Here is a 48,614-nt window from a genome sequence, read left to right as displayed (position 1 = left end):
GTGATCTTGCCGGTGGCCGGGTCGCGCGTTCCCGTCTCGACCAGACACATGCGGCAACTGGCCACGACCGACAATCCGGCGTGCCAGCAGTAATGCGGAATCTCGACGCCGGCGCGACGCGCGGCCTGAATGCCATTCAGGCGCTCGCTGTCGCCGACTTCGACTTCTTTTCCGTCAACAATGACGATTCCCATAGCGTATCTGTCTCAGTTCCGGGGCCGTGGCGGGACAATTCCCTGGCCCAGCCGTTGTTCGTTGGCGATTTCGATCGGCGCCTTGCGAATAATCTCGAGCAGCGTGGCGCGCAGGTCGGCGTCCTCGGGCAGCAGTCGCGACAAGACGCGCTCGGGATCAATCTGGCCCAGGTGCAATTTGCACAGTTGCATGATGTCGGCCAAGTCCTGCATCCGCCCGGCCAACAACTTCAGCCAGAGCAAGTCGTGCAAACCGATGACGGGCACGCCCTCAATATCCCCTTGCGTCTCGATGTTCGTCGCATCAGGAAAGAGGTACGGCCGTCCAAGTTGCATCAGATCGCCCGACACAAGGAAATCGACCTGAATCCCCGAAGGGCGATGCAGAAATGCGTATTGCCGAATCTCCAACCGCTCCCAATCCGCATCATCTTGCAATCGTTCCGCCAGCGCATTGACGACTCGATAATCGACAAGAAAATCACGATCTTGCGTCGGCCGGGGATAGCCATGCGTAATTACAGCAACACCACCCACCAGGACCAGCTTTGCTTGCAACTCGGCGGCGTGCCGCTTTACTGCTTGTACAGCAGGATCCTTCCCTTCGCGTAGTTGGTCCACCATTGCCCCAAGCACCTCAAGCTGCGCGGGTATCGATAGCGTCTGCAGCCACGTCGTAAATGTTGGAGACGTCGTAAGTACCATCACTTAGTGCGCCCCCACGGGTTCATCGATGGCTCGCACGGCGTCGGTCACCATGTAGCCGGTCGGGTTGGTGCGCTTGATGTACTCTTCGAACTCGGGACGGAACTTGCGAATGGCGTTCTTCATCGGCCAAGCCGCGCCGTCGGCCAGACCACAGATCGTCGTGCCCGGGATGATGCCGATCGTGTCGCCGATTTCGAGCAACAGGTCCAAGTCCTTCAGACGGCCCTTGCCCGCGCGGATGCGATTCATCATCCGCAAGGCCCAGGCGGTCCCTTCGCGGCACGGCGTGCATTGGCCGCAGCTTTCGTGTTGGAAGAACCGGCAACTGTTGTGCAGAAAGTCGACCATGCTGGTCTGATCGTCGATCACCACCACGGCCGCGGTGCCCAGGCCCAGGCAGCCGACCTTGCCGGGACCGGCAAAGTCGAGCGGGGTATCGAACTCGGCCTCGGTGAACAGTCCCATGCTGATGCCGCCGGGAATGGCGGCCTTGGCCTTGCGACCTTTCCACACGCCGCCGCCGAACTCGTCGATCAATTGACGCAACGTCAGTCCCAGCGGCGCTTCGTAGCAGCCCGGCTTGTTGACGTGGCCTGACAAGCAGTACAGCTTTGGCCCATAGCTGCCCGGGTCGCGCGGATTGTTCGGATCGGCCGGCACGCCCATGCTTTTGAACCAGTCGACGCCCCGGTCGATAATCTGCTTGACACAGGCCACGGTCTCGATGTTGTTGACGACCGTCGGCTTGCGGAACACCCCTTCGACCGCGGGGAACGGCGGCTTGATGCGCGGCCAGGCCCGCTTGCCTTCCAGGCTCTCGATCAACCCGGTCTCTTCGCCACAGATATAAGCCGCGGCGCCACGGTGCATGAAAATGTCGAGCGAGAAGCTGCTGCCGAAGATGTTCTTGCCCAGGATGCCGGCGGCGTAGCACTCGTCGAGCGCGCCTTGCATCCGCTCCATCGACAGCGGGTACTCATAGCGCAGATAGACGTACGCCGTCGTGGCCCGCGTGGCGAACGAGCTGAGAATGATCCCCTCGATCACCTGGTGCGGGTCGAGTTCCATCAGGTAGCGGTTGTTGAACGTGCCCGGTTCGCTCTCGTCGGCGTTGATGCACATGTAGATCGGGCCGGGATGGTTCTTGGGCAAGAACGTCCACTTCAGGCCCGTGGGGAAGCCAGCGCCGCCGCGGCCGCGCAATCCGCTCGACTTGACCGTTTCGATCACCTTGGCCGGGTCGCCTTCGGCCAAGACGCGCTTCAGCCCCGCGTAACCGCCGCCGGCGCGATAGACCTCGAGCCGATGGCTGTCGGGCTTGTTCATGTTGGCCATCAGGACTGGTTCGAACTTGAAATTCTGCATCGGGCGTAATTCTTATTAATAATACGACCAGGAGCTACGTCGTCTTTTTGATCGCTCGCGGCGGCTTCTTGGCAGCGAAGAATGAATCAACCACTGTAAGCAACGACTCATGACGGGCCGCGCGTCTTGATTTCTCGCTGCTGCCCTTAACATGTGCTTGCGCATACTCGAGAACATATTGCGGAACCTTTGCAGCGCTTGATTCAATGGCTTTATCCACCTGAGCGGCAAATGCCATCAGTTTATCACCCAGGGATTCCACCATGCTTTCCTGTACGACTTCACTCCGAAGCTTGTGCGCAAAAGCCACAAATAATGAATAGAAGTCAGTCTTGTTTCTCCAGCGAGTGTCGCGAATTTCTGGGAGTACTCGCTGAACGAGGTCCAGAGTTCTGCTGAACCGGCGTTTCAATTCAGCCTGGCCTTCAAACTCCTCGGTAAAGTCTTCAAACCGCTGATAATACTCGTCAATGATCTCAGCCTTGCCACTCTGCGGGCCATCGAGAACGCCGATCAATAGCTCACTAATGAACTCAATGTCCCCCATTCTGCGAATTGTCTCCGGAGACACAATCCTGTTCTCTGACCAGTACTCATCGTCTGTCAGGTCATTCGCAAGCTTCACGAAGGGACCAGAATACGTAGCGTTGCGAAGTTCTTGCGGGCTCAACTTGGTCAGGTATTTGTTAAGTCGTGCAAAGATGCGCCGCACCTCATCGTCGTCGGCATCATCGATTTCGCGAACGGCGAGTTTGTACGCAAAAAAGCGACGCCGTTGATCCGTATTCAGTTCATCAAAGGTCCAATTGTAGAACTCTGCGTTCGGGTCAAGATGGGTCAATGCAAAAGCATTATGTTGGGCCTCACCTTCATCGCGCTCAGCACCTATGAATTGCAAGATCGCCCGTATCCGCTGCTGCCCATCAACGACTGCATATTCTGACTTGCCCTCGTCCGTTATCTTCACATGCACGTAGATTTCGGGGATTGGCAAATCAAGCAATACTGTTTCAATCAAATGGCACTTCTGGCGTGCCTTCCACACCGGACGTCTTTGATATGGGGGCTTGATCGTCAGACTGCCATCGTCAGCCCGCGCTTTGAACCACGAAATCGTCTGTATAGTTGGGTGGTATTTCACTGACTCGCCTAAAATGAAAACTGCCGATCAAGACCTAAGCTTCGCTGCCAACTCTCGCAAACCGTCGAGATGGTACACCTGTGCATGTTCCCAGGATCTGTATAGTCGCCCATTTACTCTGTAGTACGCCAGCGATGGTATGCGACTGATTCCCCGAAATGCCGCAACCCACTTGCGAGCCGCCGCTGAAACTGAAAGCAGATCCTCTGGCCACATTCGTCCCCAATAGATTTCATTGGTGCGATGCTTTTCAATTCGTGTCTTGTCAAGTTGCCTTAGGAGCGCATGTTGCGAGCGCGGCACTCGCAGCATCTCCAGCCAAATTTTGTCGAAAAGCTCCGCCGAAACCACCAGCACGTCTAGGTCAGACCGATTCCGATCGAATGCGATGCCATAGTCATCGTCAGGGGCGAGACTGAACCCAATCTTGCCGCTCCCAACAATTGTGATGTCCTTGTTTGTAACACCTAGTTCGTTCACCAGATGATTCACTAGCGCGTCATAGTCAGCCGACGAGTTGCGGAACGCAAATGGGAGACCTTCAAATACATACTCGTCGAGCAACTTCCTGTGATTAACGGATTGAAGCAGCCGAGCGAACTCGTCCGCACTCGGATATGGCACTTCAAGCTAACTCCCGTCTGACACAAAGGTCCGCCAGCCTTCCAATTCCGCATTGAGCTATCTTGAAGAATTGGCGGTTGATTTCGATTCCAATGCATTTGCGCCTGCATGCCAACGCCGCTGCAATCGTTGATCCCGACCCACAGAATGGATCAAGAATCGTTCCTTTCCCCAGCGGCAAAGCCGCGCGGCACAGTTGCCTGAGGAAATGCTGCGGCTTCAGCGACGGGTGCGGAGCAATCTCACGCTCGCCATTTCGCGCCACCGAGGATTCGATCACGTCGCGGAACGGCTCGTCATCCGAAATGCGGCGCAAACCACCCGTCTTCCATTTCCGCAAATTATCTTGCACGCGGCCTTCGCAGGGCTTGCGAAACAAACCCCACGGTTCCCAGCACGAGCGTGGCATGACCGACACGTCGGCAAATTCTTTTTCCGCGTTCTTTGGTCGATCACCGCCCCGCAAGGTTTGCACGAGCCGAATGATTTCACCACGCTTCTCGAAGCCCGCGCGAATCAACGGCTCGTAAACCAGGTAGGAAACCAAGGGATTGGTGGCAATGAACAAGTGCGCTCCCGGCACCATAACGCGCATCAAGCCCTGGGCCAGCCGAGCGAAAAACGCCCGCAGCCGTTCATGATCGTCCGCCCCCAACACGGTAAACCGAGGCAGCGGCGAGCGTTGGCAGCCATCGAACGACGGCGGAATGCGCCACACTCCGCCTCGCCCCGCCTTCCGCTTTCGCAATTGTTCTTCGGTGTATTCGATCAAACCGTAAGGGGGGTCCGTAATCACCGCCTCGATCGAATTCGGCGGCGCCGACTCCAACCACTCGAACGCATCGACGTTAAGCAACAGATAACGACCGGACTCGCCCGCGGCGTTAGCGCGCGGCACCGATTCGCCGAGCTGCTCGAACAATCGCCGCTGGGAAGCAGTGCGCCCGCCTACCCGCCGTCTCATGGGAGTTCGCGCTTTCATTGGTTTCGAGGTTCCCTCGCGAATCATTGCTCTCACACTCAACCGAGCGACTTCACAAACTCGTCGATCTTTTCGTTGGTCAGATCCTTGTGCAGGTCCTTGCCGGCCAGCATGCAGGGGGCGAACTCGCACGCGCCCAGGCACTCGCCGAACTCGACCGTCAACTTGCCGTCGGCCGTCGTCTCGCCCGGCTTCACGCCAGCCTGGTGGCACAAGTGGTCAAGAATCTCTTCACCGCCGCGCAGAGCGCAACTGACCGAGCGGCACACCCAGGCCCGCGTCTCGCCGTGCGGCTTGTCTTGCTTGAAGAAGCCGTAAAAGCTGAGCGTGTCCTGCACCTCGGGGGGAGGCAGCTCAAGCAGTTCGGCCACTTCAACGACGGCCTCGTACGGCACCCAGCGCAGATGCTCGTTCACGATGTGCAGCGCCGGCAGCACCACCGCGCGCTTGTTGGGATAGCGCGGGATGTAGGCCTTGATGGCGTCGATCATTTCCGAGGTCAGCACAGCCATTATCGATCGAGCTCCGCGGCAATGATGTTCAGGCTGCCCAGCACGGCCACCACATCGCTCAGCGTGTGGCCGCGGATCATTTCAGGGAACAAGGCAAAGTGAATGTAGGACGGCGGCCGGCACCGCGCCCGGTAGGCCACGTCGCTCCCATCACCCACGACATAAAAGCCCAGTTCGCCGTTGGCGGTTTCGTTGGCGTAGTAGACCTCGTCGTGCGGGGCCTCGAACCCGCGGTTGGCCATCACCAACTCAAAGTGCGAGATCGTCCCTTCGATGGTCGTATAGACCTGCTGCTTGGTGGGAATGGCGGTTCGTTCGGCAATCGGCACATTCAACGGGCCGGCGGGCAGATTCTCGAGCGCCTGGTGAATGATCTTCAGGCTCTCCCGCATCTCGGCCATGCGAACCAGATAACGCGCGAAGCAATCGTTGCCCGTGGCACAGCAGACCTTGAAATCGAAATCGGCGTACGCCAGGTAAGGCTCGTCCTTGCGCAGATCGCGCGTCACGCCGCTGGCCCGAGCCAAGGGGCCGGTCACGCTGCGGGCGATCATTTGTTCCTTGGTCATCACGCCGACCCCCTTGGTCCGGTCGACGAAGATCCGGTTGCGATTCAGCAACCGTTCCATGTCGTCGAGCGTCTTGGGGAGCGTGCGGACGAACTGGCGGACTTGTTCAAGGAACTTGGGCGTGGCGTCGCCCATCGCGCCGCCGACCCGGGTATAGCTGTGCGTGAAGCGGGCGCCGCACAGCGTCTCCATGATGTCGTAAATCTCTTCGCGGCGATTGAACGCGTACAAGAAGAACGTGAACGCGCCGGCGTCGAGCCCAACCGCGCCATTGCTCAGCAAGTGATCGCTGATCCGCGCCAACTCGGCCACGATGACCCGCAGGTACTTGCACCGGGGCGTCAGCTCGATGCCCAGCAGCGCCTCGACCGCCCCGTGCCAGGCGACATTGTTCGCCACCGGCGAGATGTAATTCATCCGGTCGGTGACCGTGACGTACTGGTTATAGTCGAGATGCTCGCCGATCTTCTCGAAGCCCGAGTGCAAGTAACCGATGTCGGGCATGGCGTCGACCACCCGCTCGCCATCGAGCTTCAACACGATGCGCAAGGTGGTGTGCGTGGCCGGATGCTGCGGGCCAAAGTTCAGCGTCCACAGGTAATCCTGCGATTCATCATGCGCCAGGTCGCGCGTCTGGATGTCGGCAGCACTCAGCGGCATGCGGTTACGCCTGCTCTCGGGTCAACACGGTAAAGTTGTGACGCTCGCCCCGCCCTTGCAGCGGGTAGTCCTTGCGCAGCGGAAAGGCCGTGAACTCGTCGGGCATCAGAATGCGGCGATGGTCCGGATGACCCGCGAACGTGATGCCGAACATGTCCCACACCTCGCGCTCCAGCCAATTGGCCCCCGGCCACATCGGCACCATCGACGGCACCACCAGGTCGGGCTCGTTGACGAACACGCGGACGGTGATCCGCTCGTTGTTCGTCGTCGAAGCCAGCAAGTAGACCAGGCCGAACCGGTCGGTGGCGTTGCGATAGTTCAGATAGTCGACACAGGTCACGTCGACCAGCAGATCGAACCCGCGCTCGTCGCGCAGAATGGTCATCACGTCGACCAGCGAATCGCGCGGCACGACCACGCGCGTCTGGCCACGAAACTCGCTCACCGCCAGATCGGGATAAGCGCTGCGCAGCGACTGGATGGTCTCGGGCAGTGTTCCGTTCATGGTCGGGGGCCTGCGTTCCTTGCTGTTCCAGGGACGATTGACGTGGCGGCGCGTGGCCGAAGGTTTGAATTAATGCCTCAGCCCCGAGAGTCCCGCCGCCGGATAGCCCGGGCCGCCCGGCAACGGCTGGCCCACAATGGGCAGCTCGATCAGCGCTCGCTTGCGCGATTGACGCTGCGGCGTGGCGAACTCCGCGCCGGTGATCGTCCCCTCGCGCTGAATACGGTCTTGCAGGTCGATAATCGCCTGGATCAATTGCTCGGGGCGCGGCGGGCAGCCGGGCACGTACATATCGACCGGAATGAAGCGATCGATCCCCTGCACCACCGAGTAGGTGTCGAACACGCCACCGGTCGAGGCGCACGCCCCCATCGAGATGCACCACTTGGGCTCGTTCATCTGGGACCATATGCGCTGCAGCACCGGCAGCATCTTCATCACCACGCGACCAGCGACGATCATCAAATCGCACTGCCGTGGGCTGAAGCGAAAGACTTCCGCGCCAAAGCGGGCCAGGTCGTGCCGGCTGGCGCCGGTGGCCATCAGCTCAATGCCACAGCAAGCCGTCGCGAACGGCATGGGCCACAAACTGTTCTTGCGGCACCAACTGGCCAACTCGTCAAGCTTGCTGACGACGACGTTTTCGGGAAGTTCTATCGCCATTTGAACACTCCCTTGCGCCAGACATAGACCAGCCCCAACGCCAGCAAGATGACAAACACGCTGACTTCGCCAAACACGAGCCCGCGGCTGTCGACCCATTTCTGTGGTTCGGCGATCGCATGGTCAATGCCGGCCGGATTACGGCTGGCCACGGCCCAGGGATAGAGGAACAACAATTCGACGTCGAACAACAGAAACGCGATCGCCACCAGATGGAACCGCACATCAAAGCGGCGGCGCGTGTCATGGATCGGATTCATGCCGCTTTCATACGGCATCTCTTTGTCCGGCGTGCGCTTGGTCGCTGGTCCCACGACCCAGGCCACGGTCAGCAGGGCCAGGCACAAGCCCGTGGCCGCCAACACAAATAAGAAGATGGGAACAGCCGGCTGCATTCCGTCACACTTGGCTTGCGTGTTGAAAAGCTAAGTCCGCAAAGCGATTAGGGCCGCCGCCGTGCGCGCCGTCGAAGGCTGGGAAACTGGTTTGTGAAGGCTTTCACAAACCCGCCGCCGGCAGTAAACCCTGGACTTCCTAGGATGAACGAAGATCGTATCGGTCCCCCCGGGCATGGTCAAGTAGCCCCGAGCTAGCGGCTCCTGGGGCATGCCGCCTGGCTGGCATTTCAGCGCCTTACCGAGAGAGTCGAGGGCGTAAGTCCCCGATTTACACCGCGAGCGATTCCAACCGGGGACTTACAAACCCAGGCCCTCAACACATATTGGCGCGAACCACCAGCTACTTCACGGCGGTGAGACAGACACGCACCGCTCGGTTACAATGCTCGGCACCCGACCTGCCCGCCCCTGCCCCGCCATTAACATTCCGTTAGGAGTCGCCGTCGCTCATGTCGCTCGATGTCGTCAAGTTGCTCGCCGAGTTGATCAGCATTCCCAGCGTCAATCCGATGGGACGGCAGGTCGAAGGAGACATTTACTACGAACATCGGGTAACCGATTACCTGGAGCAACTGTTCAAGCGACTGCGGATTCCCTACGAGCGTCAGCTCGTCGACCCGGGGCGCGAGAACATCGTCGCGCGGCTCGACGGCGCGGTCTCGTGCGAGCGCGGCGGGCCGCTGGTCGTCTGGGAGGCGCATCAAGACACAGTCCCCGTCGATGGCATGACCATCGAGCCCTGGACGCCAACGGTTCGCGATGGGCGGATCTATGGCCGTGGTTCGTGCGACATCAAGGGTGGCATGGCGGCCATGCTGGTGGCCTTCGCCCGGCTGGCCGAGGAGCGGCCCAAGAACTTGCCGACCATTCTGATGGCCTGCACGGTGAACGAAGAGCACGGCTACACCGGTGCCACGGCGCTCGCCAAGCAATGGGCCGAGCCGAAGCCCGGGGCGCTGATTCCACGGCGGCCCGACTGTTCGGTGGTGGCCGAGCCGACGGAACTACAAGTGGTCGTCGCCCACAAAGGAACCGCTCGCTGGCGCGCCCACACCCTAGGCCGCGCGGCGCATAGTTCCAACCCGCAACTCGGCGACAACGCGATTTACAAGATGGCCCGGCTGCTGTTGGCGCTCGAGGAATACGCCGAACATGAACTGCCCAAGGTGCCGGTCCATCCGCGCTGTGGCCGGCCGACGTTGAGCGTCGGGCTGATCAACGGCGGCATCAGCGTGAACACCGTGGCCGACCGCTGTACGATCGAGATCGATCGCCGCGTGATCCCTGGCGAGACGCCACAGGCGGCCTACCTGGAAGTGATCGACTATGTCTCGCGACACGGCGCGGTCAACTTCCCGGTACAGCACGACACGATGTTCCTGCAAGGGGTGCCGCTCAACGACACCGAGAACGGGGCCGTGGCCGAGCGGTTGTCGGCTGTGGCGCGGCGGCTGACCAAGCAGGGAGAAATTGTCGGCGTGGCCTACGGGACCGACGCCTCGAAGTTCGCGGCCACGGGCGTGCCGTCGATCGTCTATGGCCCCGGCTCGGTGGCCCAGGCCCACACTTGCGACGAGTGGCTGGCGATCGACGAGTTGCACCAGGCGACCGAAGTGCTCTACGAGTTCGGCCGCGGCGGCGGTTGAGCGTCGCTGTCATCGCGCGACGCAGCCAAGCGTTTGGCACCTATTCTCGACGTTTAGAACACGTCGAGAATGAAGTGATGTCCCTGGTGATACCGGCGGCTTTGCGGGTACTCGTTTTGCCAGGCCTTGTTGTAGACCGGAATCCGCATCTCTTGCGGATAGCGGTAGTACATGTCGTTCGAGCTCTTGTAGTAGTCCGCGCCGTAGTAGTTCTGGGGATAATAGACGTACGGGTAGTGGTAGAAGCGCTCCCAATCCTGGGTGCTATAGCTGCGGCCCCAGGCGCGGCCATAGGCCTGCTGGGCCTGGGCGGTCGAACCGACCAGCGCGCTCGACAAAGCGGCAGCGCAGCAAACAGCGCAGAGCGTCCGGCGCAACATGCGATCCCCCTTCAGGTTCGTTCGGCATGCCGTGCTCGACCAGGTCGACTAGCTGTCGCGGGTGACAGCAAATCAAACGACCTGGGAGTCCCCGGCATGCTGCTGGGTCTATGGATCAGCATCGGCAAGCTGGGCCGACCGCATTAAGAGAATATTCGCTACGGCCGGCAAGAGACGCAAAGCCGGCACAGAATGCCAGCATGTCGTGCGCCGGCAGAAGACTAGCCACGGAGGCGCTGAGACACGGAGGTTTGCACGGAGGAATGCAGAGAGGCAGAAGCGATGAATGCGGAGTGATGAATGGCGGAGAGCACTCCCAAAGCACTATGTCAAGGACGACTCATTGAAGGATGCCCAGTCGCAGGGCCATAGGCGTGCTCGCTTCAATCCTCTATTCATCAATCAGCACTCATCATTCATCACTTCCCCCTCTTCCTCCGTGGCAAAGAAACTCAGCCGCCGATTTCGGCCATGGCCGCGTCGGGGATGTTGAAGTTCGCGGCCACGCGCTGGACATCTTCGTGATCGTCGAGCACCTCCAGCAGCTTGAGAATCTTGCGAGCGGTGTCGGCGTCAAGGTCGACCGTGTTCTTGGGGATCCGGGTGATGTCGCTCGACTCGGGTTTGAGTTCCTTCTGGGCCAGGGCTTCGAGCACCGCCTGGTAGTTCGACGGATCGCAGGTCACCTCGAACGTCTCGCCCACGTGGGTCACGTCGTCGGCGCCGGCTTCGAGCACCAGTTCCATCAGCGCTTCTTCGTCGATCTTGTCGGCCGCGATGACGATCAGCCCCTTGCGATCGAACATCCACGACACGCAGCCCGACTCGCCGAGTTTGCCGTCGTTCAGTTCGAACACCTTGCGGATTTCCGGCGCGGTTCGATTGCGATTGTCGGTCAGAATCTCGCACAACACCGCCACGCCGCCAGCGCCGTAGCCTTCGTACAGCATCTCTTCCAACTGGCCGGCCTTGGTTTCGCCGGTGCCGGCGCGAATGGCCCGTTCGATGTTGTCCTTGGGCATGCTCACCGCCTTGGCGGCGTCGATCGCATAGCGCAGTTTCAGGTTGGCGTCAGGGTCGCCGCCGCCGCTCTTGGCGGCGATGATGATGGCCTTGGCCAGCTTGCTCCACAGCTTGCCACGCTTGTGATCGATCAGCGACTTCTTGCGAGAGATGTTCGCCCAATGGGAATGACCAGCCATGAAACCAACCGTCGTCCGGGGTGAAATGATGAATCATCAAAGGCCGTGCCAAGCTTACTTGGGCAACCGGCTCAGCTTTTCCGTGACGCGACGCACGCGCTCCTGATCCGCTTGTTTCTTAAGCAATTCGACCGCTCGCTTCCAGGCCTGCTCGGCTTCGGCGGGCTGCTTGAGCGCCAGATAGACATCCCCCAAGTGGTCAAGCACCACGCCGTCGGGCTCTTTCTCGTTGGCCGCGATTTTGATCTCGGCCAGCGCCTCGTCGAATCGTCCTAGCTTGAAATAGGCCCAGCCTAGGCTATCGCGATAAGCATAGTTCTCGGGCTCGGCGGCCACGGCCTTTTGCGCCATCTCGACCGCGCGGTCCAACTGCTTGCCCTGATCGGCCAGCAAGTAGCCCAGGTCGTTCATGGCCGCGATGTCTTCGGGATACTCATCCAGCACTTCTTCCAGGCAGTCCTCGGCCTCGCGCAGCTTGTGCAGCGAGACATAGACGTTCGACAACGCCAATCGCGCCTCGCGCACCGCGCGGCGGATGCCTTCGGACGTGTAGTTGTTCTCGAACCGCGCGACCAACTGGCGATAGGCCTCGGCCGCCGCGTCGTAACGCTTGGCGTGATACAACACCCAGGCCACGCGGCTTTCCACGCGCGGGACATGCTCGCCAATTTCGGCCGCCTGCTTCGCCGCCTTCAACGCCTCGTCCGTCTGCCCCGACATTTCCAGGGCGATCGACAGGAACAAATGAAAGTCGGGATTGTCGGTGGCCAGCACCTTTTCCTCGATGCCGCGCCGCAGCAAGTCGATGGCCGCGTCGTATTGCTCCAGGCGCAATAGCCCCAGGCACGCTTCGACCCAGGCGTCGCGCTGACGCGGGCGATTCTTGATCGCCAACTCGTACAACTCGCTCCCCAATTGATACCGCTTGGCCTCCAAAGCCAAATGCGCCACCACCAACAACCGAGTGTACGACGTGTCGCGGCCAGCGTCGTCGGGCTCTTGCTTGGCCAACCGGATCAACTCGTCGAGCGCGGCCTGATTGTCGGCCAGCTTCTTCACTTCGTCTTCGACGGCGTCGAGGCTGTTGGTCTTTTCCCTGACCTGCACCAACGTCATCAACAGCGGCTCGAACTTGCCGGCGCGACGATAGACTTCGAGCAGCCGGCGGTAACCTTCGGACGTGGGGGCCGTCTTTTGCAGCTTGGCCAACAGCTTCTCCGCCTGGTCCAACTGATCGGCCAGCAGATACTTGCGGGCCAGGTACAGGTCGAGCGGCGCGTGGCTGGGCAACGTGGTGCGCAGCTTTTCCAGCCGCTCGATCAACTCGTTGTCGCGTTTCAGATCCTTGAGCACCTCGGCCAGCAACTCGTACGGCGCCGTTTGCTCGCTGGTGTCTTTGGTCGCGAAATACTCGTCCAGCTTCTCCAACGCCTCGGCCGGCTGCCGCTTGGCGGCCAGCACTTGCGCCTGGCGCAACAGCAGTCGATCGGGCCGCGGCTTGATCTTTTGCGCCGCCTCAAACGCCAGCAGCGCCTCGTCGGGGCGCTCGGCCAGCAACATCACCGCGCCGATCAGCTCGTAGCTCTCGCCACGCTTCCCTTCCAATGCCTTGCGCTCGGCCGAGCCGAGCTTGAACTGATCGGGATGGCTCAAGGCGTCGAGCACTTCGCCCAGCGCTTCGGCCGCCGGCTTGGTGCGCCCCGCCAGCACGCGGTATTGCCCCACCTGGTACGTCAGCGCCAGATAGACGAACGTCTTCTTGTCGTCCTGAGCTTCGCGCGCTTGCTCGCACAGCCGCAGGGCCGTCGAGACTTCACCATCCTTGATGATGTCCTCGGCCACGCGCAGCACGTCGAGTTCGTTCGACGGATCGAGTTCCAGCGCGCGAATCTTGTACCGCATCACTTCCTTGGTGCGGTTCAGGCGCGTGGCGACGTCAACCACCTGGCGAACGATCGAGACCGCGTTCGGGTCGTAGCGGAGCGCCTTGTGATAGAGCCGCAGCGCGAGGGCCAGGTTCCCCTTCTGCTCTTCGGTCAAACCGGCGGCGTAGAGGGTCAGGGCTTCCTCTTCGTTACGCTGCCGCTCGGTGGCGGGCCGCACGGGGACAAACTTCTCGGGCTTGTCGTCCAACTCGGTCAACGGCGGCTTGGCCCAGGCCAGCGCGCCACCGCACAAGCAGACGGCCAGCGCCGTCGTCGCCAGAAAGAACCAAGCAGGCCACCGGAGTTCGAGAGTTATCGGCATGCTGACGCACTCCGGCAGTCGAGAGCGGGGCCTTCGGGGCGACGAATTGCCATGCCGCCCGGGCGCGAGGTTTACCGCGGCTTGCGCTTGGTCAGGCTCTCGGTCGCCTTCTTCTTGGGCTTGAGCTTGTCCTGTTTCTTGTCAGCCACGGGGCGCTTGGCGGCGCTTTCCTTGACCGGAGGCCGGGCCGGCGCGGCGGGCTTCTTGTCGGCTACCTTCTCGCCGGCGCGTCCTTTGGCGTCTCCCTTGGCGGTGGCGCGCACGTCCTTGGCTTCGGCGCCTTTGCCCGGCGCGGCTCCCTTGCCGGCCACTGGTTTGCCGGCCGGCGTTTTGGCCGGCGGCGGAGGAGGAACATTTTTGGGCGGACGCTTCGGCAGGCGTTCTTTCGCGTCGGGAGCGATCTCTAGCAAAATCTTATGCAGATTCGTCGAATACGGCGAGGCGTTCAACTCGGCGCCGAACAGGTGGACGATCGAGCCGAACTCGATTCCCTTGTTCTTGGGAATCGCCCGTTCCAGTCCCGGCACCGTCGACTTGGCCACATCGGCGACGCTGGCCAGTCCCAACACTTGGAACGCCAGTAGTGCTCCCTTGTCCAACGGAATCGAATGGCCGCCGAGGCAGGCTTGCGTGACCACGGCCACGGCAAACGGGCTCGCTCCTTGATGTTTCTCCAGCTTTTGGATCGCGGCCCCCAGGTTCATCTTCTTAACCGGATCCAAGTCGAACGAGTAGCCAGTCTCGAACACGCTGTACAGAAAGCGCTTGATCTGATGGGCGGCGTGCTTGGGCTCGGGCAACATCGACATCACTTCCGCCAATTCTTCGACGGTGCTGACGCGGACTTCGTTCCAATCGAAGAAGCCCCCCTTCAACACCTCGAACGCCTTAGTCGCGGCATCGTGCGGCGAGTTCTCCAGACACAGCGCGAACACCATTTGCTCGAGCAGCGGCCGCTCGACATAGGTGTATGGCTCGTAGTGCTTGCGCAAAACCTTGAACGCCTTGGTGATCAACGCGCCGCGATCGATTTTCGCCATGCTGCAACTTTCCTGGTCAAAGAGTCGTCAAGTCCCACAGTCTTCGAGGTCCAGCGTCTTCAAGGCTCAGTGTCTTCAAAAGACTCAGTGTCTTCAAAAGACTCAGTCGTGTTGTTCCGCGTCCAAGTCGTCGTCGGCCGCCTCGTCTTCGTCCGTGTATTCGGTGTCCTCATCCGCGTCGACATCGCTGGCTTCGTCCGCGGTCGCCGCGGGCTTGTCCTCGGGGGGAAGCACACGCTGCAAAATCTGGGCGATCGCAATCGATTTCTTCACCCCTTGGTCCAACACAAACTCCAGCCGCGGGGTGTAGCGGGTTTCGATCCGGTCGGCGATTCGCGACTGCAAAAAGCCCGCCGCGCTCCGCAGCCCGCGCAGGGCCAAGTCTTGTTTCGTTTCGTTCCCCATGATCGAGACGTGAACTCGCGCCTGGCGCATGTCGGGCAGCACTTCCACGTGCGTGACCGTCACGTCCTTGATCCGGGGATCCTTCATCTCGGTCAAAATGGCCATGCTGACCACTTCGCGAATGGCGGACGCGGCTTTTTGCAGACGGCGGCTCGACATTGCGGCGACAGGATCCTGAATCCAGCTTAAATAGCAGATCGAAAAAACAGTTCACGAAAGCCGGTCCAGCCAAGAATCGGCCGGCCAGCGCGGCCGCACAGACCGCGCGATCGTTACGACCGAACTTACAACGTGCGGGCCACTTCCTCGACGCGGTAGACCTCGAGCACGTCTCCTTCCTTCAGGTCGTTGAAGTTGGCCAGCTTGATCCCGCATTCCAGCCCTTCGCGGACCTCGCGGGCGTCGTCTTTTTCCCGTTTCAACGAGTCGATGGCATAATCGCCGACCACGCGACTGTCCCGAATCACCCGGGCGCGGCCGCTGCGCTCGATCGTGCCGCCAATCACGCGGCAGCCGGCGATGGTGCCCACGCGGCTGATGCTGAACGTCCGCTGGACCAAGGCCCGTCCCTGCTCGACTTCGCGCCGTTCGGGCTTGAGCATCCCCTCGAGCGCCAACTTCAAATCGTCGGTCACCTGGTAGATGATGTCGTAGCGGCGGACCTGCACGCCCAGGCTCTCGGCCAGCACGCGGGCCTTTTCGTCGGGCACCACGTTAAAGCCGATGACAATGGCGTCGGACGCGTCGGCCAGGTGGATGTCGGCTTCGGTAATGCCGCCGACCGTGGCTTGCAGCACCTTGACTTGCACTTCGTCGTGGGTGAGCTTGCCCAGCTCTTTCTGAATGGCTTCGATCGAACCGCGGACATCGGCCCGCAAAATCAGGTTCAACACGCTGACCTTGTCCGAGCTGCCCAGGCGATCGTGCAGCGTTTCCAGCGTGACGTGTCCCAAAGCGCCGCCCAGCGCGGTCTCGCGCGAAATCCGCCGCCGCTTCTCGGCGACGTCGCGGGCAATGGCAATATCTTCCAACTCGTAGAAGTGATCGCCGGCGCCGGGGGTAATGTCCAAGCCGGAAATGTTCACCGGCGTCGACGGCAAGGCCGACTCGTACGTCTTGTTCGGGTCCAGCGTGTCGTACATCACCTTGATACGGCCATACGCTGGACCACAGACAATGATGTCGCCGACGCTGAGCGTGCCGTTTTGCACCAGCACCTTGGCCATCACGCCTTGGCCTTCGCTGAGCGAAGCTTCCAAGCACGTGCCGTGGGCCGGGCGCGACGGGTTGGCGCGATAGTCGTGTAGTTCGGCGATCGTCAGCAGCGTTTCCAGCAGCTTGTCGATCCCTTCGCCGGTGTGGGCACTGCAGCGCACCAACTCGACGTCGCCGCCCCATTCGGTCGGCTGCAAGCCGGCCGTGACGAGCTGTGTGTAAATGCGATCGTAGTTGATGCCCGGCAGGTCGACCTTGTTCAAGGCGATGACAATCGGCACGTTGGCCGCGCGGGCGTGGCTGATCGCTTCCTCGGTTTGTGGCATCACACCGTCGTCGGCGGCCACCACCAGCACGGCAATGTCGGTGACGTTGGCGCCGCGAGCGCGCATTTGGGTGAACGCTTCGTGACCCGGCGTATCGACAAAGGCGATCGGCCGACCGTCCTTCTCAATACGGTAAGCGCGGATGTGCTGGGTGATGCCGCCGCTTTCGCCGCTGACCACGTTGATGCCGATAATCCGATCCAACAGCGACGTCTTGCCGTGATCGACGTGTCCCAAGAACGTGACAACCGGCGCCCGCGGCACGAGCGAGCCTTCCTCGTCAACGCGGTCTTCGATGTTCTTGAGCATTTGCTCTTCGGCATCGACCGCCTGGCGAAGTTCGATTTCAAAGCCGAACTCCAGCGCCAGCAACTGGACTGTTTCGACCGACAACTCGGTGTTGATCGTGGCCATCGTGCCCAGGCCCAGCAACTTGGCCAGCACCTGCGTGACGCGCACGCCCAGTTGTTCGGAAAAGCTGCGAACCGTGCAGGGAATCTGCACCGTGGAGTGCCCCTTGCGCGGCGCGGTGCCGACGGGGTGCGCTTTATGCTTCGCGCGACGCGAGCGTGACCAGCCATCTTCGTCCCCCGACAGCATCTGCCGGGTCAAACGATCGGCCTGGACCTGCTTGCGGTTGTGCTGACGCTGCTCGCGTCCGCCCAGCGCCTTGTCCGCTTCCGCACCTTTGCCGCCGACGCGTCCCTTGCGGTCGCGCACCCCTTCCAGGGCCGACAACGGCAACGGCGCCGCGGGGCCACCGGGCCGCTTGGCCGGCGGCGCGCCCGTGCCGCCCGGCTTGCCGCGCGGGGCGCTGGGGGTGGGAGGCGCGGCGGGGCCGTCGGTCTTGCGCTTCGAGTCGTGCGAGCGCATGTGCGCTTGTAGCGGTGTCGAGCCGGCGGCGCGCGCGGCGCGGAAGGCGTCGAGGCCCAGCTTGATTTCGGGCTTCTGCGGCGCCGGCTCGGCCGAGGTCGGTGGCGGCGTCTTCAGGGCCGACGGCGGCAATGGCGCCACGCGAATCGCCGGAGCGGCTGGCTTGGGCGGTGATTTCTCGCGCTCGACCGGCTTCTTCTCAGACGATTTTTCCTTGTCGGCGCGGGCCGTGATCATCGGCGGCTTGTTGGTGACGCCCGCGGGGGCGATGTAGTCCTCGCGACGGAAGGTGGAGGACTCGCCGGCCGCTTCGATGGCCGCGGTACCCGATGCCCCCTCCGCCTTGGCGACGACACTGGCGGTGGCGCGAGGAGCGTTCTTGGCGCCGCCGGCCACAAAGGCGCGGACGCGCACTTCTTCGTCGTCGGTCAAACTAGCGAGAGCCGAGCCCTTCCCTGCCACGCCGGCTTTGGCGCAGAGGTCGACCAGGTCCTTGCTGTCGAGCTTAAGCTCTTTAGCGAGTGAATAAATGCGAACGGCCAAGCCAGACTCTCCTTGCGGCAGTTTAATGCGCCGCGATCGCCACGCCGGCCTCCGCTGGGTCCGACGGACGACAATCAACCACACCTTAGTTCATAACCACAGGTCTCCCGCCGAGCCGCCAGGGGCGACTCGCGCTGTCAGGAAACTCTCGCTGTCAGGAAACTCGCGTCTCGACCGCCCTGAGCGATCGCGACACCCCAGCGCCGGCCCGCTACCCGCAGAGCGGCGCCATCCTTGATCGGTTAGCTTTCCTGCCCCTCGGCCGACGGCTGATCAGGCGTCGGCGTTGATTCGTGAGCGCCGTTACTCGGCGACTCCGCGTTCGCCGGCTCGGCGGCGGGCGCGGCCGCCGCTTCGCTCGCTTCGGCCTCGGCACGCTGCCGCGCCTCGACTTCATCGGCCTCGGCCGTGGCTTGCTCGATACGGGCCTGCTCGCGTGCGCGGCGACGTTCTTCGCTGGCCGCCTGCTCGGCTTCCAGCGCCTTGGCTTCCGCCTGCTCGACAATGCGATCCACCTGCTCGGCGGTCAGGCCACCCATCGCCATCAAATCGTCGGGCTCGATCACCGACAAATCGTCATACGACAGGAACCCTTCGCCAACCAGTTTGTCGCTCAGCCCCTCGTCGACCCCTTCGATCGAGCAGAAGCCTTGCACCGCGCGGTCGATTTGCTCTTCGAGCTCCTCGCGGGTCATGATTTCGATATCCCAGCCGCAGAGCTTGCTCCCCAGCCGGACGTTCTGGCCGCGACGGCCAATGGCCAGCGACAACTGGTCCTCGCGAACCAGCACGATGGCCCGGCCGAGCATGTTGCACAGAATCACTTCCTCGACTTCGGCGGGCTGCAGCGCGTTGGGGATCAACACCTGCATATCGTCGCTCCAGCGGACGATATCAATGCGCTCGCCGCTCAACTCGTCGACGATGTTCTTAATTCGGTTGCCGCGCACGCCGACGCAAGCGCCGACACAGTCGACCCGCTGATCGCTGCTCGACACGGCGACCTTCGAGCGGTAGCCCGGCTCGCGCGACATGGCCTTGATCTCGATGATGCCATCGGCGATCTCGGGAATCTCTTGCTCGAACAAGCGGGCCACCAGGGCCGGGCGGATGCGGCTGAGGATCACGCGGACGCGGCTGCCGACCTTGCGGACTTCGGCCACCGTGGCGCGGACGCGCTCGTTCGGATGGTGCGACTCGCCGGGAATCTGCTCGCTGCGCGGCAACAAGGCTTCGGTGTTGGTCAACTGGACGGTCGCCGCGCCCCCTTCGAACCGCGTGACCAGCCCCGTGACCAATTGCCCCTTCTCGCGCTCGTACTCGTCGAACAGCGCATCGCGCTCAGCTTCGCGGACCTTCTGAATGATCACTTGCTTGGCGGTCTGGGCGCCAATGCGGCCGGCCGTTTCCTCGGGGTCCAACGCCACGCCGTTCGCCGTGCCCGAAATCGAGCCATCCTTGCGGTCGATATTGATGACGATTTCGGCTTCTTCGCCGTAATGCTTCTTGGCCGAGGTGACCAACGCCGACTCAATCGCCTGGAAAATGACTTCCTTGTCGATGTTCTTGTCGCGATGAATGGCGTCGATAATGCGAAGCAGTTCGTTGGCGTTCATGCACGTGATCCGTTCCCCCGCATTCGGCGGGGTCGTACTGGAAACCCGAGTTGTCCAAATTGTCCGAATTGTGGCGAGCCAGCCCGCTATCGGGCGAATGTCGTCGCGCGAGCTGAAGGTCGTTGTGGGGGCTACTGCGCTCTGTTTAAGCCGTACCTCAATCTCGATTATCTGTTCCCAGGCAAGACACGATCGCCGCAGACCTGAGCCGGTAGTTTCGGCGCAGGCGTGACGAGCACGCGCTAGCCAGCGTTCCGACCAAGCGACAGCAATCACGAACCGTGCGCGGTAGCAAGCGTCAGAACTTGTGCTGACGCCGCGTGTTCCGCGCCCAGCGCGCAATGGGGTCGCATTGGCCAAACCGCTGTTTTAACCCACGCCCCCGGGGTTCGTCCACCCGCCAAACCGCCCGAACGGGGAAAAAACGCAGCCCAATCCACGCGCAAATGGGAACGAAATCCGCGTCAAACTGGCGAGGACAGCGGAATTGGCGCGGCCCCATGAGCCGATGCCGGGCGAAACGCCACGACGAGAACAGCTCTCAAGAGACGGGAGCGGGGGTGGCACGTCCCCAGCGCAGCGCAGGGCGTGGGGAATCGCCAATCAAATATTGGGGTCGGTATGTGCTTCCCTACGCCCCAAGGACGGGCGTGCCACCCAGACGCTCGAACGCGGCGAGAAGCGCACTAGGGAACGTCGTGCGAAGCGCCGGGCGCGCGATGATTCGAGGCCAGGACCGAGCGGTAACGTGCTTGCAGCCAACGTCCTAACTCTTCGACCGTCAGTTGAACGCCGTATTCGTTCAACTCGCTTTGATTGGTCGAGTAGACCGGCGATTCACTGCTGCGAAACACCGGCAACAGATCGAGCATCGGCGTCCGATGCTCGGCCGCGAACTGGGCCACCCGACGCTGGGGCAGTTCGGGATCGAGTTCATTGGCTTCGAGCCCGGCACGTCGGGCCAGCTTGTCGCGCAGCTTGCTCGAAACCTGGAAGTCGGCTGGCACCAGCACCAGGGCCACGGGAACTTTGTGGAGCTGACAATCGCGGATCAGCCGATCCAAATGCCCCGCCGACGATTGCCACTGCTCGACCGCCGCGGGATCCTGGGGCACGCGACAACCGTTGATCCAGCGCGTGTTCCACGACAGATAGCTTTCATACTCCTGTGGGCTCTGATCGAAGCTCAGCCCTTGGTTCAGCGATGTCAACCGCAACGTCCGTGCCGCACAGCGGAGCAAGCGCACATTGCGCCAGTCGTGCCGCCCGGTCGGGCCACCGATCGTGTCGTTAAGATCGCGCGCCGTCGACAGGAACACCAGCACCAGGTCGGGCCGGTAGCCCGCCACGTCGCGCCGGTATTGGCCCGCCAGGTCGCCGGTCGCGACACCCGGCGCGCCGAAGTTGTAGACGTCGACTGCCGGCATTTGCCGTTCGAGCTGCGCCAGGCCGCTGTGAGCCGAGCCGCCCGAGAGGGTTACTTCATGCCCCAACGCCGCGATCCGGAATCGGCCCGCTTGCGGTGTTTTGTCGAATTCGGCGTCCCAGTAGCCTTGGCTGTTCACCCTGGCCCCGTGCCACTCGGACCCGGCCAGCAGCTTTAGGTCGGCCAGCGGCCGGGCGGCGGCGAAATCGGCGTCGGTATATCGCTCCATCAGTCGGAGCAACGCTTCGCCCCCCAGCGCCAGGGCCAGGACACCCAACAGGGTTCGCTGCCCCAACCGGGCCCAACCTCGGTCGCACAAATGGTTTAACCACTCAAAGCCCGTGGCGTGTTCCACCAGGGCCAACAGCGAGATCGTGTACCAGGCAGCCAAGGCGGCGCGGAACAGATGTTCGCTGGCCGGCGTCGGCCCCACTCCCAGGCTGAGCAAATAACAGGCAACCGCCCCTAGAAACAGGCTGCGAACCAGCGCCCACCGCAGCGAGCGATCGAATCGTGGATGGGTATAGGCGTGCCAAGCGACGCGAAGTTGGATCAGGCCGCAGGCCACCTGCAACAGACCGCTGGAAACCTGCCAGTCACTACGGCTCGACCAGAGATAAAGGCCGAGTATCCAGAAACCGGCGGCCAGCCAGAAGCTGGCCACCACCGCCAGTGCCGCGGGAAGCAGGACCGCTTGCCAACGCCCCGAGGCGTTCAAGCCGGGCAATCGCGTCCGTCCAGCACCGATCCCAATCACAGCGGCCTCCTTAGTCTGCGAGGCGACCGGTCAGCGGGTCTCGGCGGGCACGCCGGCCGTGGGAGTCTGCGACGCCCACGGCTGGTGGAGGGCTGCTCGAATACCGTGCTGTCGGTCTGGTTGCCGCGCAGGGCCGCGGCGATCGTCAATAGATCGCGCGATGCTGAGTGCAGAGGGTCGTTAAAACCGGCTCAGGTGTCAATCCCAATATTGGGCATTCGACTGCTGAGCTTTCTCTGCATTCAATTCTATCGTACCAGTCCAGAGGCAAAGTTGACACTTTCGCCCAAATGGCGCATGAGCTTAGGTGAAATCCCCGTCCCGGGTTGCCTCGCCCCCTCCGAACGGGACAGGAAGCTCGTGGCAACCGACGCGCCAAGTGAACTGGCAGGGATCAAGCTCGCAAAGTCTATGCCGGACGGGCCACAGCGGTCAGCACGCGACAGGTGGCCGGCGACTTGTTCAACACATAAAAATGCAGCCCTGGAACCTGGGAATCGACCAGTTCCTGGGTCTGTTGAATCGCGTAGTCGATGCCCACTTCAAACTGGGCCTCAGCATCGTCGCCACAACTTGTCAGCGCATCGGCCAACGAGTCCGGCAAACGAGCACCACACAGAGACGTTATCCGGCGAATCTGGGCAAGGCTGGTCACCGGCAAGATACCCGGCACGATGGGAACCGTGATCCCCAGCGCCTCGGCCTGATCGCGGAACCGGAAAAAGTCCTCGTTGTCGTAGAACAACTGGGTGATCACCGCGTCGGCGCCGGCGTCGACCTTGCGTTTCAGGTTTTGCAGGTCGACTTCCAAGCTGGCCGCCTCGAGGTGCTTTTCGGGATAGCCGGCCACGGCGATGCCGAACCGTGGAAACGCCTGCCGCACCAGCGCCACCAACTCGTTGGCCCAACTGAGGCCCCCTGGCACCGGCTTGAACGAATCTTGTCCCTTGGGCGGATCGCCGCGCAGGGCGACGATATTTCCGATGCCGCGCCGCTGGGCTTCGGCCAGGTAGTTCTTCAAGTCCTCGACCGTCGCGCCCACGCACGTCAGATGCGAGGCCACGGCGCAGCCATATTCGCGCGCCACCCGTTCGACGATCTCCAATGTTTTGTCGCGCGTCGAGCCCCCTGCCCCGTAGGTACACGTCAGATACGCAGGTTCAAAGGCCAGCAGGTCGGGCAGATGGCGAAACAACTCTTCTTCCCCAGCAGGTGTCTTGGGGGGGAACAGCTCGAACGACAGGCCGAACTTGCCGGGACCGTACGCTTGGGAAAGACGCATGACGAACTCAAATCGTGGACAGGTAACGTGGTAATCAGGACGGTGAACGCTCGCCTACTATAACGAAAGAGGCTCGCCGGCGAGCTGACGTTCATGATGCGTCAGATCGTACATGTCATACAACAGCTTGGTGTCGCACGGCCGCTGCTGCACGTGTCGACGCAAAAACATCCGGGCCTGCGTCTGGACCATCACCTCGACTGGCAATTCGGTCACCTGGCCAAAGCTACGGGCGTAGTTCACAAAGCTCGATACGTTCGTGGTCACGAACCCATAGAGCATGCTGCACACGCCGATCGTCTTGCCGGTGAAAATGCCGGTGTTGATCGCACTTTTCGAGTAGTCGCCGACGATACAGCCGATGAACTGCATGCCGGTCGCCACCTTCTGGCCGTAGTACTCCATGTTGACCTGGCCATAGGTGTTTTTCAGGTCGCTGTTGCAGGTGCCGGCCCCCAGGTTGACCCAGCTACCCAGGTAGCTGTGCCCCAAGAAGCCGTGATGCTGCTTGTTGGTGTACGGCTCCAAGATCGAGCCTTCGACCTCGCCGCCGGTCTTGGTCGTGTGGCCGAGCGACACCGAGTCCTTGATGGCGGCCTGTTCCGTCACGCGCGAGTTCGGGCCAATGTAGACCGGCCCGCGCAAGAAGACGTAAGGCCCCACGTTGGCGTTCTCGTCGATGATCACCGGCCCGTTCGACGTGTCGACCACCGAGTACTGCCCCAGCTTGGCGCCGCGGGCGACGAACAAGCCGTCCTCGCGTTGTTCGTACTCGCCGTGCTTGAGCCGATATTCCAGATTGCGTTTGAGCGACGAGAGATGGTAACGGACGATGTCGTGCGGGTAGTCGAGCATCGGCCAAGGCGTGGCCCCTTCGAGCTTGGGCAAACCCAGCAGCAGCCGCTGCAGATCGTGAGGGCTCAGGTTCTGGGTCGCGGGCAAGGCCGAGGCGTCGAGCACCGCGGCGATCACCTGGTTGCCGTTGGCGACAACGCCCGCTTGCCCCGCCGCCAGCCAGCGTTGCAACTCGGCCAGCAAATCGACGCTGGGCACCAAGCGCGCGTTGACCATCAGCACACGTCCAACCACGCCCGACCAGCCGAGCTTCCAACCGTCGGCTTCGAGCGTGGCCCCCAGATGGGGCCGGACCAGCAGCGATACCTTGCCCAACGTCCCCAGCAGATCGGCCAACCGAAAGCTGCCGCAACCAATCAGGCACGCCGCTCGCCCGACCGACGCCGGGTAAAGCTGCGTCACCTTCTCGTCTTCAAACACGACAATCGACAGGTCGGACATGGTAAATCTCGAAAATGCTAAGCGGCCCGGGCAGGTGGCGATTTGGAAATGGGAACCAGCGGCCCGAGCAACTCGACCGTGCGCGCCGTCGCCCCCAACTGCTCGCGCACCAGTGATTGTGCCCGCTGGCCTAGCTGGTTGGCAAACCCCGGCTCGGTCAAACAACGCTCGACGAACACTCGCAACTCGGGGCCGTCGTGGACGACCTCGGCGGCGTCGCGGTCCATCAGCGCCGCCACCACGTCGCGAAAGTTCTTGGTCCGCGGGCCAAACGCCACGGCCGCTCCGTAGGCGGCGGGCTCGATCATGTTCTGTCCTTCACGCGAGCCCATGCTACCGCCGACGTAGGCAATGGTCGCGGTCCCCCACCAGGCTCCCAGTTCGCCCACCGTGTCGACCAGCAACACGCGCGGGGCCGGCTGCCCGGTCGTTGTCTGATGGTTCTCGAGCTTACTGCGCCGCGCCCAGTCAACGCCCGATTGATCGAGCAGCCGGGCCACCTCATCAAACCGATCGGGATGCCGCGGCACCAGGATCAATCGCAGGTTGGGGTGCGCCCCGGCTAGTTGGCAAAACGCTTCAAGTGCCAGCGACTCTTCCGGCTCTTGCGTGCTGCCGGCCAGGAACACGGTCGCACCGCTGAAGCCGGCCAACGTGGCCAAGCGCCGGGTGGTCGGATTGTTGCGGTCGGTCTGCGCGCCGTCGAATTTCAAGTTGCCCGAGACGAAGACCGCTTCAAACTTGGCCCCCAGCGCCAGGAAGCGCTCGGCATACTCTTGGTTCTGGGCGGCGATCAAATCGATGTCGCGCATCACCGGCGCGATCAGCGCCCGCCAGCGGCGGTAGCCGCGAAAGCTGTGCTCGCTCAGTCGGCCGTTGATCACCGCCACCCGAGCGCCGTGGGCCTTGGCGGCGCGAATCAGATTGGGCCACAACTCCAACTCGGCCAGCACCAGGCACGTCGGCCGCACACGGCGCATGGCCGCGCGAACCGCCCAGGTGAAATCCAACGGGCAGTAAAAGACCGTGTGGCCGGCGTATTTCTTCCGCGCCAGCTCATAGCCGGTGTGCGTCGTGGTCGAGATCACGATCGCGGCACCTGGCAGGTCGCGCTGCAATTGCTTGATCAGCGTGGCCAGGACGTTCACCTCGCCGACGCTGACGGCATGCAGCCACAGGCACGGCTCGGCGCCGGTGCGCGTGGGGACATGTCCCAGGAACTTCTCGCCCCAGCCGGCGCGATACTTGCCACGGCGGATCGCTTGCCACAACAGCCAAGGCGAGGCCAGGGCCAGCGTGACGATAAACGCGAGATTCAACAGATACGGCATGGCCAAAGGTATCCCTTCCCTGGGCCGAAACAGTTTACTGGCGAGCGTTCGCCCGCCAGGGGCCGACTAGGCGTTGCGCCGGTCGGCGTTCGTCGGGCCACCCTTGCGCATGTGGCAGTTCTTGTACTTCTTCCCGCTGCCACAAGGGCACGGGTCGTTGCGACCCACGGCTTCCTGCCGGTTACGGATCGGTTCGATGCGTTGTTGCGGCTGCTGGCCTTCGCTGTTGCTGATGGCTTGCTGCTGATCTTCCGAGATGCCGGCCGTGGTCGATGGGGCTTCTTCGTGCGTGGCCCGGCTGTCGACCCAGGTCGAGCCGACAAAGCCTTCGTCAAGCTGCTCCATGCGGAAGATCAAGTCAGTCACTCGTTCGCCAACCGAGGTCCACATCTGCTCAAAGGTCCGCATGCCGACGCGCTTGTATTCGACCTTAGGGTCGACCTGGGCATAGCCGACCAGACCGACGCTGGCCTTCAAATGGTCCATCGCCAGCAGATGGTCTTTCCAGGCGGTGTCGAGCAACTGCAACACGAGCAGGCGTTCCATGCGGCGGATTTCCGGATGAAACTTGTCTTCGAGCGTCCCTTCCAGGCGGAAGCGGAGCTGGTCGTCGTCGAGCTTCGACAGCTCATCGACCGAATGTTCGCCGTCAATCGTTTCGGTCAGGAAGCGCGCCAACGCTTCGTATTGATTCTTGGGGGCGGCCGGAGCGTCGCCGCCGCGCGCTTCGATTACCTGGCCCACCAGCCGGTGCAGCTCGCCGAGCTTCTGCTCGGCCACCGGCTGCATTTGCCTGCTGGTGGCGATGAGCAACTCGCGGACTTCATCGCGTTGCTTGTTGCGCAGGTCTTCCACGTCCAAATCGACGCCAAAGCGCTCACGGGCCCAGCCGACCAACTGTTCGCGATCGTAGTGCTTGACTCCCGCGGCGTCCTGGGTCGTGAAGTGGGCCAAGCCGGCCATCACCGGATATTCGACTTCGCGCGTGGTGTACGCTTCGGCCGACTTGTCCAGAACCAACTGCTTGATCGTCTCGGGCTCTTTGCCGCGCAACGACTCGAGCGGAACCTCGATGCCGAACTTGTATTGCACCCAACTGACGGTCTGCTTCAAGCCGTACTCGGGGTCGAGCACCCGGGAGCCTTCGCTCAGTTCGGTCTGGCGGACGGCTTCGCGGGCCTTGGCGATCAGGACTTCGCCCAAGTGGTCGCGGCCGATCTGCTTCAAGTCGCGGTCCCGGTAATTGGTTCCCCACCGCGTGTTCGACAACTTGGCCAGCGCTTCCCAGTTCCATTCGTCCTGCTCGGCCTCTTCGGGCAGATTCTCGTCAATGGCTTCCAGAACCTGCATCTCGGCCTGGCGTTCGGCCTCGTCCAAGGCCACGCGCTCGGCTTCGTTGGCGTCGATGCCGCGGAAGTCGGCCGGGTCGAGTTCACAGTTCAGCACCTTGCCGGCAAAACCGGCGTAGGTCTCGGCACCGTAATTCTTGTCAAGGAAGTTGGTCAGGTGCCGTTCGATTTCGCGCTCGATCATCTCGAGGATGCGCGTCTTGCAGTTGGCGCCGTCGAGGATTTGCTGGCGGAAGCCATAGACCCGCTTCCGCTGTTCGTCCATCACTTCGTCATATTCGAGCAGATTCTTGCGGACGTCGAAGTTGCGTTCCTCGACCTTTTTCTGCGCGGCTTCGATGCGGCGCGAGACCATCGAGCTTTCGATCGCTTCGCCTTCTTGCATGCCCAGCGAGTGGAGCACGCGCTTGACCCATTCGCCGGCAAAGATTCGCATCAAGTCGTCTTCCAGCGACAGGAAGAACCGGCTGCTGCCCGGATCCCCCTGACGACCACAACGGCCGCGCAACTGCAAGTCGATCCGCCGCGCTTCGTGGCGCTCGGTGCCGACAATGTGCAAACCGCCGAGCTCCTTGACGACTTTGCCCTGGGCCTTCATCCCTTCGCGCTGTTCGATTTCGTCGACCAGCTTGGCCCATTCCTCTTGCGGCACATCCAGGCGCGAAGGGTATTTGCTTTGCAACTGGGCCCAGGCCATCGTCTCGGGATTGCCACCCAGGATGATGTCGGTGCCGCGGCCAGCCATGTTGGTGGCGATGGTCACCGCGCCCAGGCGGCCGGCTTGGGCGACGATCTCGGCTTCGCGAGCGTGCTGCTTGGCGTTCAGAACCTGGTGCTTGATGCCGCGCCGGTCGAGCGCGCCGCTCAGGCGTTCACTCTTCTCAATCGACACGGTGCCGACTAGCATCGGCCGCCCGCGACGTTCGAGCTTCTTGATCTTTGACTGCTCGATTTCCTGGGGCTTGCGGCTGTCCTTCAGCGTCAGCGTCAGGCTCTTGTCGCTTTCCTTGTCGATGGTGCCGGTGTAGACCGTCCCGTCGGTCGTCGTAACCACGTCAAAGCGATTGACCCGTTCGATCTCGTCGAGAATCGCCTCGAACTTCTCTTTTTCGGTGCAGTAGATCACGTCCGGCGAGTTGATCCGCTGCATCGTGCGGTTCGTGGGAATCGCCACCACGTCCAGGTGGTAAATCTTCCAGAACTCATTGGCCTCGGTCATGGCCGTACCGGTCATGCCGCACAGCTTCTTGTAGAGCTTGAAGTAGTTCTGCAGCGTGATCGTGGCGTAGGTCTGCGTCTCGGGCTTAACCGGGACGTTTTCCTTGGCTTCGACGGCCTGGTGCAGCCCGTCGCTCCACTGGCGGCCGTGCATCTTGCGGCCGGTGAACTCGTCGACGATCACCACTTCCTGTTCGCCCGATTGCGGATTGCGCTCGACGACGTAGTTGACGTCCAGCTTGTAAATCCAGTGAGCCTTCAGGGCGTTGTCAATCAGGTGCGGCCAGTCCATGTTGCCGGCCGTGTAAAAGCTCTCCACGCCCGCCAGGTGCTCCGCCTCGCGCACCCCGTCGTCGGTCAACAGAACGGAGTGTTCTTTCTCTTTGACCTCGAAGTGCGTGTCCTTGCGCAGCTTGCGGGCGATCTCGTCGGCCTTGGCGTAACGGCGAGTGTCGTCGTGAGCCGGGCCGCTGATGATCAATGGCGTGCGGGCTTCGTCGATCAGAATGTTGTCGACTTCGTCGATGATCGCGAAGTTCAACCGGTTCTGCGTCTGTTGCATGTGCCGCGGATAGCGATTGTCGCCGCGGGCGGCCGGGCGCATGTTGTCGCGCAAATAGTCGAAACCGAACTCATTGTTCGTGCCGTACGTGATGTCGCACTCGTACGCCTGCTGCTTGGCTTCGGGCTCTTGATTCGAAAAGATCGCGCCGACCGTCAGCCCCAGCCCCATGTACAGCGGCCCCATCCATTCCATGTCGCGGCGGGCCAGATAGTCGTTGACCGTAATCACGTGAACGCCGCGCCCTTCCAAGGCGTTCAAGTAAGCCGGCAGGGTCGCCACCAGGGTTTTGCCTTCGCCGGTGACCATTTCGGCGATCGCGCCGCTGTGCAGCACCATGCCGCCGATCATCTGGGTGTCGTAATGGCGCATCTTCAACCAGCGCCGTCCACCTTCGCGGCAAACGGCAAACGCCTCGACCAGGATGTCGTCCAAGGTTTCGCCCGACGCCAGGCGGCGCTTGAACTCGGCCGTCTGCTGCCGCAACTCGTCCTCGCTCAGGGCCTGATATTTGGGCTCCAAAGCGTTGATGGCTTCGACCTTATGGTGCAGCCGCTTGATGAACCGCGCGTTCGACGAACCGAACAGCCCGGTCAAGCTCCGTTCGACCGCGCGGCCCAGACCGCCAAAAAACCAGCCGATTAGTTCCCAAAGCCGTTCGAGAAATTCCATTCGCAGCGAGCCACCGATTAGAGAGTGTCAGCCTGCCGACCAGACCGGTCAGAGATGACGCAAATTACGTTGCCGTGAGAGTTTGCGCAGGCGCAATAAATTGTCGGAAAAAGTCTATAGCCAGCACCCCCTTTGGGTCAATGGCAGTCAGCCCCGGCTAGCACGCCCTGAACGCCGTCAAAACATGGCAAACGAGTGCGACAAGCAATGCCGGGGAAGGTGCTTGCGCACAGGCCGTTCGCGACTCAGTTCGCTTGCAAGCCGGCGGCCATTGTGGAAACTTGGCCAGCTATGACCCAATTGTACGCAGAGCGTCGAGCCTCCCCGCACCTGGCCGGCCAGATGGTGCTGCTGGGGACCGGAACCTCGGTGGGGGTGCCGATCATTGGCTGCCCTTGCCCAGTCTGCCACAGCGACGACCCGCGTAACAACCGGACCCGCTGCGGCGTGATCGTCGGCCTGCCCGAGGGGAACCTGCTGATCGACACGCCCCCCGACTTGCGTTTCCAGTTGCTCCGCGAGCGGGTCGACGTCGTCCATGCCACGCTGTTCACCCACGAGCATGCCGACCATCTGTACGGGCTCGACGATCTGCGATTGTTTCCGTTTTACCTGGGACACTCGGTTCCGTTGTACTGCGAACCGGCGGTCGAGAAGCGCATCCGCCGGGTGTTCGACTATGCCTTTGACCCGAACCCGCGCGCGACCCACGCCGGCGCCACGCCGCAGGTCGAGTTCCGCTCGATCGGACTCGAACCGTTCGACGTGCTCGGAGCGCGGGTCACGCCGATTCGATTGCAGCACGGCAGCTTCGACGTATTGGGATTTCGTTTCGGCCGCGTCGCCTATTGCACCGACACGAACGGCATTCCGGCCGAAAGCTGGCCGCTGCTCGAAGGACTCGACGTGCTAGTGCTCGACGCTTTGCGCACGCGGCCGCACGCCACGCATTTCAGCCTGGACGAGGCGTTGGAAGTGGTGAATCGCGTCAAGCCGGGGCGCGCGTACTTCACCCATATCTCGCACGAGTTGGAGCACGCCGCCACGAACGCTCGTTTGCCAGCCCACGTTGAATTGGCCTACGACGGCTTGCGCATTCCCCTCTCGGGCGACATCGCCGCCGGCCCATCGACAACCGCCACGCAAATTGCCCGTTGACGATTCCCCCGAGCCGAACCGATAACCTAAGGGCGTTTCTCGAGTTCATGTCGCGTGCGTATCCACCAAGCCGGTGGCTTTGCCACCGAGATCGTCGGCAGAGCCGCCGGCTTGGGTGAGCAAACGAGACATGCTCCTGAGAATTGCCCTAGGCGTCGCACGCCCTGCCTACGGCGCGCCGGCCAACCACTGGCCGCGCCGGTTGGGGACTTTTCCGCGACTCAACTCTTTAGCAAGAAAGCAAACGGCAATGCCGCTCGAAGATCAACGCCAGGAATTGCTAGCCAAGTTGCGCTCGGTGGGCCAGGATCACGCCCTGCGCTTTTGGAGCCAGTTCGATGAGGCGACGCGAGCGCAACTTGTCACGCAGTTGGAAGCGATCGACTTCGAGCAACTCGGCCGGCTATTTCACGGCGCCGAAGTCCTGGACGATTGGGGCGCGCTAGCCAGCCGGGCCGAGCCGCCCGCGGCGATCCGACTCGACGGGCGAGGCAATCGCTTCACCGCCGCCGAAGCGCGCGAGAAAGGGGCCGAGGCGCTGGCCGACGGCAAGCTGGGCGCGGTGCTCGTGGCCGGTGGGCAAGGCACCCGGCTGGGCTTCGATCATCCCAAGGGGATGTACGCCATTGGCCCGGTGTCGCAGGCTTCGCTGTTTCAGATTCTGTTCGAGAAGCTGCAGGCGATGTCGCGCCGTTACAACGTGCGGATTCCGCTCTATCTGATGACCAGCCCCGCGACGCACGACGAAACCGCCGCGTACCTGGCCAGCAAGCATAACTTCGGCCTGCGGGCCGACGATGTCCACCTGTTCTGCCAGGGAACGATGCCGGCCGTTGATGCCGTGACGGGGCGGGTGCTGCTGGCCGAGCCGGGCCGATTGTTCGCCAGCCCCGATGGTCACGGCGGCATGTTGGCCGCGCTGGATCGATCGGGTGGCCTACGCGACATTCGCCTCCGCGGCATTGAAGACCTGTTTTACTTCCAGGTCGACAATCCGTTGGCGCAAGTCTGTGACCCTGAATTCATCGGCTACCATTTGCTATCGCTGTCCGAGCTTTCGACGCAAGTAGTGGCCAAGCAGTTGCCCGCCGAGAAGGTGGGGAACGTCGTCACCGTCGATGGGCGGATGCGGATCATCGAATACAGCGATCTGCCCGCCTCGGCCGGCGAGCGGCGCAACGCGCAAGGGGGCTTGGCCCTCTGGGCGGGAAATACCGCGATTCACGTGATCGACGTGGCGTTCCTGGAACGAGTCAAAAACGACGAGCACCGGCTGCCGTTTCACCGCGCCCACAAAGCGGTCCCGTACGTCGACGAGACCGGCAAGCTGGTCGAACCGGCGCAGCCCAACGCGATCAAGTTCGAGCGATTCATCTTCGACCTGTTGCCGGCCGCCGAGCGCGCGATCGTCGTCGAGGTGGAACCGGGCCGGGCTTTCGCGCCGGTCAAGAACGCGCCAGGCTCAAAGGTCGATTCCCCCGAGCTAGTGCAAAAGCAGATGCTGGCCCAAGCCCGGGAATGGTTGACCACGGCCGGCGCGCAAGTAGCCGAAGCGACGCCGGTAGAAATCAGCCCGCTGTTCGCGATGGATGCCGAGGAGTTGAAGAAGAAACTCGTTCCCGGCCGACGCTTTGACCAGGCGACGTACTTGCGCTAGAGCACGTCTCGATTCAATGTAGCGTTGGCGTCTCAACCAAGCCGGTGGCTTTGCCACCGCTCTTGGCGGCAGAGCCGCCGGCTTGGTTGAGCAACGATACATACTCGCGAGAACTGCGTTAGGCGGTTGGTTATACTATCGCGATGAGCTCGCCTGCGCCACTAACTCCGCTACCGACTGAAGGCCGACTGGCCGGGATCGATTTCGGCACCGTGCGCATTGGCGTGGCGGTGACCGATCGGCGGCAAACGCTGGCCAGCCCGCTGGACAATTACACGCGGCGCGACCCGGCCAGCGACCTGAAGTATTTCCAGCAGATGGCCGAACAAGAACGCTTGGTCGCCTGGGTCGTGGGGCTGCCGGTGCATGGCGACGGCAACGAAAGCAACTTGTCGATCGCGGCCCGCAAGTTCGGCGAGTCACTGGCCCAGGCAACCTCGCTACCGGTGGTCTACTACGACGAGCGGTTCACGTCGGTCGAGGCCGAGCAATGGCTCGGCACCGCGAAGCTAACGTCCAAGCAGCGCAAACAGCGCCGCGACATGCTGGCCGCCCAGATCATGCTCAGCGCGTTCCTGGAATCCCGCGCCAAAGGCGCCGACAAGCCACAGCCGTTGGATGACCGAGATAGATAAGACTTGCCACGGAGGCACTGAGCCACGGAGGTGGGCACGGAGTAAAATATGAATGACCAATGTCCAAGCACCAATGACCAATAATGCGAAGGAGCCGACCGTATTCTTATTGGTCATTGGGATTTGGTCATTGAGGCTTTGCTTCTAAGATTCCTTCCTCCTCCGTGCAACCCTCCGTGTCTCAGTGCCGCCGTGGCGGAATTTGCGGAATTTACTGAATCGCTATGTTCCTAGTTGTCGGCTGTGGTTACTTGGGGCGTCGTGTTGCCGAGCGTTGGCTGAGCGCTGGCCAGGACGTCTACACCGTCACGCGGCGTGCGAACGCCGCCGACGAACTGCGCGCGGCTGGTTTTCACCCGATCGTGGCCGACGTCCTACGCCCGGACGATTGGCGCGACTTGCCGCCGGTTCGCACCGTGTTGTTCGCCGTGGGGCATGATCGCCAATCGGTTCACGACATTCGTGAAGTCTATGTCGAAGGCTTGCGCAACGTGCTGACCGCGCTCCCTGATTCGGTCGAGCGTGTGATCTACATCAGCTCGACGGGTGTCTATGGCGACACGGTCGAGGCGGTCGTCGACGAGCGCACGCCCTGCCAGCCGCGCCGGCCTGGGGCGGTGGCGTCGTTCGAGGCCGAGGAGTTGTTGCGCGCCAGTCGCTGGCGCGATCGGGCGATCATCTTGCGCCTGGCGGGCATCTATGGCCCCGGGCGGATGCCGGTCTCAAAGCTCTTGATGCGCGGCGAGCCGATCCCGGCCGCGCCTGATGATCGACAGAATCTGATCCACGTCGACGATGCTGCCACGGTGGTCGTTGCCGCGGCCGAGCGGGTGCCGCTGCCCAGCCTGTACAACGTGGCCGATGGCCAGCCCGTCGTGCGTCGCGAGTTCTACAGCTACCTGGCCAACATCCTCGGCACGCCACCACCGACATTCGACCCCAGCGCCGCCCAGAACGACGCCACCCGCCGCAGCGGCGACAAGCAGGTCTCGAACGCGAAGCTGCTCACCGAACTAGGCGTCACGCTCCGCTATCCCAGCTACCGAGAAGGCCTGGCCGCGATCTTTCCACCCGGCAGCACGCGGCCCGAACCTTAAACCTCTCTGCCTTATCCTAGAAGGGGAAGAAACCGACCACGACGACACGACGTAAGGCAAGGAAGACAATATGGTTTTCTCTCCGGCGTCGTGATCGTCGTGCCGTCGTGGTCGATTTCGCCTCCTGATTGCCTTGCCTTTGCGGATCGTAACCCCGGGCAGTTGATGGGTTCATTTTTGTTCCCGGCCGGAATATGATGCTTCGTTCCGCCGTCGCGATCGCGGGCGGCTCTTTACGTCTCGATTCTCGGCCCAGGACCACCCGGCATGTTAACGCGGAAGCCAGTCTTTCCGAACGTCATCGAAATCAACTACCAGGCCGGCGAACGGCTCGGCTGCAACGTCTATGTGGTCTACGACGCCCACGAATGGGCGATCATCGACATCGGCTTTGACGAAACCGTCGAAGAGATCGTCGACCTGATCCGCCAGCTCGACTTCCCGTTGGCCAACTGCAAGGCGATCGTCGCCACCCATGCCGACGTCGACCACATTCAAGGGCTGGCCAAGCTGAAGCAGATGGTCCGCGCGCCGATCCTGGGGCACAAGTTGGCCGCCGAGCCGCTGGCCACCGGGGACAAGCTGCGCACGTTCGCCGAGGTCGAAGCCCAGAACATTCACCTGGCCATGCCGCCGGTCAAGCTTGACAGCCTGATCGACGAAGGGGACGTCATCTCGATTGGCAAGCTCAAGCTCGAAGTCTGGCACACGCCGGGCCACACCGACAGCCAGCTTTCGTTCCGCTTGGGGAATTTGTTGTTGAGCGGCGACAACATTTACCGGGATGGCTGCGTCGGCGCGATCGACGCGCACCACGGCAGCAATCTGGTCGACTTCGTCAAGTCGCTGCGCCGCATCCGGGCGTCGAACGTCGAATGGCTGTTGCCAAGCCACGGCCCAATCTTCCGCAAGGATGACAAGCTGCTCGATGCGACGATCGCGCGGGTGGACAACTATCTGCACCTGGCCGACTTCGGCACCTGCGCCATCGACTGGCCCCTGCTCGACCAGTGGGACAAGGAACTGGCCGAAGGGCGGATGCCCGGTTGAGATTTGATTTGCCACGGAGGCACTGAGGCACGGAGATTGGCACGGAGTAAATGCGAATGACCAATGTTCAAATCCCAATGACCAAGTAATTGCAAAAACCGATCGAGCGTGATGTGTATCTGATAATTGGACATTGGGACTTGGTCATTAACTTCGTCACTCCAACTTCCTCCGTGCAACCCTCCGTGTCTCAGTGCCTCCGTGGCAAAATTGAACTAGCAGCATGATCACGATCGTCGACTACGGCATGGGGAATCTGCGGAGCGTTCAAAAGGGATTTGAACGCGTCGGGCACGAAGCGCGGATCAGCAGCGATCCAAACGTCGTGGCCGCGGCCGACAAGCTCGTTCTGCCCGGCGTCGGCGCCTTTGGCGACGCGATGATTGAGCTCCGCTCGCGCGGCCTCGTCGAGCCAGTGCGTGACTACATCCGGGCCGGCCGGCCGACGCTGGGCATCTGCCTGGGGCTGCAACTGCTGTTCGATGTCGGCTACGAAGATGGCGCGCACCAAGGACTGGGCATCCTGCCGGGCGAAGTCGTCAAGTTCCAACTGCCGCACGACTACAAAGTGCCCCACATGGGCTGGAACCAGTTGCAGATCGTCCGCCGCCCGCCGCTGTTGGCCGACATCGCCGACGGCGCGCATATGTACTTTGTCCACTCGTACTACGTCGTGCCGCGCGACGCCGAGGTGATCGCGACCCAGACCGAGTACGGCCCGCCATTCACGTCGATGATCTGGCGCGATCGCCTTTACGCCACGCAATTCCATCCCGAGAAGAGCCAGGCGGAGGGTCTGAAGATCCTCAAGAACTTCGCGGAACGCGGATAGGACTCGCCACGGAGACACCGAGACACGGAGGGTTGCACGGAGGCGAATGACCAATGTCCAAATCCCAATGACCAAGTAAGACGAAAGACGCACCCATCGAACTTGGTCATTGGACATTGAGGCTTGGTCATTAGGGCTTGTTTCAATATCGGCGCTTCACTCTGGATCATTGCAAGGGCCGATCCCCACCGATACGATTGGCAGCGGGGCTCGAACTAATCCCGATTTACGAGATTCTGCACGTGCCGCTCGGCGGCCTTTGAGGGAGTACGCAGCGATGACACAGATTGAACAAGCCCGCGCGGGCGTCGTCACCAAGGAAATGGAGTTCGTGGCCCAGCGCGAGTCACTGAGCCCCGAGACGATTCGCGACGAAGTCGCTCGCGGCCGCCTGGTCATCCCGGCCAATGTCGTCCACCTACAAAAGCGGCTCGAACCGATGGGCATTGGCATCGCCGCCAAAACCAAGATCAACGCCAACATCGGCAACTCGGCGGTCACCAGCGACGTCAACACCGAGCTGGAAAAGCTGCACGTCTCGGTCCATTTCGGCACCGACACGGTCATGGACCTGTCGACCGGCCGCGACATCGACAACATTCGCCAGGCGATCATCGACGCCTCCCCCGTGCCGATCGGCACGGTGCCGATCTACCAGATGCTCGAAGAGCTCGGCGGCGACATCGACGAGATGACGCCACAGCATTTTCTCGACATGGTCGAGCACCAGGCCAAGCAAGGCGTCGACTACATGACGGTCCACGCTGGCGTGCTGTACGAGCATTTGCACCTGACGACCAAGCGTGTGACTGGCATTGTCAGCCGCGGCGGGTCGCTGATCGCCAAGTGGATGATGACCCACCGCAAGCAGAACCCGCTGTACGAGCATTTTGACGATCTGTGCGACATCATGCGCCAGTACGACGTCACCTGGAGCCTTGGCGACGGTCTGCGCCCCGGCAGCATTGCCGACGCCAGCGACGAAGCTCAGTTCGCCGAGCTCAAGGTGCTGGGCGAGTTGACCAAGCGCGGCTGGGAGCGCGGCTGCCAGGTGATGGTCGAAGGGCCTGGGCACATCCCGATGGACCAGATCGACATGAACATCAAGAAGCAAATCGAATGGTGCCACGAAGCCCCATTCTACGTGCTAGGGCCGCTAGTGACCGACATCGCTCCAGGCTACGACCACATCACCAGCGCCATCGGCGCGGCTCTGGCCGGCTGGAGCGGCGCGGCCATGCTCTGTTACGTGACGCCGAAGGAGCACTTGGGACTACCCGACAAGGAAGACGTCAAGCAAGGGGTGATCGCCTACAAGATCGCGGCCCACGCGGCCGACCTGGCCCGGCACCGGCCCGGCGCGCGCGATCGTGACGACGCGCTGAGCCGCGCACGGTTCGCCTTTGATTGGAAGGAGCAATTCCGGCTGTCGATCGATCCCGAGACGGCCCAGCGGATGCACGACGAGACCCTGCCGCAAGACACTTTCAAGAGCGCGCACTTCTGCAGCATGTGCGGCCCGAAGTATTGCTCGATGAAAATCACGGAAGAGATTCGAGCGATGGGCCAACCCGGCGAAACCGTCGAACTGGCGGTAGTCAGCAAGCCGTAGGGGCTCGGCCAATAAGTTTACGCCTCTCCCTTTCAGGGAGAGGTCGTGAGCGCAGTGAGCGGGTGAGGGTAAACGCGTCACAGGCCAACGGACATTGCGCTCAGAGGACTTGCTACTGAGCTCATTCCTCTTTGGCACTCAACGCCTTTACCCTCCCCCCTGCCCCTCCCTGAGAGGGAGGGGTGTTTGCCAAGCGCGCTTCGGCAACTTTTCAACTTCCCCGTCGTGTCGTTGTGCCGTCGTGGTTGGTATTCCCTCTCCTGCTGTGCGTCACTCAGCCAAGCGCGTCGGGGCGCGTGCGGTGTCTTGTGCCAAGTGTCGTGTGCCGCAGAGCCAGCAGACGCCGCTGATCAGAATGGCGACCGATACGGCGCTGAAACCGACCTTCATGTTGCCGTCGAATTCGTCATTCAACAGCCCGATCAGCGGCGGCGAGATGGCGTCCCCCAGCAGGTGAATGATCAGGATGTTCAAGGCAAAGGCGCTGGCTCGCAGCGACGGATGAATGACGTTGCAGAGGATGGTGTTCGTCGGCCCGGTGTTGAAGAACAAACAGAACTCGGCCAGAAAGATCCAGGCCCAGGCCCCCGGAAACTCGGTGAACAGCACCAGCAGAAAGAACGGAAAGCCAAGCAGCATGCCGATGCCCGAGACCAGGAAGTATGACCCGCCATAGCGCGCTCGCAGCCAGTCGCCGGCCAGCCCGCCCAGCAGCGTCGCCGACAGCCCCGCCACGGCGGTGATCGCGCCGAACGTGATGCTGGCGTGGGCCGGATCGACCCCCTGCTGTTCAATGAACTTGGGCATCCAGAATGCCACGCCTCCCAGGGCGAACGTCATGGCTGTCATGCCGGCCGTCCCCCACACGTACGAAGGAGTCTGCCAGAACAGGCGATAGTCGGCCAGCCGCGAGCCGCGATGCGCCGTCGCGGCCTGGCCATGCTGGGCCACGTCGCTGGCGCCGCGCTGGGGATCGCGCATCAGCCACGCCAATAGCCCCAACATGATTCCCGGCGGCGCCGAGACAAAGAAAGCCGTCTGCCAATTCCAGTGCTTGGCCACGAAGCCGCCCAATCCATAGCCCAGCGCGCTGCCGACCGGGATCGCCATGTAGAACCAGGCCATCACGCGACCGCGGCGCTCGACAGGATAGAGATCGGCAATGATCGTCGGTGCCACGGGGCCGTACGACGCTTCGCCAATGCCGACAAACACGCGCGCCAGCATCATCGCGCCGAATGTCGTGGCCAAACCCGCCGCCCCCGAAGCCAGGCTCCAGACGATGACCCCGATCCCCACGATCAGCCAACGCGAGCCACGATCGGCCAGCCAGCCAAACACCGGCGAAGTGAGCATGTACGTGATCAAGAACGCGAACGCCAACAGCCCGGTCCAAAAGTCGGCGTCCTTTCGCCCGGGAAAGAACTCTTCTTGAATCTTGGGAACGACCGCCGACAGCACGTACCGGTCGACGTAATTCAACAGATTGATCGACAGCAACAGCGCCAGCGACGTGCGCGCGGCGCCGCGCCAGCCGGCAGGCTGGTCCGTGGTCGTTGGCGGTTGATAAGGGTTGTGCGAATCCAAAACCGGCCTCTGCGGAGTGCGTCCAGGGTGATTCAAGGCGAGCCATCGCCCATCGTGTCGATGCGCCAAACGGCGGACACCGGGCGAGCATCAATCGTAGAGCCGCCGTCTAAAATGCGAAACCTGTATTAGCAGGAGGGTGTTTTCTTTTTGCGGCAGATACTCGGCAACTGCCCCAAGAAAGCCGCTCACGTTACAGTCAGTTGCATCACCGCCTCGCTCGCCCTATCGTGAGTGCTCGCCTGCCAGCAAGGTTGCATTAGCAACCGCCACACCTCTCCCTTGAAGGGAGAGGTCGCGAGCGCAGCGAAGCGGGTGAGGGTAAACGCGCCGCAGGTCAGCAAGCATCGCGTTCAGAGGCATTGCCTTTGAACGCATTCGTTTCTGGCCAGCCACGTCTTTACCCTCCCCCTGCCCCTCCCTGAAAGGGAGGGGTGTTTGTCATTGATTGACTCGACACGTCAAAAGAAACCGTCCATGAAAACCATTGTTCAGATTTCGCTCGATGTGACCAACATTCCCGAGGCGCTCGAGACGGCCGCCTTGGCCCGCCGCGCTGGCGTTGACTGGCTCGAGGCCGGCACGCCCCTGATCATTGCCGAAGGGATGAACGGCGTCCGCGCGTTGCGCGAACGCTTTCCCGGCGTGCCAATCGTGGCCGACCTGAAGACGATGGACGGCGGCTACTTGGAGGCCGAGATGATGGCCAAGGCCGGCGCCACCCACGTCGTGGTCATGGCCCGGGCTCACGAAGAAACCTTGCGCTGCGTCGTCAAGGCGGGCAAGGATCATGGCGTGAAGGTGATGGGTGACAACCTGGCCTGTGACGACATGATCGCCGGCGCCAAGTTCCTGGAAGACCTAGGCTGCGACTTCGTGATTCATCACATCGGCTATGACGAGCGTCGCGGCATCGCCGCCCGCGGTCAGCGAATGCCCAGCCCGTTGGATCAGTTGCGCGAAGTCGTGGCGGCCGTCAGCATTCCGGTCCAAGCGGTCGGTGGTCTGACCCTCGAGCAAGCGGTCCGTACGCCCGAGTACGGCGCGCCGCTGGTCGTGCTGGGCGCGCCGTTGACCATTGACGCCGACGCGTTCAAGACGGCCGCGGGCGATCTTGAAGGTTCGCTCCGCATGATCTGCGACAAAGTCCACGGGTATGGCGACATCTTGGTAGGAGGAAAGCGATGAGCACCACTCAAGCGGCCGTGGTGAACTACGGCCCGGAAAAACATTCGGTCGAACTGCGCGAAGTGTCGCTGCCCAAGATCGGCCCCGACGACGTGCTGCTGGAAGTGGCCGCGGTCGGCGTCTGTGGCAGCGATCTGCACCAGTGGACCTCGGAACATAGTTGGCAAGTTAACTACCCGGTGGTCCTCGGCCACGAGTTCGCCGGCAACGTGGCACAGATTGGCGAGCGCGTCACCGGCTGGCGCGAGGGAGACCGCGCGGTCAGCGAAACAGCCGCGGTGATCGACCCCAATAGCCCGTTGGTCCGGCAGGGACTCTATAACCTGGACCCGACGCGCAAGGGCTTCGGCTATGGCGTTGACGGCGCGATGACGCAGTTCGTGCGCGTGCCGGCCCGCTGTTTGCATCACCTGCCCGACAGTTTGCCGTTCGAGCAGGCCGGCATCACCGAGCCGTGTTGCGTGGCTTTTAACGCCGTGGTCGGCAATGGCAGCATCAAGCCCGGCGACCGCGTGGTGGTCCTGGGACCGGGGCCGATCGGCATCTTGTGCGCCGCGATGGCGCGCTTGCAGGGCGCCGAAGTCGCGGTGGCCGGCTTGGCTCGCGACAAGACGCGACTGGCCGTGGCCGAGGCGTATGGCTGCACGGCGCTGACCGACAACCTGGAAGCCTGGGTCCGCGAAGGTGACGGGCTGGGGGTCGATGGCGTGGTCGACGCGGCCGGTGTCTCGGCCACGCTCAAGACCGCGATCGACATCGTCCGCCCCAACGGTTGGATCAGCAAGGTCGGCTGGGGCAAGCAGCCGTTCGGCTACTCGCTCGATCCGCTGGTGCAAAAGAACGTCACCCTGCGCGGCAGCTACAGCCACAACTGGCCGATCTGGGAACGGGTGATTCGTCTGCTGGCCACCAAGCAACTGGACGTCACGAAGATCATCGGCGGCATCTGGCCGATCGCCCAATGGCACGACGCGTTCGAGAAAATGCACTCGGGCGAGATTGTGAAGGCTGTCTTGAAGCCGCGGTGAGGAAAAAAGTTGCGGGTTGCTAGTTCCTAGTTGCTAGTGACGGAGGCGGAATCGTGGGTGGGCGCGGGTATCAGGATCTGGTGGCCTGGCAAAAGGGGATGGACCTCGTCGAATTGGTTTACCGCGTGACTCGTGACTTTCCCAGCGATGAGCGATTTGGTCTGACGATGCAAATGCGCCGGGCAGCGGTTTCGATTCCTTCCAACATTGCCGAAGGACACGGTCGCTATAGCAGCCGCGATTTTGCCCGCTTCTTACAGATCGCGATCGGCTCCCTTTCGGAATTGGAAACGCAAGTGCTAATCGCCAGCCGTTTGAACTACCTTGCCACGGATGCTCAGAGCCAAACACTCGACGCCATCGGCGAAGTCGGTCGCGTGCTACGCGGCTTGGCCAAATCAATTCTGTCGCGCGACGGCGCCGAGCCGTCCGCGTCTTCCACTAGCAACTAGCAACACGCAACTAGCAACTTCTTATGCCCAAACTTGCCGCCTTTCCCAAAGCGTACATGGACCAATTGGTCGTCGATGGCTCGATGAGCCTGGCCGAGTGGATCGACCTGGCCGCCACCCTGGACGTGGACGGACTGGAGATGTACGCCGGCATGCTCGATCTGCGCGAACCCAGCCAGTGGTCGGTCGCCCGGCGTCAGGCCGAGGACGCCGGGCTGACGATCCCGATGTTGTGCTGCTCGCCGGACTTCACGCATCCCGATCCCAAGTTCCGCGCCGAGCAAGTGAAGCTCGAAGAAGGCTGGATCGAAATGACCGCCGCACTCGGCGGGCAATACTGCCGCGTCCTCAGCGGTCAGCGCCGCCCCGAAGTGAGCCGCGCCGATGGTATTCGTTACGCGGCCGAGTGCATCGAAGCGTGCCTGCCGCTGGCCCGGTCTCGCGGCGTGACGCTGATCATCGAGAACCACTACAAGGACAACTACTGGCAGTGGCCCGAGTTCGCCCAGAAGATGGATGTCTTCTGCGATCTGGTCGACAAGGTTCACTCGCCGAACTTCGGCGTGAACTACGACCCCAGCAACACCTACCTGGCCGGCGAAGATCCGGTCGAACTGCTGCGGCGCGTGAAGCATCGCGTCGTGACGATGCACGCCAGCGACCGCTACCTGGCCGAAGGGACGATCGAAGACCTGCGCCGCGAAGAGGACAGCGTCGGCTACGCCAAGCGACTGCGTCACGGCGAGATCGGCAAGGGGCTGAACGACTACGACGCGATCTTCGGCATCTTGGCCGCCGAAAAGTTCAACGGCTGGATTTCGATCGAAGACGGCGTTGACGGCATGGAACAGATGCGGGCCAGCGTGGCGTTCCTGCGCCGCAAGATCGAGCAATACTGGCCCGGCACCAAATACCGCCGGGGCGTCAAATAGCCGCCGGCGAGGGGATTTGCCACGGAGACACAGAGGCATGGAGGACTACACGGAGGATGGGATCCTAATTATGAATGACCAATGACCAAATCCCAATGACCAACGATCGAGCGTCTGTCCGTTTGGACATTGGACATTGGACATTGGTGCTTGGTCATTCGTCATTCGGGTTTCCGCCTCTCCACGTCTCAAATAAAAAACCCAGGGAGGGCTACCCCCTGGGCTTGTGTTAGTTCAATGCTGAGACGCAAGCGTCTCGCTTATTCGTCAATCACTTCGCCGGCCATCTGGGCCGCATCATCGACCAACTTCTTGCACTCGGCGCTCGGCGCCAGCAAGCTCTGCAGCATCCCGTCGAACACGCCCGCCACGCGCTCGAACGCGCGGTCTTCCCCCTGGCACAACACCAGGTAGGTTCCCTCGTCGGTCGCATAGCTGCGCAGCCAGGCGGTGTTGGTCAGGTCGAGGCAGTAAAAGTTCAGGTCAGCGCCCCAGACTTCCTTGCCGCCGACCACGTCGTGATACGGCTCTTCGTCCAGATCGGTGTACTCTTCGTGCATCGCTTCGAGCGCGGCCTCGATCAGGTCTTGCTGCTCGAGCCCGGCGGGATGGGCCAGAATGGTCCAGAACGTCCCATCGGGACCGTACACCGTGACCGAGTTGTTACCCTCGATCATATCGGTCTCGTCCAGTTGCCAGTTCTCGGGATAGAGAAATCGAATTCCGAGCTTGTCATAGACGGCTGGCATGGCACGAATTCCTTGTGAAAGATCGCGAAACGAGTCATCACCCGTTCGGTTTCAAAAGCTGCTCAGGCCGCGCCTCGCGGGGCGTTCTTCCCGTACGGCTCACGCAGGCCGCCGGTTCGCTCCCCCCGGCTTGGGGCCGGCCCGAGCAATCGAAACGACAACTTAAGTCTAGCAAATCGCCGGGGACAGTCACCCAGGAAGCAAAAAATGACGAACTTTTTGGGGTGCTATCCCTGGGGGGCGGCAGCAAGCTGATCTTGTGACGATCAGGCCGCCGTCGGTACCATGCCCGCCCCAACCGGCCCGCTCTAATGCCCATTGGATAGCCGACTTATGCGCCGCTCGCGCACAACAAATCGCCCCGCGATCGCCGCCGTGGCCGTTTGCGTCGCCTTAGCGCTCGTGGCGGGTTGCCGGCTGCCGGGCATGGACGGTCCCGTGTCAAAAGACCTGGCCACCTCGCGCCAGTTGTCCCACCGCGGACTCAGCGCCATGGAGCGGGGCGATCGCCAGACGGCGCAGCAAATCTTGGCCCGCGCGGTTGATGTCTGTCCCAGCGACGTCGAAGCGCGTCAGCACTATGCCGAAAGCCTCTGGCAAAACGGCAAGCAACCTGGTGCCGTCGAGCAGATCGACGCCGCCTTGAAGCTCGCCCCCGACAACGAATCGCTGCACGTCCGCGCTGGCCAGATGCACTTGGCCATGAACGATATCGAGATCGCGTCCAGCGAAGCCGACCAGGCGATTCGACTGAACAGCAAGTCACCCGGCGCGTGGCGATTGCGCGGCCAGATCGCCGCTCGGCGCGGCAACCTGCGCCAAGCCCTAGCCGGTTTTCATCGCGCGGTCAGCTATGACCCGCACGATCGCGAGTTGCTGATCGACGTGGCGGAAACCTACCGTCAACTCGGCCAGCCGCAACAGGCGCTCGTCACGTTGCACGAGGTGGTCGACACCTACTCTCCTGGCGATGAACCGCAACGGGTGCTGTTACTCGAAGGGCTCGCCCTGTCAGCCATGGGGCGCAACAACGACGCGGCGGAACGCCTGGCCCAGGCGCGCGACCGCGGGCCGGCGTCGGCGGAAATCTGTTATCACCTGGCCCAGGCTCAGGCCGCCAGCGGCCAAAGCATCTCGGCCCGAGCGTCGCTCGAACAAGCCCTGCAACTCGAGCCGGCCCACGTGGCCAGCCAGACGCTGCTGACCGAACTCTCGCAGCGTCGCTAAGCGTGCCTCACGACGTTCTAGCGTCTTGGGTGGCGCCGATGGCTTAGCCATCGGTGTTGCGCAGCAACAAGAAACTCGATGGGCACGCGTAACCCAAGTAGAAACTTGCCACTCGCGCGGGACGGCGCTCGAGGTTTCTTGTGGCCTTCGGCCACCCAGGTGCAAGCACCTGGGGCCACCCATGCTACAGTGTTCTGAGAATTGCTCTAAGCGGGCCGTTACCAGCCCCCAAGTCGACGGCTCAGGCTCGGTCGTTACAACCGTTAAACTGCCGCCGTGTGAAAGGCCGCGACTTGGCGGCCGTCGTTTTGACCGGGGGCTAACTGCGTCGTAAGGTTTCCTGGTGGAACTTGCCTCCTCAACGGGGCAATCCCGACGATCGGGCCACCAGCAGCAGACCCGCGGGGGTCACGGAACTTACTTTGCAGAGGAGTATGCCTATGTCGATGGCCTCGAACACGTCGGCCAAGCCCTTTATCGAACGCCGCCACGGTGGCCCTTCGCTGCCGTTGAGTGGTCGCGAACGTCGGCAGTTCGCCGACAGCCACGCCGAGCTCTCGCCAGATGCCCAGGAACTCGGCAACGCCATCGACAACTACAAGCTGATGCACCGGCGCCGGTTCGTCACGTACGAAGAGATGCTCGAAGTGATCAAGTCGCTCGGCTACCACCGGTAAGCCGCAACCACGAGCAAGCCTGAAAAACAAACGAAGCTCGGCATCCTGGCGGAAGGATGCCGAGCTTTTTCTTTTGCTGAGCTGATTTGCCACGGAGGCACAGAGACACGGAGGGTGGCACGGAGAAGGAAGAGGAGAAAGTAGGGAAGCTAAGCCTCAATGTCCAAATCCCAATGACCAATAAAGGATAGCCGGCTCCTTCGCATTATTGGTCATTGGTGCTTGAACATTGGTCATTCACATCTACTCCGTGCCTCAGTGTCTCCGTGGCTAAATCCCCCTCGGCGTCAGGTTCCTCGTCGGGCGTCGAGCTTGGACGTGCGGCGTTGGGTTTCAAACCAGCGCTTCCAGGCGCCTTTGTCATAGTTGAAGTTCACGCCATTGCTCATGGTCAACAGCGCGTCGAGCACGGCTTCGTTGTTCAGCATGACGGTCTGTGACTTGGGCTGGTTATTATTCATGGCGAATCCGCCGCCGTTCGGGCCGAACGACGCCGAATACTGCCCCGCCGCGCCGGCCGAAACCTGATAAGTGTGCGTTGTGTTCAGCGCCTCGATCAACGGCCCCATGGACGTCGTGTCTTTCATCCGCTTCAAGCCCAACGCCGCCCGGTTGACGATCGTATTGTCGTATTTACCATTCAGCCGACTGATAAAAAACGACACGATCGAAGGTCGCGGCTGATCGTCGAGCAAATCCAGGCAATTGGCCCGCACTTCAGGCGACGGGTCCAGCAGCGAATATTCGGCCAACATCTGCCAAGCCAGCGGGTGATTCATCCGGGCCAGCGCGTCGACGTACATGTTCCGCACCGCTTCCAGACGCTCCTGCTCGAACATCCGCTTCAGCGCCGGAATGGCCGCCGGATCGGAAACGTCGCCAAACTTGCGGCGGGCTTCGTTCTGTCGGTCAGGCACGTCCAGCCATTCGCGCCACCGCTTCAGCGTGGTGGCCCAGGCCTTTTCGGCCAACTCTTGCTTGCGCGCTTCCTCGGCGATCTCGACTTCCTGACGCAATCGCCACTTGCCTTTGTATTCGACATAGCCCCGCTCGGTCATGATCTGGGCTTGCGTCTTCCACGCGCCGTCAACCTTGGAATAGCCCAACAGCCGCCGGGCATCGGCGTGATCGGTGTCGAGTTCGATGATCCGCTCGAGATGCTTCTTGCGAATATCGTACAAGTTGTGCTCGCGGCACCATTCCGACAACTTCCAGTGCCCCTCGGCCGTGTCGGGAAACTGGTGCAGGATCTTCTGGTATTCGAGTTCCTCGGGGCGCAGCTTGGTGGCTTCGCGCACCTGTTCCCGGTCGAAGGTCAGCTCGCTGCCGTCAGCCAGGCGAAGCTGATACTTGGTCCGCGGCGCTTCGGTCGGATTGAGCAGTTCCCCTTCCAGCCGGCCACCACTGGCAAGTTGCAGCACGTAATGCTCGGCCGCCTCGAGCGAGGTCGGCAGCAGCATCAAGCACGCCGCCAGCGCACCGTAACACCACCGCCCTCGGGCGTCGCTCGGCGAATATCGCTTAAGACTCATCGGACGCTGGTCCCTCGGGACCATCTCCCGCTGATGGTGTGCCAGAAAAGGTCGCCCCCCGCGGCGGCCGGCAAGCACGGATGCCATCGAACCGTCGCGGCCGGCCCCTGGTTGGCACCGGCACGCAACTCTTTCTAATATACGGAGGTTTTCGCCGGCTCGGCAATGCGCCGTTCCGGCAGCCCCCTGGTTTTCCGGGGCCAAATCGTGACATCGGCCCGGTTTTTCAGGCTCTGCGGCTCGTAACAATTGCACCGCGCAGCCTGGGCCGCGGGCCGGACGACGATCCGCTAGATTGGACGCCCAGGGACCGGGCGAAGTTCCGCCTCCAAATCACCACCCCACCCAGGCAACCGCCATGAGCAGTTCCACCCAAGCCCACCGGGCCGAAGCGCCGCGCCAGGTGCGCTGTGCGATCATTACCGTCAGCGACACGCGCACGCTCGATAACGACACCGGCGGTGCGGCCATTGTCGAGCGACTGACCGACAATGGACACCCGATCGCTTGTCGACATATCACTCGCGACGAGCCCGGGCCGATGCGCGCTTTGTTGTTGCAACTGGTCGCGCGCGACGACGTCGACGCCATCTTGATGACCGGCGGCACTGGTCTCGGCTCGCGTGATCAGACTTGCGAGACTGTCAGCCAGTTGCTCACCAAGCCGCTTCCCGGCTACGGCGAGTTGCTGAGAATGCTCAGCTTTGAACAAGTCGGCGCGGCCGCCATGCTCAGCCGCGCCGTCGGCGGCTTGATCCACCAGACCATCGTGTTGACCATGCCTGGCTCGCCGAACGGCGTGGCGCTGGCGATGGACAAGCTGATCATTCCCGAACTCGGCCACCTGCGCCGCGAAGCCTTGAAGTAACTTGCCGCGCCGCGCGCGTAACACCAGCCCAGTGGTTTCACACTCTGGGACCATCCGAGGAATCAACCGTGTCGTACCAGGCAGTGATTCGCGGCCAGCGGTTTCACTTTGCCGATTTGCGCGAGTTGCTGGCCAAAGCCAACGAGGAAAAGTCCGGCGACCAGTTGGCCGGGCTGGCGGCCACTAGCCAGCGCGAACGAGTGGCCGCCCGCTGGGCCCTGGCCGATGTGCCGTTGCACACGTTCGTCGACCAGCCGGTTGTCGCCCCCGATGGCGATGAAGTCAGCCGGCTGATCCTTGACCGCTACGACCAGCGGGCCTTCGCCGCCATTCGCACGCTGACGGTCGGCGAGTTCCGCAACCTGATCCTCGCGTCGCCGGCCGACAGTGCCGAGATATGCAACCTGCAACGGGCCATCACGCCCGAGATGGCCGCGGCCGTCGCCAAGTTGATGAGCAACCAGGATTTGATCCTGGCGGCTTCACGCATCCGCAATGTCAGCCGACTGCGCAACACGTTGGGCCAGCGCGGCGTGCTGGCCGTCCGCGTGCAGCCGAACCATCCGGCCGATGATCTGGCGGGTATTTTACTGTCGGCGGTCGATGGTCTGCTGTTTGGTTGT

Annotated in this window: 41 protein-coding genes (1 of these 41 only partly in view); 16 read left to right on the top strand and 25 right to left on the bottom strand. The window is 62.2% G+C overall.

The features are described from left to right. From JSS27_15130 to ndhC, 10 genes are all read right to left on the bottom strand, one after another. A partial coding sequence (locus JSS27_15130) for a 2Fe-2S iron-sulfur cluster binding domain-containing protein (GenBank protein ID MBS0210277.1) occupies positions 1-194 on the bottom strand: 194 nt, incomplete at its 3' end. Between the two features lie 12 nt (positions 195-206). Then, positions 207-818, bottom strand: a complete 612-nt coding sequence (locus JSS27_15125; protein ID MBS0210276.1) for a hypothetical protein — start codon at positions 816-818, stop codon at positions 207-209. 84 nt (positions 819-902) lie between these two features. After that, positions 903-2,267 (bottom strand): NADH-quinone oxidoreductase subunit NuoF, encoded by a 1,365-nt coding sequence (gene nuoF / locus JSS27_15120; protein ID MBS0210275.1) that lies wholly within the window; start codon positions 2,265-2,267, stop codon positions 903-905. Positions 2,268-2,301: 34 nt separating this feature from the next. Next, complete coding sequence (locus JSS27_15115; GenBank protein MBS0210274.1) at positions 2,302-3,408, bottom strand: DUF262 domain-containing protein; 1,107 nt, start codon at positions 3,406-3,408, stop codon at positions 2,302-2,304. A gap of 625 nt (positions 3,409-4,033) precedes the next feature. Continuing rightward, the gene (locus JSS27_15110) at positions 4,034-4,996 is read right to left on the bottom strand and encodes a site-specific DNA-methyltransferase (GenBank protein MBS0210273.1); all 963 of its coding nucleotides are present in this window, start codon (positions 4,994-4,996) and stop codon (positions 4,034-4,036) included. 56 nt (positions 4,997-5,052) lie between these two features. Continuing rightward, positions 5,053-5,526, bottom strand: a complete 474-nt coding sequence (locus JSS27_15105) for an NAD(P)H-dependent oxidoreductase subunit E (GenBank protein MBS0210272.1) — start codon at positions 5,524-5,526, stop codon at positions 5,053-5,055. Next, entirely contained in the window at positions 5,526-6,755 is a 1,230-nt protein-coding gene (locus tag JSS27_15100) for an NADH-quinone oxidoreductase subunit D (protein MBS0210271.1), read from the bottom strand. Before JSS27_15100 ends, JSS27_15105 begins: the two co-directional genes overlap by 1 nt. Before the next feature lie 4 nt (positions 6,756-6,759). After that, positions 6,760-7,263 carry an NADH-quinone oxidoreductase subunit C gene (locus JSS27_15095; GenBank protein MBS0210270.1) on the bottom strand — a complete coding sequence of 168 codons (504 nt, stop codon included), beginning with the start codon at positions 7,261-7,263 and terminating at the stop codon, positions 6,760-6,762. A 69-nt stretch (positions 7,264-7,332) separates the two neighbouring features. After that, entirely contained in the window at positions 7,333-7,926 is a 594-nt protein-coding gene (nuoB, locus tag JSS27_15090; protein ID MBS0210269.1) for an NADH-quinone oxidoreductase subunit NuoB, read from the bottom strand. After that, positions 7,917-8,321, bottom strand: a complete 405-nt coding sequence (gene ndhC, locus JSS27_15085; protein ID MBS0210268.1) for an NADH-quinone oxidoreductase subunit A — start codon at positions 8,319-8,321, stop codon at positions 7,917-7,919. Before ndhC ends, nuoB begins: the two co-directional genes overlap by 10 nt. 452 nt (positions 8,322-8,773) lie before the next feature. Between ndhC and JSS27_15080 the strand changes: the two genes are divergently transcribed. Beyond that, on the top strand, positions 8,774-9,970 hold the full coding sequence (locus tag JSS27_15080; protein ID MBS0210267.1) for a M20 family metallopeptidase: 1,197 nt from the start codon (positions 8,774-8,776) through the stop codon (positions 9,968-9,970). 53 nt (positions 9,971-10,023) lie between these two features. Here JSS27_15080 and JSS27_15075 read toward each other — a convergent pair whose 3' ends face one another. The 12 genes from JSS27_15075 to JSS27_15020 form a co-directional block, all read right to left on the bottom strand. Then, a complete protein-coding gene (locus JSS27_15075; protein MBS0210266.1) occupies positions 10,024-10,350 on the bottom strand; it encodes a calmodulin-binding protein in 327 nt (108 codons plus the stop codon). A gap of 452 nt (positions 10,351-10,802) precedes the next feature. Then, positions 10,803-11,552, bottom strand: a complete 750-nt coding sequence (locus JSS27_15070; GenBank protein MBS0210265.1) for a YebC/PmpR family DNA-binding transcriptional regulator — start codon at positions 11,550-11,552, stop codon at positions 10,803-10,805. 54 nt (positions 11,553-11,606) lie between these two features. Further along, positions 11,607-13,799 (bottom strand): tetratricopeptide repeat protein, encoded by a 2,193-nt coding sequence (locus JSS27_15065; protein MBS0210264.1) that lies wholly within the window; start codon positions 13,797-13,799, stop codon positions 11,607-11,609. Between the two features lie 71 nt (positions 13,800-13,870). Continuing rightward, entirely contained in the window at positions 13,871-14,839 is a 969-nt protein-coding gene (locus JSS27_15060) for a hypothetical protein (GenBank protein ID MBS0210263.1), read from the bottom strand. A 102-nt stretch (positions 14,840-14,941) separates the two neighbouring features. After that, the gene (gene rbfA, locus JSS27_15055) at positions 14,942-15,403 is read right to left on the bottom strand and encodes a 30S ribosome-binding factor RbfA (protein MBS0210262.1); all 462 of its coding nucleotides are present in this window, start codon (positions 15,401-15,403) and stop codon (positions 14,942-14,944) included. Positions 15,404-15,528: 125 nt separating this feature from the next. Continuing rightward, positions 15,529-18,201, bottom strand: a complete 2,673-nt coding sequence (gene infB / locus JSS27_15050; GenBank protein MBS0210261.1) for a translation initiation factor IF-2 — start codon at positions 18,199-18,201, stop codon at positions 15,529-15,531. Between the two features lie 242 nt (positions 18,202-18,443). Continuing rightward, positions 18,444-19,817, bottom strand: a complete 1,374-nt coding sequence (gene nusA, locus JSS27_15045) for a transcription termination factor NusA (GenBank protein ID MBS0210260.1) — start codon at positions 19,815-19,817, stop codon at positions 18,444-18,446. A 686-nt stretch (positions 19,818-20,503) separates the two neighbouring features. Next, a complete protein-coding gene (locus tag JSS27_15040) occupies positions 20,504-22,000 on the bottom strand; it encodes a hypothetical protein (GenBank protein MBS0210259.1) in 1,497 nt (498 codons plus the stop codon). Between the two features lie 409 nt (positions 22,001-22,409). Continuing rightward, a complete protein-coding gene (gene metF / locus JSS27_15035) occupies positions 22,410-23,282 on the bottom strand; it encodes a methylenetetrahydrofolate reductase [NAD(P)H] (GenBank protein MBS0210258.1) in 873 nt (290 codons plus the stop codon). Between the two features lie 57 nt (positions 23,283-23,339). Further along, positions 23,340-24,569 carry a glucose-1-phosphate thymidylyltransferase gene (locus JSS27_15030; protein ID MBS0210257.1) on the bottom strand — a complete coding sequence of 410 codons (1,230 nt, stop codon included), beginning with the start codon at positions 24,567-24,569 and terminating at the stop codon, positions 23,340-23,342. A gap of 26 nt (positions 24,570-24,595) precedes the next feature. Beyond that, on the bottom strand, positions 24,596-25,909 hold the full coding sequence (locus JSS27_15025) for a 3-deoxy-D-manno-octulosonic acid transferase (protein MBS0210256.1): 1,314 nt from the start codon (positions 25,907-25,909) through the stop codon (positions 24,596-24,598). 66 nt (positions 25,910-25,975) lie between these two features. After that, positions 25,976-29,710: an SEC-C domain-containing protein gene (locus JSS27_15020; protein MBS0210255.1), complete on the bottom strand. Its 3,735-nt coding sequence runs from the start codon at positions 29,708-29,710 to the stop codon at positions 25,976-25,978. A gap of 342 nt (positions 29,711-30,052) precedes the next feature. On the opposite strand from JSS27_15020, the gene JSS27_15015 reads away from it, so the two are divergent. The 7 genes from JSS27_15015 to thiC all read left to right on the top strand — a co-directional run bounded on the left by JSS27_15015 (position 30,053) and on the right by thiC (position 37,751). Next, positions 30,053-30,868, top strand: a complete 816-nt coding sequence (locus JSS27_15015; GenBank protein MBS0210254.1) for an MBL fold metallo-hydrolase — start codon at positions 30,053-30,055, stop codon at positions 30,866-30,868. Between the two features lie 250 nt (positions 30,869-31,118). Then, entirely contained in the window at positions 31,119-32,525 is a 1,407-nt protein-coding gene (locus JSS27_15010) for a UDPGP type 1 family protein (protein MBS0210253.1), read from the top strand. Positions 32,526-32,668: 143 nt separating this feature from the next. Further along, a complete protein-coding gene (ruvX, locus tag JSS27_15005) occupies positions 32,669-33,160 on the top strand; it encodes a Holliday junction resolvase RuvX (GenBank protein MBS0210252.1) in 492 nt (163 codons plus the stop codon). 224 nt (positions 33,161-33,384) lie between these two features. Further along, complete coding sequence (locus tag JSS27_15000) at positions 33,385-34,257, top strand: SDR family oxidoreductase (GenBank protein ID MBS0210251.1); 873 nt, start codon at positions 33,385-33,387, stop codon at positions 34,255-34,257. 267 nt (positions 34,258-34,524) lie between these two features. Next, on the top strand, positions 34,525-35,307 hold the full coding sequence (locus JSS27_14995; GenBank protein MBS0210250.1) for an MBL fold metallo-hydrolase: 783 nt from the start codon (positions 34,525-34,527) through the stop codon (positions 35,305-35,307). A 223-nt stretch (positions 35,308-35,530) separates the two neighbouring features. Further along, the gene (hisH, locus tag JSS27_14990; protein MBS0210249.1) at positions 35,531-36,139 is read left to right on the top strand and encodes an imidazole glycerol phosphate synthase subunit HisH; all 609 of its coding nucleotides are present in this window, start codon (positions 35,531-35,533) and stop codon (positions 36,137-36,139) included. A gap of 277 nt (positions 36,140-36,416) precedes the next feature. After that, positions 36,417-37,751 (top strand): phosphomethylpyrimidine synthase ThiC, encoded by a 1,335-nt coding sequence (gene thiC, locus JSS27_14985; protein MBS0210248.1) that lies wholly within the window; start codon positions 36,417-36,419, stop codon positions 37,749-37,751. Between the two features lie 270 nt (positions 37,752-38,021). Here the strand turns inward: thiC and JSS27_14980 are convergent, their stop codons facing one another. Beyond that, entirely contained in the window at positions 38,022-39,338 is a 1,317-nt protein-coding gene (locus JSS27_14980) for an MFS transporter (GenBank protein MBS0210247.1), read from the bottom strand. Between the two features lie 477 nt (positions 39,339-39,815). On the opposite strand from JSS27_14980, the gene JSS27_14975 reads away from it, so the two are divergent. The 4 genes from JSS27_14975 to JSS27_14960 all read left to right on the top strand — a co-directional run bounded on the left by JSS27_14975 (position 39,816) and on the right by JSS27_14960 (position 42,938). Beyond that, positions 39,816-40,526, top strand: coding sequence for an orotidine 5'-phosphate decarboxylase (locus JSS27_14975; GenBank protein ID MBS0210246.1), 711 nt, complete (start codon positions 39,816-39,818; stop codon positions 40,524-40,526). Then, positions 40,523-41,554, top strand: coding sequence for a zinc-binding dehydrogenase (locus tag JSS27_14970; protein MBS0210245.1), 1,032 nt, complete (start codon positions 40,523-40,525; stop codon positions 41,552-41,554). The genes JSS27_14975 and JSS27_14970 overlap by 4 nt, the downstream gene beginning before the upstream one ends. A 98-nt stretch (positions 41,555-41,652) precedes the next feature. Continuing rightward, positions 41,653-42,006 carry a four helix bundle protein gene (locus JSS27_14965; protein ID MBS0210244.1) on the top strand — a complete coding sequence of 118 codons (354 nt, stop codon included), beginning with the start codon at positions 41,653-41,655 and terminating at the stop codon, positions 42,004-42,006. Positions 42,007-42,029: 23 nt separating this feature from the next. Continuing rightward, positions 42,030-42,938 carry a sugar phosphate isomerase/epimerase gene (locus tag JSS27_14960; protein ID MBS0210243.1) on the top strand — a complete coding sequence of 303 codons (909 nt, stop codon included), beginning with the start codon at positions 42,030-42,032 and terminating at the stop codon, positions 42,936-42,938. Between the two features lie 260 nt (positions 42,939-43,198). Here JSS27_14960 and JSS27_14955 read toward each other — a convergent pair whose 3' ends face one another. Then, entirely contained in the window at positions 43,199-43,687 is a 489-nt protein-coding gene (locus JSS27_14955; protein MBS0210242.1) for a hypothetical protein, read from the bottom strand. 333 nt (positions 43,688-44,020) lie between these two features. Here JSS27_14955 and JSS27_14950 point away from each other — a divergent pair, with 333 nt between their 5' ends. Beyond that, positions 44,021-44,914: a tetratricopeptide repeat protein gene (locus JSS27_14950; protein ID MBS0210241.1), complete on the top strand. Its 894-nt coding sequence runs from the start codon at positions 44,021-44,023 to the stop codon at positions 44,912-44,914. Positions 44,915-45,360: 446 nt separating this feature from the next. Further along, entirely contained in the window at positions 45,361-45,591 is a 231-nt protein-coding gene (locus JSS27_14945) for a hypothetical protein (GenBank protein MBS0210240.1), read from the top strand. 287 nt (positions 45,592-45,878) lie between these two features. Here JSS27_14945 and JSS27_14940 read toward each other — a convergent pair whose 3' ends face one another. Continuing rightward, a complete protein-coding gene (locus JSS27_14940) occupies positions 45,879-47,123 on the bottom strand; it encodes a HEAT repeat domain-containing protein (protein MBS0210239.1) in 1,245 nt (414 codons plus the stop codon). Between the two features lie 358 nt (positions 47,124-47,481). Between JSS27_14940 and JSS27_14935 the strand changes: the two genes are divergently transcribed. Both JSS27_14935 and eutC read left to right on the top strand, forming a co-directional pair. Beyond that, positions 47,482-47,991, top strand: a complete 510-nt coding sequence (locus JSS27_14935) for a MogA/MoaB family molybdenum cofactor biosynthesis protein (GenBank protein MBS0210238.1) — start codon at positions 47,482-47,484, stop codon at positions 47,989-47,991. A gap of 68 nt (positions 47,992-48,059) precedes the next feature. Continuing rightward, a protein-coding gene (gene eutC, locus JSS27_14930) for an ethanolamine ammonia-lyase subunit EutC (GenBank protein ID MBS0210237.1) crosses the window boundary here: on the top strand, positions 48,060-48,614 show its 5' portion. The gene runs 1,689 nt beyond the window's last position; the window shows 555 of its 2,244 coding nt (coding positions 1-555); the start codon lies at positions 48,060-48,062; its stop codon lies off the right edge, out of view.

It is taken from the genome of Planctomycetota bacterium (assembly GCA_018242585.1).
Taxonomy (GTDB): domain Bacteria; phylum Planctomycetota; class Planctomycetia; order Pirellulales; family PNKZ01; genus JAFEBQ01.
This window is presented reverse-complemented; position numbering and strand designations above follow the sequence as displayed.

Excerpts from the sequence above, each read along its gene's own strand:
- JSS27_14965 (MBS0210244.1), top strand. The coding sequence starts at position 41,653 with ATGGACCTCGTCGAATTGGTTTACCGCGTGACTCGTGACTTTCCCAGC.
- nuoB (MBS0210269.1), bottom strand. The coding sequence starts at position 7,926 with ATGGCGATAGAACTTCCCGAAAACGTCGTCGTCAGCAAGCTTGACGAG.
- JSS27_14945 (MBS0210240.1), top strand. The coding sequence starts at position 45,361 with ATGGCCTCGAACACGTCGGCCAAGCCCTTTATCGAACGCCGCCACGGT.
- metF (MBS0210258.1), bottom strand. The coding sequence starts at position 23,282 with ATGCGTCTTTCCCAAGCGTACGGTCCCGGCAAGTTCGGCCTGTCGTTC.
- JSS27_15075 (MBS0210266.1), bottom strand. The coding sequence starts at position 10,350 with ATGTTGCGCCGGACGCTCTGCGCTGTTTGCTGCGCTGCCGCTTTGTCG.
- JSS27_15070 (MBS0210265.1), bottom strand. The coding sequence starts at position 11,552 with ATGGCTGGTCATTCCCATTGGGCGAACATCTCTCGCAAGAAGTCGCTG.
- JSS27_14995 (MBS0210250.1), top strand. The coding sequence starts at position 34,525 with ATGTTAACGCGGAAGCCAGTCTTTCCGAACGTCATCGAAATCAACTAC.
- ndhC (MBS0210268.1), bottom strand. The coding sequence starts at position 8,321 with ATGCAGCCGGCTGTTCCCATCTTCTTATTTGTGTTGGCGGCCACGGGC.
- rbfA (MBS0210262.1), bottom strand. The coding sequence starts at position 15,403 with ATGTCGAGCCGCCGTCTGCAAAAAGCCGCGTCCGCCATTCGCGAAGTG.
- JSS27_15060 (MBS0210263.1), bottom strand. The coding sequence starts at position 14,839 with ATGGCGAAAATCGATCGCGGCGCGTTGATCACCAAGGCGTTCAAGGTT.
- nusA (MBS0210260.1), bottom strand. The coding sequence starts at position 19,817 with ATGAACGCCAACGAACTGCTTCGCATTATCGACGCCATTCATCGCGAC.
- JSS27_14940 (MBS0210239.1), bottom strand. The coding sequence starts at position 47,123 with ATGAGTCTTAAGCGATATTCGCCGAGCGACGCCCGAGGGCGGTGGTGT.
- ruvX (MBS0210252.1), top strand. The coding sequence starts at position 32,669 with ATGAGCTCGCCTGCGCCACTAACTCCGCTACCGACTGAAGGCCGACTG.
- JSS27_15000 (MBS0210251.1), top strand. The coding sequence starts at position 33,385 with ATGTTCCTAGTTGTCGGCTGTGGTTACTTGGGGCGTCGTGTTGCCGAG.
- JSS27_15095 (MBS0210270.1), bottom strand. The coding sequence starts at position 7,263 with ATGAACGGAACACTGCCCGAGACCATCCAGTCGCTGCGCAGCGCTTAT.
- JSS27_15080 (MBS0210267.1), top strand. The coding sequence starts at position 8,774 with ATGTCGCTCGATGTCGTCAAGTTGCTCGCCGAGTTGATCAGCATTCCC.
- JSS27_14955 (MBS0210242.1), bottom strand. The coding sequence starts at position 43,687 with ATGCCAGCCGTCTATGACAAGCTCGGAATTCGATTTCTCTATCCCGAG.
- JSS27_15100 (MBS0210271.1), bottom strand. The coding sequence starts at position 6,755 with ATGCCGCTGAGTGCTGCCGACATCCAGACGCGCGACCTGGCGCATGAT.
- JSS27_14950 (MBS0210241.1), top strand. The coding sequence starts at position 44,021 with ATGCGCCGCTCGCGCACAACAAATCGCCCCGCGATCGCCGCCGTGGCC.
- nuoF (MBS0210275.1), bottom strand. The coding sequence starts at position 2,267 with ATGCAGAATTTCAAGTTCGAACCAGTCCTGATGGCCAACATGAACAAG.
- JSS27_14935 (MBS0210238.1), top strand. The coding sequence starts at position 47,482 with ATGAGCAGTTCCACCCAAGCCCACCGGGCCGAAGCGCCGCGCCAGGTG.
- JSS27_15025 (MBS0210256.1), bottom strand. The coding sequence starts at position 25,909 with ATGCCGTATCTGTTGAATCTCGCGTTTATCGTCACGCTGGCCCTGGCC.
- JSS27_14970 (MBS0210245.1), top strand. The coding sequence starts at position 40,523 with ATGAGCACCACTCAAGCGGCCGTGGTGAACTACGGCCCGGAAAAACAT.
- thiC (MBS0210248.1), top strand. The coding sequence starts at position 36,417 with ATGACACAGATTGAACAAGCCCGCGCGGGCGTCGTCACCAAGGAAATG.
- JSS27_15125 (MBS0210276.1), bottom strand. The coding sequence starts at position 818 with ATGGTGGACCAACTACGCGAAGGGAAGGATCCTGCTGTACAAGCAGTA.
- JSS27_14960 (MBS0210243.1), top strand. The coding sequence starts at position 42,030 with ATGCCCAAACTTGCCGCCTTTCCCAAAGCGTACATGGACCAATTGGTC.
- JSS27_15110 (MBS0210273.1), bottom strand. The coding sequence starts at position 4,996 with ATGAGACGGCGGGTAGGCGGGCGCACTGCTTCCCAGCGGCGATTGTTC.
- JSS27_15020 (MBS0210255.1), bottom strand. The coding sequence starts at position 29,710 with ATGGAATTTCTCGAACGGCTTTGGGAACTAATCGGCTGGTTTTTTGGC.
- JSS27_15065 (MBS0210264.1), bottom strand. The coding sequence starts at position 13,799 with ATGCCGATAACTCTCGAACTCCGGTGGCCTGCTTGGTTCTTTCTGGCG.
- JSS27_15015 (MBS0210254.1), top strand. The coding sequence starts at position 30,053 with ATGGTGCTGCTGGGGACCGGAACCTCGGTGGGGGTGCCGATCATTGGC.
- JSS27_15105 (MBS0210272.1), bottom strand. The coding sequence starts at position 5,526 with ATGGCTGTGCTGACCTCGGAAATGATCGACGCCATCAAGGCCTACATC.
- JSS27_14975 (MBS0210246.1), top strand. The coding sequence starts at position 39,816 with ATGAAAACCATTGTTCAGATTTCGCTCGATGTGACCAACATTCCCGAG.
- JSS27_15010 (MBS0210253.1), top strand. The coding sequence starts at position 31,119 with ATGCCGCTCGAAGATCAACGCCAGGAATTGCTAGCCAAGTTGCGCTCG.
- hisH (MBS0210249.1), top strand. The coding sequence starts at position 35,531 with ATGATCACGATCGTCGACTACGGCATGGGGAATCTGCGGAGCGTTCAA.